Source organism: Pseudoxanthomonas mexicana (assembly GCF_001556105.1).
Taxonomy (GTDB): domain Bacteria; phylum Pseudomonadota; class Gammaproteobacteria; order Xanthomonadales; family Xanthomonadaceae; genus Pseudoxanthomonas_A; species Pseudoxanthomonas_A mexicana_A.
Genome location: NZ_LSIF01000095.1, coordinates 1 through 55868 on the forward strand (window position 1 = coordinate 1; position 55868 = coordinate 55868).

Genomic DNA, 55868 nt, shown 5'->3' on the forward strand with positions numbered 1-55868 from the left:
CCGAAGAAGGTCGGAATCTCTACCGGCTGATGGCCCAGGATTCGGGGGTGGGTCAAGAAGGTCGGAATCTCTACCGGCTGATGGCCCAGGATTCGGGGGTGGGTCACCTACTCCAGCACGACAGCCTCGCTGGAAGCTCACGTGGGGGGCATTCGCATCGGATGATGCAGCCGCCGTAGTGGGGACATCCAGTGGTGAGTACGGCAGTCGCTCAGCACGTAGCGCGGCGATGAAAAAGTGCTCAGGAATGGGCGGCAATAACTGCGCAGTAACTCTTGTCTACCAGAATCAGTGTGCCGTTATCGCTGATCCAATAGATAGGGATATTCAACCAAGGTTCGGATCCGACGTGAGCGGCCCGACGATTGAAGAGGCCTCAAAGCTGGCTCTCGATAGTTGCTACAAAAAAAATGGTGGGCGCAGGTGCGAAGTGATCTATTCAAACTGCACTCGTCCTGTACTGGTCAACTGAGATGAGGGTGCTGCCACCTTGTCCTGGCACGTTAAGACAATCAAGGCATGTGGTGCATCGGAGCGCCGCCGAACAGGTCATGGCGCGTAACGATGGGGTGCTAAGAGATCGATCGTGTGGCAATGGTTGGTGAGGCTTTGGAGATGAAAGCCATGATGTTCCTACTATCTTTAAGCGCCGGTCTGAACACGATGGCACTTGCTCAGACGGCATGTCCGCAAGGCGTTACGCCTGGTAGCTCGCGGTGCTTACCGACGGGTGTGGGGGGCAGCGCAGGCTTCATCGCCACCCCATCCCAGATGGAAGACCACGTGGGGAACTATCGCGATGAGTAGCGAGACGGGAGAAGTAGGCACATCCGTCGGCCGGCTCTCAAAACGGGAGGCGCTCAGAGAGGCGATGGACAAGTGCAAGCGTCTGGGCGGTACGCAATGTCAATTGGCGATCGCTTACGAGAATCAGTGTGCGGTCGTAGCTTGGGCATCTGAGGCAGGTACACCCACAGGAGGCGCTGCGCTTGTGCAAGGGGCCGCCACCATTGCCGAGGCCACCAGGCTGGCAATCCCCGCATGCTCCAAGTCACGCGGTGACGGCGAGTGCTCGATTATCTACTCTGCCTGTTCAGAGCCAGTGGTCGTCAAATGATCTCGGCCAGTGGCGCTGTAACTGAGGCGAACGTATGGCGTTTTGAGCGCTACATGGACGAGATTGTCGCGGCCGGGAACGTCCTTGGCAGGGATGCTGGTGGAGAGCCCACGCTCTACGCGACGCAGGGCATCAGGTGGGTCAAGTTCGGCTGGGACCTGATGCTTGTAAGCGAGGGCGACACCGTATTGGATGCCCGACCGAAGCCGGTGGCGGGCGTGGGTCCCGCGATGGCCGGTGGTTGCGATGGGCATGGGATCCGAGATTTACAGCCGTGTTGACGAGTAGAGGAGCGGGTGATGGATGAGCGAACGATGAAGCCGAGACGACCGATACAGGCGGCCGCGACACTTCTTCTCCTTTCACAGACAGCCTGCAGTGGTGCCATGAACAGCCAGACCAGCCCCCAATTCACTGAGAATCCCGCCCCGCGTCAGGCCTATCGGCTGACGCTGCGTATCGAAGGCGCACCCGGCCCGTTGGAGGTGGTGTCCAGCGCCGCGCAGTACGATGTCGTCAACAAGGAATGCCTGCCGCCGCCGAAAGACAATCCGGGCGGACATACGGCGCCGGTGCCGACCCACGACATTCCGTTCCGTCTGGAGCGCGTGTCCGACAACGAGTACGCCGGCATCTTCCATACCGACGGCATGGTCGATGCCGAGTACCACGGGCGTGGCGTGTGCCGTTGGGAGCTGATCCAGGCACAGGTGCAGTTGCGCGCGCCGGGCGACCAGGGCGATACCTATTTCATCGCCAAGCTCAGTGGAGACGAACTGCCGCAGGGCGCGCCGAAAGCGTTTCATTACTGGAAGGCACGCTATCCGAAGGAAGCCGGCGCGGAAGGCTACCGGGATTTCGGCCAGCCGGACCTGCAGAAGGTGCCGGAAGACCAGCGCGATGAGTTTTTCGGCATCGTGCTGACTGCCAGGGAGACCTGACCATGGGACTCACCCCGCAGCAGTACGCCCATCTGGCCGACCACAGCTACGATCGCGGCGGCCAGATGCACGATCTGCTCAACAAGGAGGTGGTGGTCGGAGGAGAGCGCTACCGCGTGGTCGACTACGTCGACAATCCGCGTACCGGTTACCAGGGCACCATCTACCAGCACGAAGGCAGTGGCGCGGTGGTCGTGGCCCATCGTGGCACCGAGTTCGGGCGGGAGGCCTTCCGCGATGGCGTGATTGCCGACGCCGGCATGGTGTTCACGCGTACCAACAGCCAGGCCGGCGATGCGGTCGAGCTGACGCGCCGTGCGGTCGAGTACGCGGAACGGCAGGGGCGCGAGCCCGGCAGGACCGCGCCCGAGGTCACCGTCACCGGGCATTCGCTCGGCGGTACGCTGGCGCAGGTATCCGCGCACCATTTCGACCTGCGCGGAGAAACATTCAATGCCTACGGCGCCGCCAGCCTGGATCGGCGGATCCCGGAGGGAGGCGATCGCGTCGTGAATCACGTGATGGCGGTGGACGCCGTCAGCTCCGCCAGTCCGCACTATGGCCAGGTGCGAACCTATGCGACGGCGCAGGAGATCGACACCCTGCATCGGACGGGATACCACGACAACATCGTTCGCGACCTGCTGCAACGGGACATGCCGCTGACTGCATCCGTGATGTCCGGCGGCTCGCACAGCATGCACAACTTTCTTCCCGTGGACGGCGATGGCCGGCCGGATCGCTCCGCGCTGGAGGATCCGGATGCGCGACGACTGGCCGAGGAACACCGCCGGATCATCGCGGACTACCGTGACGATGTCGGCGACCTGCGTCGTGGCGTCACCGTGACGGCACGTGGTCCCGTGGGTCTGGTGCTGGATGGGATCGATCGCATCCGCGGTCCGCTGCCCGCAGGCGAGCCGGCGGCGCGCGATGAGCGTCAACGTACCGACAGCACATCGCAGGTCGACATGCCACGCCCAGGCGATGACGCATCCCCCAACGCGTGGCGATCGAACCCCGACGTGGAGCGCCTGCTGGCGGCGGCGCGTGGCCGCGATCCGGCGGCGCTGGATTTGGCGCAAGGCGACCTCCAGGCATCGACCACAGGCCAGGCGTGGCGGGAGCGGATGGAAATGCATCAGCGTGAACTGGCGTCGCAGGAGCGCGCGCCGAACCCCCGGGCGGAGCTGCGGACACCGACGCCGATGGACGTCGCACGCTGATGCTCCGGACGGAACGCAGGAAAAGAGTGTCCATGCACTACGAGGAACGTAGCCATGAAACGAGGAATGAAGTTCGTCATCCCGCTGGGCCTGCTGGTGCTGTTCGACCTCAGTGCACAGTCCGGCGCGCAATCCAGCGGCTACTACCAGCGGTTGTACTACCGCATGGATGATCCCTTCGTGTTCTGCACGCAGGGACAGGACGTCAAGCGGAATCCTGCGCCATGCTGGAAGCCGATGCCTCCGTTCACCGGCGCGTACATGATGATGCCGTACTGCCGGCCACCGAATCCCTACGGCAAGGACTGGACGCAGGACGACACGATGTCACTCCGCCAGTATCTGAGCGTGTGTCCGCAGGCCATCACCTCGGGACGCTGGGAGGGAGCGGGGCGCCCCGAATACACCCCCATCAGCCACTGATACCGACGACGACCCGCGACCGGGCCGCCGTGTCAACGAATCGAAATGTCCACATGAGGTTTCAGCACATGAAACAGCTTTCCTCCCTGCTCCTGGTTTCGATGGCGGTGCTCGCCGGCGGCTGTGATGCGCAGGTGCCACGAGCCGCAGATGCAACGCCCCAGGATGCAGCCCCCCAGAAGAAGGATCAGGACATGTCAGAGCTGAAGCCGCCCTCCGCGGACAGCGTGTTGTATTTCATCTACCAGCGCGACGGCGACGGTGCGGTCAGCTACAAGATCAATGGCGGTGCCACGGTCAGCTACTGGTACGGCCATGCGTTCGACCTGAAAGGGACGCACTACTTCACCGGCTTCGGCAGCAAGAGCCAGGGCGAAGGTCCGGAAGGCGACAGCGGCATGATGGATCCGGAGCATGTCGCCATTTCCCAGGCGACCTTCACGCGCGTCGAGAAGGACGGCACGTCCGAGTGGTCCAAGCCTGATACGGACGGGTACGTCGGCGAGTTCGGCAGGATGGGGCGGCCGGAGCAGATCGATGATTCGCGCAAGGCGCAGTCGTTCACGACTGGTGACGGCCGCTACCTGCTGGCGGTGCCGACCCTGGATTTCGTGAACGGTACCGATGTCCGCATGTTCAGTCTGCTCCTGTTCGATCCCGGCAGTGTGGACAAGCTGGGCTTCAGGCAGTGGGGATATCTCGGAAGTATTCCTGTCGGTGACGACAACAGTGACGCATGCGATGGCGGGGAGGTCATGCCATGTGTCGCCAGCGTCGGGACGCTGACGTTCGAACAGGTGGGAGAGGGCCTGCCCAACCTGAAGGTGTCCTCCAAGGGAACCACTATCGCGTCGCCCGGAAAAGTCCGTGACATGACCGACGCGGATGACGTGGTCTACACCTTCGACGAGGCGAGTGAGCGCTACAACAAATAATCCGATTTCCAGTTGACCGACTTGCATCAGGCCCATGGAGGGGCCCGGTTGACGTCCTGCGACCCTTGGGTCGCGCACATCAGCAAAGGAGCCAACGATGGCCAGTCAGTACACACGTGAGCAGATCCTCGACATCATCGAGAGGCAAGCGCAGGAAAGCGGAATTCCGCGCGAGGATTTCCTGCGGTTTGCCTATATCGAGACGGGAGGTCGTTTCAATCCGGACGCGAACAATCCCAGTGGGGCCAAGGGACTGTTCCAGTTCATGCCGGACACCGCCGAGCAATATGGGATATCGGGTCGGGAGTTCGATCCCGTGGTGAATACGCGCGCGGCAGCGGCGTTGTATTCGGACAATCTCGGCGACATCACGCGCCGACAGGCGCGAAGCGGACACGATTTCCTGTCCGGAAACGAGACGCCGAGCGGGCTGGATCTCTACCTCGCGCACCAGCAGGGCGCCGCTGGCTACGCGTCCATCCAGAATGCCATCGAGGCGGGCGAGTTCACGCGCACCAATACGCGCAGGAACATCCTCAACAACATCAGCGACCTCGATGTCGAGCGGTTGACCGGTCGCGCACCTTCCGAGCTGCGTGGACTCGACGATCGCGATCTGGCGACGACATACTCGAAATACTGGAATGGCAAGTATGCCGCCATCAACATCTCCGATCGCGGCATCCAGGCGGGCCAGCCCGATGCGGCAGCGCGTGAGCGGACGTCACCGCTGGCTGACGGCGTATTGCAGGACGGCGAGCGCGGGGAAGAGGTGCGTGCGCTGCAGACGTCGTTGAACCAGCTCGGCTTCCGTGATGGCCAAGGTGCGGAACTGGAGACGCGTTCGGGCATCTACGGTGGCAAGACACAGGAGGCGGTGCGCGCCTTCCAGACGGCGAACCAATTGGAAGCCACCGGCACGGCCGATGCGCGCACGCGCGAAGCGATCGCGCAACAACTGGCGTTGCCCGAACAGGAACGCAATCGCGCACAGGCCGTCGAGGCCCAGCAGCGCGAAGGCGGACTGGCCTGGCCGGCACCCGGCAACCGCGACATCAACGAAGCCGACAAGCCGCGCGAAGGTCGGGGTGAGTTCGGTACGCCGCGCAGCGGTGGACGGCGCCATGGCGGCATCGACATCGAGGGCGATGTTGGCGATCCCGTGGTGGCCGTCGCGGGCGGTACCGTAGTGGTGCGCCCCAACAACGGTGCGGCCGGCAACACCGTGCACGTCAGGCATGACGACGGCACGCTGAGCAAGTACTTCCACCTGGACGAGCTCAGCGTGCGCAACGGCCAGCGCGTGGAGGCGGGTCAGCAGATCGGCACCATGGGCAGGACCGGCAACACGCCGGCGCAGGGCGATACACACCTGCACTTCGAGCTGTGGCGCGATGGCCGGCAGGTGGATCCGCTGCCGCGCCTGCGCGGCGCCGAGCGCGATGCCGCCGTGCCCGCGCGCGCGCCGGCGCCCGAGGTGCTGCGTGACGGCACATCGGGCGCATCGGTGCGTGAACTTCAGCAGCAGCTCAACCAGCTGGGCTATCGCGGCGCCGATGGCCAGCCGCTGGAGACCGCGTCAGGCAAGTTCGGCCCGCAGACCGAGCATGCGTTGCGTGCGTTCCAGGAGGATCGTGACCTGGAGGTGGATGGCGAATACGGCGACCGCTCACGTGAGGCGATGGCAACGGCGACGCGCGATGCGGCACGCGAGACGAGGCCTGCGGAGACCGCGCCGCAGGACGCGCAGCGCGAGGATGCGCAGCGCTCGTTCGTGGATCGCATGTTCGCCGCGATGCATGGCGGCGACGATCGCGCCATGCGGCAAGCGCTGGACGACTATCTGAAGACGCCGGGCGGGCAGGGATGGCAGCAGAAGGAGCAGCCCGCCGTGGACCAGCAGGTCGCGCAGCAACGCGACCCGGCGGGCCAGTCCCGCTGACGAAGCGTCGGAAATGCGCGGGCCGGCCCCGGTGCCGCCCCGCGTTTCACGCCGGCGCACGCAGCGGCTTCAGGTGAGCCAGGCCCGCCCGATCTGGTACAGGCTGATGCACAGCACCAGTAGCCCGACGACCTTCAATACGATCCGCTCAGGAACGTACCGCACGAACCATGCCGCGAACGGGGCGGCGATGGCGCCGCCGACCAGCAGGCCGAGCACGATTTCCAGATGGTCCAGGCCGATGGTCAGGATGAAGGTGATCGACACCACCAGCGTCACCACGAACTCCGAGGCGCTGACCGTACCGATGGTCGTGCGCGCCTGGCCGCCGCGCGCGAGCAGGGTGGACGTGGCCAGCGGACCCCAGCCGCCACCGCCGGTGGCATCGAGCAGGCCGGCGAAAAAGCCGAGCACCGGCACGCGCTTGACCTGTTCGCGCGGCATCCAGCGACCGAACGAGCGCACCAGGATCAGCACCGCCAACGCCAGCAGGTAGAGGTAGACGAACGGGCGGATGGCATCGCCGGGCAATCTGGTCAGCACATAGGCACCGATCGCACCACCGACGGAGCCGGCGATGGTCAGCTGCCAGAACAGGCGTTTGTCGATGTTGCGGAAGTACGCGTGCGAGGCGCCGGATACGCCGGTGGTGACCACTTCAGCCGCATGCACGCTGGCGCTCACCGCCGCCGGCGGCAGGCCCATGCTGAGCAGGATCGACGAGCAGATCAGGCCGAACGCCATGCCGAGCGCGCCGTCGACCAGCTGCGCGCCGAGGCCGATGAGGACAAACCAGAAAAACTCGCTGCCGAACTCCATCCCGAGGTTTCCAGTCGGCGTGGGGTGCCGTGGCATCTACTCGCAGGATACAGGGCGCAGCCCATCGCGCCGTCCCAGGTGCGTGACCGAAGCACAGCGAGCTTCCGGCAAGCCTGCAAGCGCGATGGCGTGCATGCGCTTCGCCGCGCACACCGCGGACGTCAGTCCTGATCGTTGCAGTCTGCGTGGCGTGAACCTCGCATGGCGTCATCCCGGGCGGCCGACATCCGACGCTGCGGCGTCGGATGTCGGAACCATGGTCAACTGGCAATCCGCCAGATCGCGACTGGCAGCAAAGACGGTAGAAGACGTCGAAGCTCGATCGCTGCAGGCCTGGACCCGCATCCGGTCACGGCGAACGGGGATGGCACGGCATCTCCCGCGCTACCGTGTCGGGCGCGACGGATGTCGAGAAGTGGTGGGCGCCGGAAGCGGCGGCCGGCCTCGCAAAACCGGCCGCTCGCCCCATGCGATCAGCGGGTGCCGTACAGCACGACGGTCTTGCCGCGTGCGTGGAGCGCGCCGTCGGCCTGCAGCTTCTTCAGCACGCGGCCGGCCATTTCGCGCGAGCAGCCCACCAGGCGCGCCAGTTCCTGGCGGGACACACGCAGCTGGGTGCCCTGCGGATGGCTCATGGCTTCAGGTTCGCGCGCCAGGTCATGCAAGGTGCGGATGATGCGATCGGTGACGTCCAGGAACGCCAGGCGGCTGGCCTTCCTGCTGGTGTCCAGTAAACGTCGTGAGAGCTGCGCGCCGATGGCGTACAGCAGCTTCGGGGCATCGGCCGACAGCGTGCCCAGGAACAGCTGGTGGAGGCGCTCGTAGCTGACTTCCGCCAGTTCGCACTGGGTGCGGGTGCGCAGGATCACTTCACGACGGTCGGACTCGATGAACAGGCCCATTTCACCGACGAACTCGCCGGAGCCGAAATAGCCGAGGACCAGTTCGCGGTCGTCGTCTTCCTCGGTAATGATGCTGACCGAGCCGCTGACCACGTAATACAAGGTGCCCGCCGGGTCGCCAGGACGGAAGACATCAGCACGGGCTGGATAGCGGCGCCGATGGCTGTGGGCCAGGAAGCGCTCGAGCGTGGCGTTGTCCGGCGTCAGCGGGCTGGCGGCGGTGCGAGCGGGGGCTACAAGGGGGATGCCTGGGCTCATAGTGGTCACGGCGTGTAATTCAGGAAGCTTAGTCCGAATACGTAGCCCGCGGCAAACGCAGGCCATGCAAGGGCTGGGCCAGTATGTGACAGGTTGCTGACGGACGGGCCGTAGACATTTCGCTGTCACCCCTTATGACGCATAATCCGCCCCCTCATCCTACACCCCCGAAGAGGGACCATCGCCGTGGTAAAGCCACTGCCTCGCCTGCGTCTGCAAGGCTTCAACAACCTGACCAAGGCGCTGAGCTTCAACATCTACGACGTGTGCTACGCCTCGTCCGAGGACGAGCGCCGCCGGTACATCGAGTACATCGATGAGGAATACAACGCCGATCGCCTGACCCAGATCCTGACGGATGTGGCGGAGATCATCGGCGCCAACATCCTCAATGTGGCCCGCCAGGACTACGACCCGCAGGGTGCTTCGGTGACGATCCTCATCTCCGAGGAGCCGGTGATCGACAAGAAGGATGCGGGCAAGGAGATCATCTCCGACGCGGTGGTCGCGCATATGGACAAGTCGCACATCACCGTGCACACGTATCCGGAAACGCATCCGGACAACGGCATCGCGACCTTCCGTGCAGATATCGACGTGGCGACCTGCGGCGTGATTTCGCCGCTGAAGGCGCTGAACTACCTGATCGAGAGCCTGGAATCCGACATCGTCATCATGGATTACCGGGTGCGCGGCTTCACCCGCGACGTGAAGGGCAAGAAGCACTACATCGACCACAAGATCAATTCGATCCAGGACTTTCTGGCCAAGAACATCAAGTCGCGCTACGAGATGCTCGACGTGAACGTCTATCAGGAAAACATCTTCCACACGAAGATGCACCTGAAGGAGTTCGACCTCGACAACTACCTGTTCGAGGAGAAGGCCAAGAACCTGTCGTTCAAGGAGCGCATGAAGATCGAGGCGCGCCTGAAGCGGGAGATCGAAGAGCTGTACCACGGGCGCAACCTGCCGGAATGACGGGTTGGCGGCGGGCGCGGGTTACATCCGGTTCGGGTGGCCCACGCTAGTCTGCCCACACATATGGCGGGACGACCCGCCCGCGGCGCGAGCCGCGCATCAGGACCGACGGCGGTCCGGAACGCGAGTTCCGGGCCGTTTCGCGTTATGGCCCGGGCATCAACCTGAGGAGGTGACGTATGGCGTGGGTATATCTGGTGTTGGCAGGATTGCTGGAAGTGGTGTGGGCGGTGGGGCTGAAGTACTCCGAAGGCTTCAGTCGCCTGGTACCCAGCGTGATCACCGCGGTCGCGGCCGCGGCCAGCTTCTGGCTGCTGGCGGTCGCGCTCAAGCACATCCCGCTCGGCACGGGCTACGTGATCTGGGTGGGTATCGGTGCGGTCGGCACGGCGTTCGTCGGTATGTGGCTGTTCCAGGAGCCGGCCACGGCCGCGCGGCTGGCATGCATCGGCCTGATCGTGGCCGGCATCGTCGGTCTGAAGCTGGCGTCCGCCTCGTAAGGCGGGCATCAGAGCCGGTACGCCACCGCCTTCATCAGCCTGGAGGCGCCCGCCATCAGCGTGGGGATCGGCGCGGGCAGGAGGCGCGCGCCGGCCTGTTCCGCGTGGTCGGCATGGCGGGCCTCGTCGGCCTTCATGACCTTCAGGATCTCGCGGCTGCGCAAGTCGGCAGGCGGCAGGGTTTCCAGGTGCTCGTCCAGGTGCGCTTCCACCTGGTGTTCAGTCTCCACGACGAACCCCAGGCTCCAGCCGTCCCCGCGCAGGCCGGCGAGGGCGCCGAGCGCGTAACTGCCGGCGTACCACAGCGGGTTGAACAGGCTGGGACGGCTGTCCAGCTCGCGCAGGCGGTCGGCGCACCAGGCCAGATGGTCGGTCTCCTCCCGGGCGGCTTCAAGCAGATGGGCGCGGGTGGTGGTGTCGCGGGCCACGGCGGCCTGACCGAAATACAGGCCCTGGGCGCAGACCTCGCCGACATGGTTGATGCGCATCAGGCCAGCGGCATGGCGCTGTTCGTCAGGCTCCAGGGCGATCTCCGGGGTGTCGCCGGCGGGATTGGCGCGCTGGGCGGGCGGGTTGCCGAAGACGGTGTCCAGGCCGCGCTGGGCCTCCACCAGCCAGTGATCGAGGGGCGAGAAGGTCCGCGTGTTCATGTGACCATTGTGCCGCCTGCGTGGACCCTGCGTCTGCCCCGGGCGCCCTGTCCCGCATGGGTCACTCCAGGGTTGCGCACTGCGACATGGCCCCGTACAATCCCGCCTCTTCCGTTTTACCCTTCACAACGCGTGGCAAAGTTCCGCCCGGGAAACCGCGGAATCCGCCCGACCAGACACACGAGAGTTCCATGAGCACCTTTACCGCCAAGTCAGAGACCGTCCAGCGCGACTGGTACGTCGTCGACGCAGCAGGCAAGACCCTGGGTCGCCTGTCCACCGAGCTGGCTCGCCGCCTCCGCGGCAAGCACAAGCCCGTCTATACCCCTCACGTTGATACCGGCGACTACCTCGTCGTGATCAATGCCGAGAAGATCCACGTCACCGGCAACAAGCTGGCCGACAAGAAGTACCACCGCTTCACCGGCTACATCGGCAACCTGAAGACCGAGACGCTGGCGCAGGCGCTGGAGCGCCATCCGGAACGCGTCATCGAGACCGCCGTGAAGGGCATGCTGCCGAAGGGTCCGCTGGGCCGCGACATGTATCGCAAGCTCAAGGTCTACGCCGGCCCGAATCATCCGCACGCCGCTCAGCAGCCGCAGGTCCTGGACATCTAATCATGGCTATCACTCAGAACTACGGCACCGGCCGTCGCAAGTCCTCCACCGCCCGCGTGTTCCTGCGCAAGGGTTCCGGCAACATCACGGTCAACGGTCGTCCGCTGGACGAGTTCTTCGGCCGCGAAACCGGCCGCATGATCGTGCGCCAGCCGCTGGAGCTGACCAAGAACACCGAGACCTTCGACATCACCGTGACGACCACCGGTGGCGGCATCACCGGCCAGGCCGGCGCCATCCGCCTGGGCATCGCCCGCGCGCTGGTCGAATACGATGAAACCCTGAAGTCGGATCTGCGCAAGGCAGGCTTCATGACCCGCGACGCCCGCGAAGTCGAGCGTAAGAAGGTCGGTCTGCACAAGGCGCGTCGCGCCACGCAGTTCTCCAAGCGCTAACAGACGCGCTACACTACGCGTCACTGGTTACACAGCCCCGTCGCCAAGCGGTAAGGCACCTGACTCTGACTCAGGCATTCGGTGGTTCGAATCCATCCGGGGCTGCCAATTCGACGTCCAACCGGACATCCGCAAAAGCCCGCCTCTGGCGGGTTTTTTCGTTGAGGGATCATGCCGATGGTCGCGATGTTCCAACCCCCGTTCTGCCCCGCCGACGAGGCCGTGCGCCGCGTGCAGGAGCGCGGCTATGCCGTACTCGAACCGCGCGCCATGGCGGGCGCGGTCGATGCGGACCTCGACGCACTGGATGCCTTGCTGCCCAGTTGGGATCGGCTGGAAGTGGACGGTTACCTCAAGGATGGCGGCCGCTACCGGCGTCGCCGGCATTCCTGCTTCGTCGTGGACGCGAGCGGGGTGCAGCAAGCGCCGCATCGCGCGCACTGGCAGTCGCTGGACTACAACGCCCTGCACGGTGGCATGCAGCGCTGGTTCGAGCCGATCGAACCGGCCATCGCCACGGCTGCTGCCTGGCGGCAGTTGCTGGCGGGACTGGGACGCTGGTGTTCCCGCCTGAAGGGCGAGCGTGCGTGGTACGTCGAGGCGCACCAGTTCCGCATCGACACGACCGACGGCATCGGCCGGCCGACCCCCGAGGGCGCGCATCGCGATGGTGTGGACTTCGTCGCGGTGCTGCTGCTCGGTCGCCAGGGCATCAAGGGCGGCGAAACCCGGGTGTTCGCCGCCGCCGGGCCGGACGGTCAGCGGTTCACGCTGGAAGCGCCGTGGTCGCTGCTGTTCCTCGACGACGAGCGGGTCATCCACGAATCCACCCCGATCCAGCCGCTGGACGGGCAGGGCCATCGCGATACGCTGGTGCTGACGTTCCGCAAGGATGGCTTCCAGGGCGATCCGATGACGGGCTGACCGCGGCGCGTATTTCGTTACAATTGAAACCATGGCGCATGGGCGCCGGCATCTGGAGTTCCGATGAAGCTGGGTTCCCTGAAGGAAGGCGGTCGCGACGGTACCTTGATCGTGGTGTCGCGTGATCTGACCCTCGGCGTGCGCGCCACCGGCATCGCGCCGACGCTGCAACGCGCGCTGGAGGACTGGAGCAACACCGCGCCGCGCCTCAATGCGCTGTACGCGTCGTTGAATGCCGGCGACGCCGATGGCGCATTCGACATCGACATGCAGGCGCTCGCTGCGCCGCTGCCGCGCGCCTACGAATTCGTCGACGGCAGCGCCTATCTGCCGCACGTCGAGCGCGTCCGTCGCGCGCGCAACGCGGAAGTCCCCGCGAGCTTCTACACCGATCCGCTGATGTACCAGGCCACCAGTGCCGCGTTCTACGGTCCGCGCGATGCGGTGAAGGTGGTCAGCGAAGACCACGGCATCGATCTGGAAGCGGAGATCGTGGTCGTCACCGACGACGTGCCGATGGCGGTCACGCCCGCACAGGCCGCCGGCCATATCCAGCTGATCGGTCTGGTCAACGACGTGTCGCTGCGCAACCTGATCCCGGGCGAACTGGCCAAGGGCTTCGGCTTCCTGCAGTCCAAGCCGCGGTCGGCGCTGTCGCCGGTATTCGTGACGCCGGACGAACTGGACGACGCCTGGCGCGACAACAAGGTGCACCTGCCGCTGGTCACGCACATCAACGGCGAGTGGTTCGGTGCGCCGGAAGCCGGCGTGGATATGCAGTTCGACTTCTCCCAGCTGGTCGCGCATGCGGCCAAGACGCGGCCGCTGTCGGCCGGCACCATCGTCGGGTCGGGCACCATCGCCAACGAAGACACGTCCAAGGGCGCGTCCTGCTTCGCCGAGAAGCGCACGGTCGAGACGCTGCGCGACGGCAAGCCGTCCACGCCGTTCATGAGCTTTGGCGATGTGGTGCGCATCGAGATGGCGGACCGTGACGGCCGTTCCATTTTTGGTGCGATCGAACAACGGATCGAGGCGCAACCCTTGCCTTGAAGGCGCGCCCGGGCCCAGTGTGGACCCAGGACGGAGCAGGGCAGGCATGGACGTGGATTCCGGGCATTCGAAGGCGCAAACCGCGGGGAGCGGCTTGCATGGCTGAGCAACTGAAGCTGTATTCCTACTGGCGCTCCAGCGCCGCGTATCGCGTACGTATCGGCCTGAACCTCAAGGGCCTGGCCTACGAGACCGTACCCGTGCATCTGGTCCGCGATGGCGGACAGCAGCATGCGCCGGACTACGTCGCCAAGAATCCCCAGCACATGGTCCCCACGCTGCAGCATGGCGCGCGGGTGATCCGGCAGTCGCTGGCCATCCTCGAATATCTGGACGAAGCCTGGCCGTCACCGCGCCTGTTGCCGATGACCGCGCGCGACCGCGCGCGGGTGCGGGCGCTGGCGCAGATGGTCGCCTGCGACATCCATCCCCTGAACAATCTGCGCGTGCTGCAGTATTTCGAGGGCACCTGGAACGTACCGCAGTCCGAACGCGAAGACTGGATAAAGCACTGGATCACGGAAGGCTTCGCGCCGATGGAGGCTCTGCTCGCCGGCGACGCCGCGACCGGCGCCTTCTGCCACGGACAGACGCCGGGCCTTGCCGACTGCTGCCTGGTGCCGCAGGTATTCAATGCGCGCCGGTTCGGTGTAGACATGAGTGCTTTCCCGACCCTCGTCCGCATCGAGCAGGCCTGCCTGGCACTGCCGGCCTTCGACCTGGCGCGGCCGGAAAATCAGCCCGACGCCAACGCCTGAGCGGCGCGCCCGAATGAAAACGGGCGGGTTTCCCCGCCCGTCCAGGCCAGCGCCGCAGTAAACCCCGTCCTCAGCCGAAACCGTGGGTGATCCGCGGCGAACTGCTGCCGGTGTCGTAGTCGGCGTACGGATCGTGCTCGCCCTTGCTGCCTTCCGACAGGCGGAACTTCAATGCCAGGCCATCGCGCGAATCGGCGGCACGCAACGCTTCCTCCTGCTCGATCTGGCCTTCCTTGACCATGCGGAACAGGCACTGGTCGAAGGTCTCCATGCCTTCCTCCAGCGACTCCTCCATCGCGGCCTTGATCTCGTGCACCTGCCCGCGGCGCAGCAGGTCGCGGATCATCGGCGTGTTGATCAGCACTTCCGCCGCCGGCATGCGGCGCCCGTCGGTGCCCTTCACCAGGCGCTGCGACACCACGGCGCGCAGGTTGAGCGCCAGATTCATCAGCACGTTCTTGTGCGCGCTCTCGGGGAAGAAATTAAGGATGCGCTCGATGGTCTGGTCGGCGTTGTTCGAGTGCAACGTGGCCAGGCACAGGTGGCCGGTTTCGGCGAAGGCGATGGCGGCCTCCATCGTGGTGGCGTCCAGGATCTCGCCGATCAGGATGACGTCCGGCGCCTCGCGCATCGCGTTCTTCAGCGCATTGTGGAAGGCATGGGTATCCAGGCCGACTTCGCGCTGGTTGACGATCGACTGCTTGTGCTTGTGCAGGTATTCGATCGGGTCCTCGATGGTGAGGATGTGGCCGGTGCTGGTGGTGTTGCGGTAGTCGATCATCGACGCCAGCGAGGTTGACTTGCCGGAGCCGGTGGAACCGACGATCAGCACCAGCCCGCGCGGGGTCATGATGATGTCCTTCAGCACCGGCGGCAGGTTCAGCTCCTCGATGGTCGGGATCACGCTGCGGATGGCGCGGATGACCATGCCCACCTCGCCGCGCTGCTTGAACACGTTTACGCGGAAGCGGCCGGCGTCCTGCAGGGCGATGGCCATGTTGAGCTCGAGCTCGCGCTCGAACACCGGCACCTGGCCTTCGTCCATCAGCGAGTACGCGATCTTCTTGACCATGCCGGGCGGCAACCCGGTGTTGCCCAGCGGGTAGAGCTTGCCCTCGATCTTGATGTAGACCGGCGCCCCGGTCGTGAGGAACATGTCCGAGGCGTTCTTCTCGGTCATCAGCTTCAGGAAATAGCCGATGTCCATATGCAAAGCTCCCCACGATGCGCGGCGACGTTGCAACGGCGCCAAAGGCTTCCGACAATGGCCGCGCGCACCCCTCAACGTCACGGCACCCCAATGATCGCTAGCTTCGCACACTTCCGCAGGCCCCTGCATGTGATGGCCGCCGCAGTAGCGGTACTCGCCCTGTCCGGCACGCCTGCCATCGCGCAAAGCGCATTGACGCCGGAACTGGAAGCGGCGGTGCAGGCCGTCCAGCGCGCCGACCAGGCCGACGCCGACCAGTACGCGCCGGAACCGCTGGCCACCGCGCGACAGACGCTGGCGCAGGCGCAGGCAGCGCATGCGGCGCGTGACAAGAAAAAGACACTGGATCTCGCGCAACGGGCGGCCGTGGAGGCCGATCTGGCCCGTGCGCGCAGCCAGGAAGCGGTGGCCCTGGCCGAAGTGGCGCAGCGCAAGGCGGAGATCGCCGACCTGCAGCGCCAGATCAACACGGAGGGCAAGCGATGAGCGCTTTCCGCCTGAAGATCCACGTCGCCGCCCTGGGCTTCGCCTTGGCCATGGCGCCATTGGCGGCCATCGCGGCCGACAACCCGGTGGTGGTGCAACTGAACCAGCGGCTGGCGGCCTTGCAGGCCGATCCGGTGCTGGCCGAGATGGCCGCCTACGAAAAGCTGCAGGCCCAGAACGCCATCGCCGCCTTCGACAAGGCGCGCCGCAGCCAGCGCGAGACGGCGCAATACCTGGCGGAGCGCCGCGTCGAGATCGCCGAAATCGCCTCCCGCACCCAGGCCGCCCGCCGCGACGCGGACCGGCTGGACCGCACCCGCAGCGAGCTGCTGGTGGAAGCCAGTCGCCGCGAAGCCGAGCGGGCCCGCCGCGAGGCCGAACGCCTGCGCGTGCAGGCGCAGATCCAGGCCGAGGAAACCGACCGCCTGCGCCTGGCCGCCGAAGCCGAAGCCCTGGCACGCCAGGAAGCGGAAATCACGCTGGACACGGTGGCGGGCCAGCAGGCGAGCCGCCTGAGCACGGCACGCCAGCGCGAACTGAAGCTCGCGCGCGAAGAAGCCGAGCTGGTCTCCGGCGCCAAGTTGCCGGCCTCGAAGTTCGAAGCGCGCGGCGAAGTCTTCACGCTGGGAGCCGACGCCTTCGGCGGTGGTTCGGCCAAGCTGTCCGCCGGAGGCACCGCCAGCGCACAGGCCCTGGCCGCCTACCTGCAGGCCAATCCGAAGGCGCGCGCCCGGGTCGAGGGCTACGGCGACAGCCAGACGCCGGGACAGCGTCGCGCGGATGCGCTGCGCGACGCGCTGGTGGCGGCAGGCATTCCCAAATCGCGCCTGCAGAGTGCCGCGAAGGGCGCCGGCAGCAAGGCACGCGCGCTGGAAGTCGTGGTCACGCACTGATTTCCTTTTGTAAATCAGTCGGTTGAACGAATCCGGGTGGCTTTCGGCCGGATTGCCTGAATGCCAGCCAGCACGCGCGTTTCCTTGGGAATCAATCGCTTGGGTCAGTGCTTGCCGGGCTGGAAGTCGAGGAGTAGGGTCGTATACCCAAGCGGCTCCCGTCGCTTGGCTCACCGGAGAATCGACCCGATGACGCCCGTACCGATCCCGCAGGAGACCGCCGCCGGCAAGCAGGCCGCAGCGGGCATTCCGGTGGGAAGTGCCCGCGAAACCGGCCAGATGCTCCGCTCCCAAGCCAACGCCCCGTGCCTGTGAAGGCCGGGGCGTTCGTATTTCAGCTGAAGGAGGTAACGATCATGTTCGAAGGTCAACCGCAGTCCGACATCGATGCGCTCATCAAGGCCGATCCGGAGTTCAAGCAGCTGTACCAGCGCCACCGCGAGCTGGACAAGAAAGTCACCGACGCCGAACTCGGCGTGCTGCCCATCGACGACACCCTGCTCGGCCAGATGAAGCGCGAAAAGCTGTACGCCAAGGAGCGATTGCTCCGCATCTACGACGCCAAGCCCCACTGACGCCTCCCCCCGACGTTTTCTCGTCGCGGGCGGCGACGGCCTCCTCGTCGGCCGTCGCCGTCCGCGTCACCCAAGTGCGATAATCCGGGCCTGTACCGCACCGGATGCACGGCCGCATGGCGATCCACTCCTCCGTACTCGAGCTGATCGGCGACACGCCGATCGTCCAGGCCAGGCGCCTCGACACCGGGCTCTGCACCCTCTATCTGAAGCTCGAGAGCGCCAATCCCGGCGGATCCATCAAGGACCGCATCGGCATGTCGATGATCGAGGCCGCCGAAAAACGCGGCGATCTCAAGCCGGGCGCCACCCTGGTCGAAGGCACCGCCGGCAACACCGGTATCGGGCTGGCCCTGGTAGCCCAGCAGAAAGGCTACAAGCTGATGCTGGTGGTCCCGGACAAGATGAGCAGGGAAAAGATCTTCAACCTGAAGGCCATGGGCGCCGAGGTCATCCTGACCCGCTCCGATGTGGCCAAGGGGCACCCGGACTACTACCAGGACCTGGCCGAGCGCATCGCACGCGAGACGCCGGGCGCCTATTTCATCAACCAGTTCGGCAATCCGGACAACCCGGCGGCGCACGAATTCGGCACCGGGCCTGAGATCCTGCGGCAGCTGGACGGCCAGCTCGACGCTATCGTCTTCGGCTGCGGCAGCTCCGGCACCATGACCGGGTTGTCGCGCTGCTTCGCCGAACATTCGCCGCAGACCGAGATGGTGCTGGCCGATCCGGTCGGTTCGATCCTGACCCAGTACATCAACGAGGGCGTCCTCAGCACCAAGTCCGGCAGCTGGCTGGTGGAGGGCATCGGCGAGGACTTCCTGCCGCAGATATCGGACTTCAGCCGGGTCAAGAAGGCCTATGCGATCAGCGACGGCGAGAGCTTCCACACGGCACGCGAGCTGCTGGCGAAGGAAGGCATCCTGGGCGGATCGTCCACCGGCACCCTGCTTGCCGCGGCGCTGAAGTATTGCCGCGAGCAGACCATGCCGAAGAAGGTGCTCGTGTTCGTCTGCGATACGGGTAACAAGTACCTGTCCAAGATGTACAACGACTACTGGATGCTGGACAACGGCTTCATCGACCGGCCCCAGTACGGCGACCTGCGCGACCTGATCCTGCGCCCCTACAGCCAGCGCGACACGGTCGTGGTCAGCCCCACCGACCTCCTCACCACCGCTTACCAGCGCATGAAGCTGTACGACGTCTCACAGCTGCCGGTGATGGAAGGGGACCGTCTGGCGGGCATCGTGGACGAAAGCGACGTGCTGTTGCACGTCTATGGCGATGAGGCCCGCTTCCGCGATCCGGTTTCCACCGCCATGGTCAGCAAGCTGGACAGGCTGGACGTGCGGTCGCCGATCGAAGCGCTGCTGCCGGTGTTCGACCGAGGACAAGTAGCCATCATTACGGATGGAGACGCCTTCCTCGGCCTGATCACTCGCATCGACTTGCTCAACTACCTGCGTCGTCGCGCACAGTAGCCCGCAAAGGCTGCCGCAAAGGACTGCGTGGCGTGCATGTCGTGGACAGTGCGTTAAGCCTCAGCTGGTAAACTTGCCGGCTGTTCAAGGAACCGAATATGTCGCAGAGCCGTTCCCAATCCAGCGGTCAGGTCGAGGGCGCTGCCCTCGGCACACTGGCCATCCATGGTGGCCAGTCGCCCGACCCCAGCACCGGCGCCGTCATGCCGCCGATCTACGCCACCTCGACCTATGCGCAGGCCAGTCCAGGCGTGCACCAGGGCTTCGAGTACTCGCGTACCCACAACCCCACGCGATTCGCCTACGAGCGCTGTGTGGCCGCACTTGAGGGTGGCTCCCGCGGGTTCGCTTTTGCCTCCGGCATGGCCGCCACGTCCACGATCCTCGAGCTCCTGGACAGCGGCAGCCACATCATCGCGATGGACGATCTGTACGGCGGCAGCTACCGGCTGTTCGAGCGCGTGCGCAAGCGGACCGCTGCGCTGGATTTCAGCTTCGTCGACCTGACCGACCTGGCAGCGTTCGAATCTTCGATCCGGCCGGAAACGCGCATGGTGTGGGTGGAAACACCCACCAATCCCATGCTGAAGATCGTCGACATCGCCGCCATCTGCGAAGTCGCGCACAAGCATGGGCTGCGCGTGATCGTCGACAATACCTTCGCCTCGCCGATCCTGCAGCGTCCGTTGCAGTTGGGCGCGGACATCGTGATGCATTCCGCCACCAAGTACCTCAACGGCCACTCCGACATGGTCGGTGGCATGGTCGTGGTCGGCGATGATGCGGAACTCGCCGAGCAGATGGCCTTCCTCCAGAATTCCATCGGCGCGGTGCAGGGACCGTTCGACAGCTTCCTCGCGCTGCGCGGCCTGAAGACATTGCATCTGCGCATGAAGGCGCACTGCGAGAACGCACTGGCGTTGGCGCAGTGGCTGGAAACGCATCCTGCGATCGAAAAGGTCATCTACCCTGGCCTCGCTTCGCATCCTCAGCATGCGCTCGCCACGAAACAGATGCAGGGATACGGCGGCATCATTTCCATCGTGCTGAAGGGCGGTTTCGACGCTGCGCGCCAGTTCTGCGAGAACACTCATCTCTTCACTCTTGCAGAGTCTCTGGGTGGTGTGGAAAGCCTGGTGAACCATCCCGCAGTGATGACGCATGCGTCGGTACCGGTGGAGCGTCGGGAGAAGCTGGGTATCAGTGACGGGTTGGTGCGGTTGAGCGTCGGCATCGAGGCCCTGAACGATCTGATAGCTGATGTCGACGGAGCGCTCCATTGAGCTCGTCGAGTTCGCATCTTGGTTACAACGTTGGCGGCCTGTAGATGAACCCCCATTCGCGACCCCCGCTGGCGTTTGGATCCATGCTTGCCAGCTTCATGCGAAATCGCCACCTGATCGCGCAACTCACCAGGCGCGAAGTGGTGAGCCGCTATCGTGGCTCCTGGGCGGGCCTGGCATGGTCCTTCTTCAATCCGCTGATCATGCTGGTGATCTACACCTTCGTGTTCACCACGATCTTCAAGGCGCGCTGGGGGGCGGGGAGCGAACGGTCGCACGCGGATTTCGCCCTTATTCTTTTTGTCGGCATCATCATCCACGGTGTGTTGGCGGAGTGCATTCTGAAAGCCCCCGCACTGGTCACGAACAACGTGAGCTACGTCAAGAAGTTCATGTTCCCGCTCGAGATCCTGCCTTGGCCGATTGCTGGCTCAGCGATGTTTCATGCAATGGTGAGCTTCCTGGTGCTGCTTCTTGCGCAGGTGGTGGTCGGTCAAGGCGTACCTTGGACTGCCGGACTCTTCCCGGTCGTCGTCGCGCCGCTGCTGGTGGTCGGGATGGGCGTGATGTGGTTGATCGCCTCGACTGCGGTATACGTGCGTGACATCGCTATGGTCACGGGCTTGGTGGTGACGGCGCTGATGTTTCTCGCGCCTGTGTTCTACCCCGCTTCCGCGCTTCCGGATGCGTACCGATGGATCATCCTCTGGAATCCGCTGACCTTCATCATCGAACAGGGAAGGCAGGTTCTGATCGCCGGCAATGCGCCTGACTGGGTGGGTCTGACGATCTACCTGTGTTTTGCATTGCCTTTCGCCTGGTTTGGGTACGCCTGGTTCCAACGCACGCGGAAGGGCTTCGCAGATGTCCTCTGATATCGCGTCCAGTCAGGGAAGTGCTGGCGAAGACGTTGCGTTGGCGACAGCCGAGACCATCATCAGCGTTCGCGGGGTTTCCAAGTGCTACCGCGTCTACGACCGTCCGGAAGATCGACTCAAACAGTCCATCCTGTCGAGGTTGCGGCGGTGGTTACGGCGTCCGCCCCGTGATTACTTCAGGGAATTCTGGGCGCTGCGTGATGTTTCACTCGACGTTCGCAGGGGCGAAACGCTGGGCATCATCGGCAGAAACGGGTCCGGCAAGTCGACCTTGCTGCAGGTGATCTGCGGGACGCTGGCTCCGACGCAGGGCGAGGTGGATGTAAAGGGTCGCATCGCAGGACTGCTCGAGCTGGGCGCCGGCTTCAACCCCGACTTCACCGGCCGCGAGAATGTCTACATGAGTGCGGCGGTGCTGGGGCTGTCGCAAGAGCAGATTGACCAGCGGTTCGATTCCATCGCCGCTTTCGCCGACATCGGCGATTTCATCGAGCAGCCGATAAAGACCTATTCCAGTGGCATGTATGTACGCCTCGCCTTCGCGGTGGTTGCGCACGTCGATGCAGACATTCTGGTTATCGACGAAGCCTTGTCCGTGGGCGACGTGTTCTTTGGACAGAAATGCATGCGGTTCCTGCGGAAGTTCAAAGAGCACGGTACAGTGGTTTTCGTCAGCCACGACGCAACGGCCGTGATCAACCTGTGCGACAGGGCCGTTCTGCTGGAAGGTAGTGGTGTGCGCCTGCAGGGAGATCCCAAGGCGGTCTCCGAGGCTTATCACGCCGCCATCTATCAGCAGTCGGTCCGTTCCTCCGCAACGAGAGAGCCGAGCGTGGAGGATGTGCCGGTTGAAGCGTCTGAAGACTTCCGGAAGGCGCTTATCGACGGCAGCACGTTGCGCAACGACTTGCATGTTTTCAGGTTCGATCCCGAGAAGTCGGGTTTCGGCAATGGCGCGGCCAGCATCGTCTCAGCGCGCATTACGGACGATGAAGGCGCGGAGTGCCGCTGGATCACCGGCGGCGAACCGGTGAGCCTGCGGATCGAGGTGAAAGCTCACCGGCGGCTGGCAAGCCCGATCATTGGGTTTTTCGTCAAGGATCGCCTGGGGCAACCGCTGTTTGGCGACAATACCTTTCAGATATACAAGGATGCGCCCGTGGCCCTGGATGCGGGCGACTGCCTGATGGCCAGGTTCGATTTCGTGATGCCTATTCTGCCCAAGGGGGCGTATACCGTCGACATGGCCATCGCCGATGGCACCTACGACGATCACGAGCAGGCGGAGTGGGTGCATGATGGCCTGGTCATCGAGTCGCAGTCCTCCAGCGTCTCAACGGGCCTGATCGGAATTCCGTTCCGCGACATCCGGATCCACAAAGTACCGTAGCCGTGATGTGAGCCGGTCTGTCGCTTACACAGAAAATAGGAGTGTGGTGTGCATTTCAGTTCGTACGAGCACATGGAAGATGTCGCGACTCGTTATCTCGCCGGTCGGAAGGCATTGTCCGTTGTTGATATCGGCTCCTATGACGTCAACGGCACCTATCGACCGCTGTTCACCAAACCCGACTGGTCCTACACCGGTGTCGATCTCGAGAAAGGCCCGGGTGTCGACGTGGTTCTGGAGTCCCCCTACGTACTGCCGTTTGCCTCGGGGTCGGTCGATGTCGTTATTTCCGGGCAGGCATTCGAGCACGTCGAGTACTTCTGGCTGTCCTGGCTGGAAATGGTACGGGTGCTCGCTCCTGACGGCCTGATCCTGCTTATTGCGCCGTCACGGGGACCGGAACACCGGTACCCTCAGGATTGCTGGCGCTTCTATCCCGACGGCTATCGCGCGCTTGCGAAGTACGGCGATTGCGAGCTGCTGGAGGTCACCACAGACTGGGAGCCTCACCCGGATCCTGGCAGCGCGGCCTGGGGCGATACCGTGGGGGTCTTCCGCAAGCGGAAGAGCGGCCTTCGCCAAGCGCTGAGTCAATCGCTCCTGCGAGCAGCGGCACGTTGGCACATGGGCGCCCGGGCATGAGCATTCCGCTGAATACGAGCATGAGCCTCCGTCCGAAGGCGATCCCGCCCAGTGCCTGGCTGGGCCATATTCCCTTTGCTGCCTGGTTGATCGAAGAGCTGAAGCCGTCGATTCTGGTCGAGCTGGGGACGCACAACGGCGCCTCCTTCCTGGGCTTCTGCCAAGCCGTCGAGGAGAATTCGCTTCCCACCTCGTGCTTTGCAGTGGATACCTGGCAGGGGGACGAACATGCAGGTCACTATGGCGAAGACGTGTTCGCCACGCTGTCCCGCTATCAGCATGCTCACTACTCTGCATTCTCCGAACTGCTGCGGATGACCTTCGACGATGCGCTCGCATGCTTCGAGGATGGCAGCGTAGACCTGCTCCATATCGATGGTTTGCATACCTATCAGGCAGTCAAGCACGATTTCGATACGTGGCTGCCCAAGATGTCGTCGCGAGGAGTAGTGCTCTTCCACGACACCATGGTGAGGGAGCGCGGTTTTGGCGTCTGGCGATTCTGGGAGGAAGTATCGAAGCTGTATCCCAGTTTCGAGTTCTCCCACACGCACGGGCTCGGGGTCCTGCTGGTGGGGAACGAGCTGCCGTCGCCGCTGCATGCATTGGTAGGTGCGGCTGATGCTGATGCCGTGATCATCAATAAATTGTTCTCGGTTTTGGGCAACAGGGTGCGCAGCCTCCAGAATGAAGAGGAGATGTCCGCACGGATGGATGCGCAGTATCAGAAACTTGCAGCAGGAGCGGCGGAGATTTCCGAGCAGTCCGTGATGCTGGGCCATCTGAGGCAGCGCATCACGGATGCGGACCGCGAGCTGGCGGAGCACAATGCGGCGGCCGCGCAGCGGGAAGCCGCCATTGCGAGCTTGAAGAACGATCATGCCGTCGCGCTGCAGGCGTTGGAGCACGAGCTTTCGAAGCAGTCCTCGCAGCTCGGTGAAAGCGAGCAACTGGTCGGCCACCTCAGGCAGCGGATAGCGGACGCCGAGCGCGAGTTGGACGAACACAATCTCGCGACTGCCGCGAATCTGGCGACGATCGCCGAGCTCAGACAATCGCTGTCCACGCGTGATGCCGAGTTCGCTGATGGAGGGGCCGCCATTGTTGCGGCGACCCAGCGGATCGCAAGTGCGTCCGAGCTGCGCGTGCTCGAACTCACCCAGCGCATCGAGAAGAGCGTGGTCGAGGAGAGTGGACGCAGCGCAACGCTGCTCGCCGATTACCTGGCGCGTCATGAAGTGCAGTGCAGGGAGGAGCGTGATGCATCCCTGCAGCGCGATGGCGCGACGCTGGTCGCGGAACGCGAGCGGCAAAGCCTCGCTATGACGGAAGTCCTTGACCGCCAGGCCGGTCTGGTCGCCGAGCTCGACAGGGTCCAGCAGGAGCTTGCGATCGTGCATGGCTCGTGGAGCTGGAAGCTTTCGCGTCCCATACGCTGGACGGGCCGAATGCTGTCGGGTGGCAAGCATGGGTAAGTTCAGGTCCGGCGTCGGAAGGTTGCTCCACGCGATCTACGTCCGAGCTCCGCTTACCTGGGAGACCCGCCTGGCGATGAAATCCTGGGCCTTCCATGCGTTCCCCGCGCTTTTCCGGCACACGAACGTCTATCGCCGATGGCAGTACTTCTCCGCGACGCACGATCCGGCGGCCGCAGCTGTGGATGCTGATCCGGCCAGCGACAGGATCGTCACCGGCGACGTCGCGGGCGATGTGTCGGACAAGCGGTACATCGCGGACCTGTTCGCGCGAGCGACGGGATCGCAGAGGGATTGCTACATGGGGCCGTCGACTCGGCCTCCACCGCTGCATGTGAAGGCGAAGGCGATCGCATTCTATCTCCCGCAATTCCATCCAGTGCCGGAGAACGACGAATGGTGGGGCCGCGGATTCACTGAGTGGACGAATGTCTCCAAGGCGGTCCCGCAGTTCCTGGGGCACGACCAACCCCATCTGCCAGGGGAACTCGGCTTCTACGACCTGCGCATCGTTGATGTGATGCGCAGGCAGGCGGAACTCGCGAAGCTCTACGGACTCCACGGATTCTGCTTCCATCACTACTGGTTTTCGGGAAGGAGGCTCCTGGAACGCCCGCTCGACCAGCTGATCGCGAACAAGGACATCGATCTGCCTTTCTGCGTGTGTTGGGCGAACGAGAACTGGACAAGGCGCTGGGACGGACACGACCATGACGTCCTGCTAGCCCAGAACTATGCGCTGGAGGATGATCTGGCCTTCATCGTGGATCTCGTGCCGTACCTGCGGGATCCGCGTTACATAAAGATTGATGGAAAGCCGCTCATCGTGGTCTATCGGCCATCGCTGCTGCCTGATTGCAAAAGGACGCTCGGCGTATGGAGGGAGTATTGCCGCACCAATGGTATCGGTGAGGTGCTGCTTACCATGGTCCAGTTCGATGTCGACGATCCACGTGACATGGGCTTCGACGCGGCAGTCGAGTTCCCGCCGCACAAGCTCGCTCGTAGCGCGCAATGCATCAACGATCAGGTGGTGATCATCAATCCCGACTACGCCGGCTATGTGGTCGACTACGATGAGCTGGCATCGAACGGCGAGAACTGGCCCGTACCGGAGTATTCGTTGTTCAAGGGCGTATCGCCGCGATGGGACAACGAGGCGCGGAAGCCGGCCAAGGGATATACCTTCGCTGGATCCACACCGCAGCGCTATGGGCGATGGCTGGCAAAGGCTGTCGAGTACTCGAACGCCCATCCCGTATGCGGAGAGAGTCTGGTGTTCATCAACGCCTGGAATGAATGGGCGGAGGGTGCCCACCTCGAGCCTGATCGCGCGTATGGCTATGCGTATCTCGAGGCCACGCGTGGTGCGCTTGAGACGACCGCTGAGAAGCGAGGAGTCCTGGTGGTGTCGCACGACGCGCACCCGCACGGAGCGCAGTACCTCGCGCTCAACATGGCGAGGGAACTGGCGCGGATGGGCCTGGAGGTACATGTCGCGCTGCTCGGGCCGGGCGTGCTCGAGGATCAGTTCGAAGAGGTCACCACCGTGCACCGCCTCTACGACGGCAGGAGCGACCCTCGCGATCTGTTCAGGCGATTGCGGGCGGCCGGCTTCGGGCTTGCGTTGGCGAATACCACGGTCGCCGGCAGCGTCGTAGCGCCGTTGAAGAATGCCGGCTTCAACGTTGTTTCGCTGATCCATGAGCTTCCCGGAGTGATCCGCGATATGGGGTTGACGGCGCCTGCGGGAGAGATCGGCCGGCACGCCGATGCGATCGTCGTCAGTTCGACGCCTGTCCATGAAGGGATCCGGGCCTTCATCGCGGACGCGGAGCAAGCCAAACTGCAGATGCGGCCGCAGGGACTGTATACGCGGAGTCGATACCTTGGCGGTGATGATGCGGAACGACAGCGAGCGCGGGCTGCGTTACGCGCGAAGCTGGGGCTGGCGAAGGATGCACGTGTCGTGCTGACGGTCGGCTACGCGGACAAGCGCAAGGGAGTCGACCTCCTTGTGCGTATCGCGCAACTGTGCGTGGAGCAGGATCCGCGCATGCACTTCGTCTGGGTCGGCCACTGGGAAGTCGGCATCCAGCACGAAGTGATGGATTACATCCGTCGGTGCGGGCTGGAGCGTGCGGTCACGTTCGTCGGTTTCGATTCCGATACGGATGACTACTACGCGGGCGCGGATCTTTATGCCTTGACGTCCCGGGAGGACCCTTTCCCTTCAGTCGTCCTGGAAAGCCTCGCGGTAGGCACGCCCATCGTGGCTTTCGAGGGCACCGGAGGCGGCGCCGACCTGGTCGGCAAGGGCTATGGCGCGGTCGTCCCCGCATTCGATGCGCGGTCCTTCGCCGATGCTTTGATGTCGCTGCAGGGCGACGACGTGGCACGTGACCGGATCGGTGCGCGGGCCCGGCAGCTGGTGGAGACCGAGTTCTCGTTCCGGTCCTACATGCTTGATCTGTTGAGGATCGGCGGCCAGCGACTTCCCACCGTTTCCGTCGTCGTACCCAACTACAACTACGGCCGGTATCTGCAGGAGCGGCTCGAGTCCGTCGTCAACCAGCGCTTCCCGATCTACGAGATCATCGTCCTGGACGACGCCTCCACCGACGACAGCCTGGCGCGCCTTCGCGAACTGCATAGCGGACTCAGTCCGCAGCCCAGGTTGGTCGTCAACGAACGAAACAGCGGCTCGGTGTTCCGCCAATGGCTGGCCGGCGTGCAGTGCGCGCGCGGAGACTACGTCTGGATCGCAGAGGCGGACGATCTGGCCTCGCCGGAGTTTCTCGAGACCATAGTCCGCGCGATGGAGAAGTCGCCAGAGGCGCTGATGGGATACTGTCAGTCCCGCCAGATCGACTCCGAGGGACGGATTCTCGCGAATGACTATCTGGACTACACGCGGACCCTCTCGGAATCGAAGTGGCGCGAAGCCTATGTCGCCACTGGCGATGAGGAAGTTTCGGCCGGCATGGCGGTCAAGAACACGATCCCGAACGTGAGTGCGGTCGTGTTCCGGCGCGAACAGCTCCTGCGGGTCCTGACCGAGAACATGGACGAGATCCTGGCCTTCCGCGTAGCGGGGGACTGGCTGGTGTATCTGCACCTGCTGCGGGAAGGTGCGGTAGTGTTTGATCCGAGGTCAATGAACTCGCATCGCAGGCACGTCAAGAGCGTGACGCTGGATACGGATCTCGAACAGCATCTGGGCGAGGTTCTGGCACTCCAGTCCAAGGCGAGCACGATGTTCTCCCTCGATCCGCGCGTGACTAGCCAGGCGACCCACTACGCAGGCGAGCTTCGTCGGCAGTTCGGACTGGTGGAGGCGGAATGAGCGCGGGGGACGGCAATGACATCGTCCTAGTCTTCGACCGCGCTGGTTTGGTCGGTTCCGCTCTGCTGCGCCATCGGGATGCGCGTGACTTTCAAGTGAAGATCTATGATCGGGGCGAACCGCAGCTGTGCGCGAGGAGTCGATAGGCCTGTGAAGGAAGGGCAAGACCGTCGGCGACTCGATCTTGATCGACGACCCGGTCGGTCTCATCCCGCGGATGGTGAGCGCCGGATACGGCGGCATGGTCAAAGCCGGCGGCGCAAGGCTTTGACACTGTTTCTACGGCGCGGTGCGATAACGGTGGCGACTGGACGGAACTTGATCATCAGTCGCAGGCATGCTCGACAGTTGGACGTCAAGAAGGTAGTTCTTGATACTTCGAAAGCGAGACTGCTTCTTGGCTGGACGCGCCTCGTGGCCCAAGGGGCTGGTCCAAGGCTTGATTGGGTTTAGGGTGAGCAGCATAGACGACCAATGGAACGAACAAGGGGACATTCAATGAGCAACGGTAGTCGATGGATCGATGTCTTGATCAGCAGCCTCGACAAGGAGGAGCAGAGTCCCTTGGGGGAAAAGCTGCCGCCCTTCCCGCCCGAGGAACTTCAGCGCAACACGACGGGCCTGTCTTCCGAGGCCACCCTGCGGCAGGCGTTCGCCTTCTATGAAGACGTCGTCAACGCACATTCCATCGCGGGAAGACCCCTCAACGAGGACTCACGGGTACTCGACTTCGGGTTTGGCTGGGGCAGGATTTCGCGCGTCTTCATGGAGCGCGTGCGCGTGGGTAACATCCACGGAGTGGATGTCGATCCCTCATTCACGGCGCTGACCAACGAGTTCTTCGGCACCGGAAACTTCAGTACCTGTGGAGCGTTTCCTCCGACCAAGCTCAATGCCGGCACATTCGATCTCGTGTTCGCTTACTCGGTGTTCTCCCACCTCTCCGGCCCCGCATGCCATGCCTGGATGGAGGAATTCCACCGCATCCTGAAGCCAGGAGGGCTGGTCGCCTTCACGACGCGGCACGTTTCCTTCATGGATTTCTGCCTTTGGGCGGGAAAGCAGGACGGCGCGAGTTCCTACTGGCGGGCGCTTGGCTCGTTGTTCCCCGACTTCGAGGAAGCCAAGCGTCGGTATGCCGCTGGCGAGCTCGTGCATGCGTCGTCCGAGGGCGTGGGCGGAGGAGGTCCCCGGGATTCGAGTTTCTACGGTGAGACCTGGATCCCTGAGCAGTACGCGCGCACCGCTTTCGCTCCTGGTTTCGAGTTCGTCGCGGGTTACTTCGACGGCACGAAGTACGACCAGTCCTGTTTTGTGTTGCGCAAGGCATAGCGCGGCGACATGAGCGATCAACCGCGCTTGGAGAAGAATGTCCCGGATCGGGCCGGAGGTGAGGAACCCGTGGCACCCGTCGTGTTGCAGGATGCCAAGCCTCGCCTCGACTTCCTCGACGCGTTGCGGGGACTGGCCGCAGCCTACGTGCTCATCTACCACATGGTGTTGTTGCCGCAGCCGAACCTCGCAGTCCCCCGCTGGGCAGAGAAGTTTGCTCACGCGGGGGGAACTGGCGTCACGCTTTTCTTTATCGTCAGTGCTTTTTCGCTCTACTACACAATGCCCCTCAGGCTGCGTGACAGGCATCCGACGCTGTCGTTCTACGCGCATCGCTTCTTCAGGATCGCGCCGCTCTTCTACTTCCTCGTCGTGGTCACGCTGTTCCGGGACTACTGGGCGTTCGAGGTGGTTCATTCGGTAGGCGAGGTGGCGGCTTCGGTTTTGTTCGTGTTCAACCTCATCCCTACCATGCAAGAAAGCTTCGTATGGGCGGGTTGGACCATAGGCGTCGAAATGGTCTTCTATGCAGTGTTTCCTCTGATCTATTCGCGCGTCAGGAGCGCGTGGGCAAGCATCGCCTTTGTATTTGCATGCCTGCTGGGTTGGACGGTCATCCAGTTGATGCTGGATTACAGCACCATGCCCGTGACTTGGAAGCAATCGATACTCCAGTGGTTCAGCTTTCGTCATTTCCCGATCTTTGCGATGGGAGCAGTCGCCTACTTCCTTTTCACCTCCGAAGGTTTCTCGCGAGCCTCGCGGGAGGGGCGCGGAGACATCGGCGCTGCGTTGATCCTCGGAGGAATGTTCGGATTCGTGGCGTTGCTGCAGGGATGGCTTCCCAGTTTCTTCGGCGACGCCTACTACTGGCAGGGGATAATTTTCGGCGTGATGTTGTTGGGGCTGGCGATATCTCCGTGGCGATTGTTTGTGAATCGATTCACCTCCTACCTAGGTAAGGTCAGTTACTCGATCTACCTGACGCACACGACGGTGATTTATGTCATGTCGCCTGTCTATCGTTGGATCTACGATAGATCCGCATCGCTTTCGCTCGCCTTTCTGGCGTCCGTGCTGCTGACGCTACTGGTGGTGCTGCCCCTTTCGAGTCTCACCTATCGTTTCGTCGAGCTCCCTGGAATGAAGCTGGCCAAGCGGATGTCGAAGGCATGGAAGTGATCACCTTCGCCACCGCGTACCCGCGCCGGTCGCACGCAGTTAACCTCAAGGGTTTATCGTGAAAAATCATGTTTTCCTGATGGCGGGTCTTCTGCTTCTTGCGGCATGCAAGGAGCCTAATGCCGGCAGCACCTCGGCTCCTCCTGTGTCTGCGCCTGCATCGGAAGCGCCTAGCCAGGCGCAGGGTGGACAGACACTGTGCAATATTGAATCGATTGATGGGAAGCTTCTGGGTGCCGAGTCCGTGACCCTTGCGACTGGCGCAAAGTTGCAGGGTTGGTTGGGCGATGATTCCGGGCAACCGGTCCAGGACCCGGCACTGGTCATCGCGAACGAGAGCGGTGAACCTCTCAATGCAGTGGCATTGCGGCTTGGGATCGAGCGAAAGGACGTCGCTGCCGCGTATCCCTCGGTTGCCGGACTTGAGAGGTCCGGGTTCGATCTTCACCTCGCCGACCTGCCGGTAGCGCCCGGGCGTTATCGGATTTACCTCCGTTACTCGATTGGCGGGGAGACACGCCTCTGCGACAATGGACGTCGGATCGACATCCCTGACAAGCCTTAAGGCTAGGTGTCCCCGCATCGTCCACCAGTCTCCCAACGAACCTTTATCCCATCGGGGTCCCTAGCTATGAGTCGTAACCGTCTGGCTGCATTCTCCGTAGTGTTGATGTTGGTCGGCTGCAACGTCGAGGAGCCGCAGCCGGTGCCTGCCGCCACAGAGACGCCGAAACAGGCCGAACAGGTTCCTTCCAAGGCCGACGAAACGTCGGCAACCGTGGCCAAGCAGGATCCTGCATCTCCGGCTGACCTGGAGGCTGGGCTCGCCAAGGTCATGCCCAGGATCGTGGCCAAGCAGGAGGCTTACCAACCCATCGAGCCCAAGGGGGGGCGGCTGTTCATGCATCCGTCCGACAGAAGCGCCATTGTCGAGATCGATGTTGCGGGTCTTTCTTCCCTCACCCTGTCCCCTTACATCCTCGACTTGTCCGGCGACAAAGGATGCGCACAGAATTCGGGCGGCGGCATCGTCGAGGTGGTCTGGTCCGTGGACGGCGTTGAGCGGGGCCGGCAGCCGGTCGACCGGCACTACGCGGATCTCATTCCGTTGCAACTGGACGGGGGCTCCAGGTTGAAAGTCGAGGTCAACAATGGCAACGACGTGCCCTGGTGCGACTGGGCAGCCGTTGGCTTCGTGTCGGTAACGCCCTGACACTGCCGGCTTCTTCAGTCCCCCTCTCCACTTTACTTGTCCGCACCAGCATCCAAGGAAGCCAGATGTACGAATTGACGATCCTCATGCCTTGCTTGAACGAGGCGGAAACGATTGAGGTTTGCGTACGCAAGGCGAGGGCATTTCTTGAGCGTTCCGGCGTGACCGGCGAAGTGCTGATCGCGGATAACGGGAGTACGGATGGATCCCAGGCGCTGGCGACAGCAGCTGGCGCACGTGTGGTTCCTGTTTCCGAGCGCGGTTATGGGGCGGCTTTGCTCGGGGGCATCCGGGCGGCGCAGAGCACCTACATCGCCATGGGGGATGCCGACGACAGTTACGATTTCTCGAACCTGATGCCGTTCCTCGAGAGGCTGCGTGCCGGTGAGGATCTCGTGATGGGAAACCGTTTCAAGGGCGGGATCGAGAAAGGCGCCATGCCGTTCCTCCACAAGTATCTTGGCAATCCGGTACTGAGCTTTCTCGGACGCCTTTTCTTCAATATCAACGTGCGTGACTTCCACTGCGGGCTGCGGGCATTCAATCGGGATCGCATCGTTGCATTGAACCTAGTCACGCAAGGCATGGAGTTCGCCAGTGAGATGGTGGTGAAGTCGGCGATCGCCGGCTACCGAATCAGCGAAGTCCCGACGACGCTCAAGCCCGACGGACGTTCGCGTCCGCCGCACCTGAGGACGTGGAGGGATGGCTGGAGGCACCTGCGTTTCTTGCTGGTTTTCTCGCCGCGTTATCTTTATGTCGTGCCCGGTATGGTCATGCTGTGCGTCGGCCTGGCGGGGACCGCGTTGCTTTACAACGGCCCGCATCGTCTCTGGGCAGAGACCGTACTCGATGTACACAGCTTCATCGCATTCGTGCTTATGTCGGTGCTCGGCGTACAGGTCTTGCTGTTCGGTGCGCTGTCACGCGTTTTCGCCTCGACGTTCGGCATACGCCGAGGAGAGAAGTCCTGGTTCGGGGCGGCACGCAATCTTGAACTCCAACTGATCATCGCAGGCCTGCTGCTGCTGGGCGGGCTCGGGGGCGCGTTGTGGTGTGTCGGGCAGTGGGCGGCTATCGGTTACGCGGATCTCAACTACAACGAGTTCCTCAGGCCCTTCGTGATTTCGCTCGCAGCGGTCCTCGTAGGGGCGCAGGTGTTCTTCACGGCGTTCTTTTCCACCACCTTGTCCGAGTTCATCAAGCACAGGTCTTAAGCAATGCTCCCCGAATCCGTCAGGCGGATGCTTTTCTTCGTCATTGCCGGCGGCGTGGGCTTCCTGATCTACTATGTGTTGTCCAACTTCCTGTACTACGTACTTTCGGTCCCTGAGGTCCCATCCGCGCTTTCCTCAATGATCGTGTCCATCTTCCCCACGTATTACCTGCAGAGGAGATTCACGTTCCGAAGTGACGTGTCGGCTCGCGGATCCCTGCCGAAGTACCTTGCCTTGCAGGCGGTCAACGCGGTCGTGATCGGTGTGGCGACACACTTGTGCAAGTCGCTCAATGCACCCCAGGCCGTCAACTTTGCGATTGCGGGGTTCATGGGAGTAGGCGTTTCCTTCTTCGTGCAGAAGAAGTTCATCTTCAAGGGGCGTTGATCGCCCGTCCAGGTGTTCTGAACCTATGTCCGCACCCAACGGCTCGTCAAAAACCCGGATCAATGATCCCAATGCGGTCAGGGACGTCATTCCCGATGCGGGCCTGCGCCCGATGCTGGCGCGAAGCCTGGGCGCCGCGCGTGGTTGGCTGGGCGGGAACCGATTCGACGGAGTGACCGTCGCATTGGCGGACGCCATCCGTGGATTGCCTGGCGATACCGCGCAACAGCGATCGCTGCTGGATTTCGGGTGCGGCAACATGGCGGTGTCCGGAAGGTTGCAGGAAATCGGGTTGGTCACGTCCGTACGTGGTGTGGATACGTATCCCCCGCCGGAGCAGGGTGGCGACAAATTCGATCGTTACACGCAGCTGCCGCCGGGTAGCGTCCTGCCGTTCGAAACAGGCGCCTTCGATGTCGCTATCACCGTAGATGTGCTGCATCACATCGGCGTGGAAGATACGATCAGCTATCTGCGGGAGTTGGCGCGTGTTTCTAAATACGTGATCGTGAAGGACCATTTCGAGTATGGACCGGTCACCCGCCAGTTGCTGCGATTGGCCGACTGGTACGGCAACTACGCCTACGGGGTCAACGTGCCAGACCGCTACTACGATCCTCCGTTCTGGAAGGACGTGGTTCGTGCTTCGGGGCTTCGCGAACTCTCGCTGACCTGTCCGGTACGCATCCACCGGGGCTTGTTCGGCATCATCCTGCCGGCCAGGTGCCATTACGTGTCGGTACTGACAAAGGACGAGAATGCATGAACCGGCTGCGCCTGGACGTCGCTATCTCTGGTGGCGAGGCATGAGGCGCTTCGGCGGCGGTCTTGCCGCCTCGCCTGAACGCAGCAAGTTTTTGCTTGCCGGGCTGTCGATCTGCCTGGTCTTGCTGTTTGTCTTCCTGGCTGCCAACACGCCTCTGGTCATCATGGTGTGGCAGGCATACGACGATGATCTTTTTGTCCGCATCGGCGAGAGCTTCGCGGGTGGTCGCTGGCTGGGACGTTTCAACGCGTTGACGCTAGCCAAAGGGCCGGGGTACTCGATGTTCCTTGCGGCCAGCTACTGGTCCGGTCTTCCCATCACCATCACGCAAGCGCTGTTCTACGTAGGCGCCGTGGGTGCGATCGCGTTCATCGCGTTCAGGGCGACGGGAAGCCGCGCCTGGGCAGTGGCATTGTTCGGGCTGGCACTGTTCCACCCGAAGATCCTCGAGCCGGCGCGCGTGATACGCGACAGCATCTACATGAGTCAATCGCTGCTGGTGCTGGCGCTGTATGCGTACGGGCTTTTCTTCGCGAGCGTCAGGTACAGGATGCGAGTGATGCTTGTCGCCGGCATCATGTTGGGCTGGTTCTGGCTGACGCGTGATGAGGGCGTATGGATCCTGCCTGGGCTGGCGGTTCTCGCCGCCTTTTCTTTCCTGGGGTCCAGGCGGGATGGGCTTGCGTTCGCCACGTGGCTCCGCCCCAATCTCCTGTTCTCGGCTGCGTTCGCAGGCGTACTGCTCCTTTTCTCCACGCTCAATCTGCTGACGTACGGCCGTTTTGTCGGTGTCGACTTCAAATCCGGCGATTTCCAATCGGCGATCTCCGTCATGGAGTCGGTCCAGGTAGGTCCTCCCGTACCGTTCGTCTCCGTGCCCCGACCGACCAGGCTTCGGCTGTACGAGGTAAGTCCCACCTTCCGCACATTGCGCAAGCATCTGGATCCGGAGGGTGCTACGTCTCCTTGGGAGGCCGGTGGTTGCATGTTCAGGCCTTCCGCCTGCGGTGACCTGGGTAATGGTTTCTTCATGTGGGCGTTGAGGGATGCGGCCGAAAAAGAGGGGCACTACACGTCACCACGCGCCGCGAAGAAGTTCTTCTCGGCGTTGACCGACGAGATCGAGGCGGCTTGTGGTCGAGGCGACCTACGGTGCAGCAAGGACTACATTCCGATGCTTCCTCCGCTTACGAAGGAGCAGGTGGGCTGGATCCCCCGTTCCTTGAGAGAGCTCGGTTCGGCGATCTTCTTCCCGGGCCGCTATCCGGGCTACGCATCCGGAGAGGTCGTGGGTGATCCGGCCCGCTTTGAGAACACGCTGGACTTCCTCAACTACCCGGCGCACCTACCAAAGCAGGACGTTCCGAATGCGCACGTGGAGTTGACGGGTTGGTACTACGACAAGTCCGACGGCCAGGAGTGGTTCAGTCTCCTGGTCTCGGATGCCAAGCGTAAAGACGTGGCGCCCAGGCTGGACAGAGTCGATAGTCCCGATCTCGTGATCAGCCAGAAGGACGCCGCTGCCTCCAGGCAGCGATTCAAATTGTCCATGGATTGCGTCGCGAGTTGCAGCATGGTCTTCCGGGCTCCAGATGGAGCATCGACCGAAGTCGCTATCGCGGCATCTTCGGAGCGCTTGCCTGCTCAGTTCTATTCGGTCGGGGATGCGCTGCTCGCGTTCGACAATCCGGGCACGGTAGTCCGGACGCAAGGGGGGTTCCCGAATAGCAAGATCAGGGTCACGACTTGGATACGCGAGGCCTTGTATCCCTTGTACGGTGCGCTGATGCCCATACTGATCGGCCTTGGTCTGATGGCTTACCTGTACGCAAGCGCCAGATCGATTGTGGCTCGGAGCTGGACGCTGTCCTATGCAATGGCGTCCGCATGCTGGATCCTGATCGTCACGCGCGCCATCATCCTGGTGCTCGTCGACATATCGTCTTTCCCGGCTATCCACACGCCGTACCTGCTGCCGATCTTCTCGCTCTGCATTGTGGCGTCGATCTTTTCGCTGACTGCCGCGAGGGACGCGCCGGGGTCCGCCAAGACTGGGGCGCTATCCGGCAGCGCAGCACGCTGAGAGGGTCTGCGGGGAGTCAAGCATGGTGCTGACTCCTCGCCCTGGCAACGCGCTCGCCTCCCGGCAATCCGTCCCATCAGGCCTCGGAGGCCGCGTCTTGAATCTTGAGTGTCCAGAACCGATATTTGCTTGCACTGTCACAGATTTTCCCTGCCAGATTTGCAAAGCGCGATGCGCAGCACCATCGTCATGGGGAGGGCAGGTGACTTCCAGCTGTACGACGATGGACGTCTCCGCAGCCCTCAAGCGCCGCCTCTGTTTAAGCTGACAACGGCTGTTATATAGTGCCGCTTCAGGGGATTGCGTCGTATCCACAGAGGTGTGCAATGAAGGTCCGGGTTGGCGCTTGCGCCTTGATGTTGGTATTGGCTGGCTGTAGCGGACAGGGGTCGGATGGAGGGGTCGCAGCGATGCGCGGCGCCGCGTCGACGGGCACCAAGTCGGGTATGCCGCTGGCGTCGGTGCCATTGGCACGCGCGATTTCTGCATCCATCGCCAACGAGCCGGATCGCGGTGCTCTCATTCGGTACGCGGGCAAGAGCAAGCCCGCAAAGATTGAGGGTGCCTATAGTTGGTACCCCGCCTCGATCAGCGAAGCCCATGCATTGAAGGGTGTCATCGCGGGCGAGATGAATGTGCCTGCTCCCGATGGCAGCAATGTGAAGTTGCGCTATGAGCGCCATGTCGAGGAGACAGATGGCAACTGGACCTGGATCGGCCGCGTTGTGGGCGGCGATCAGCGGCAGGAAGCCATCATCACCTTCGGCGAGAAAGCCGTCTTCGGTTCAATTCCTCAGGCGAACGGCAAGCCCGCGTTGAGCCTGCAGACGCGCCAGGGTTCGCTCTGGGTGGTCCAGACCGATCCCTCCAAGGTGGTTTCCGCGACCAAGGGTCACACCGACATCATGGTTCCCGAGGCCTCCGCGTTGCGCTCCTCCATGGCCGCTGCCGTAAGCCAGGCCGCGCCGGTGGCACAAGCCGCTACGGCGATTTCGCAAGCCGCACCGCCGACATCCGCCAACACGATCGACGTCGCGATCGGTTACACCCCTGAGTTCGCAGCTGCCAACAATGGCGCTTCCGGCGCTGCCACCCGGCTCGTGTACCTTATCCAGGTCGGTAACCAGGCCTTCGCGAACAGCGACATCAACGGCTATCTCCGGATCGTCAATACGGTGCAGGTGAGCTACGCCAACACCACGACTAACCAGTCGGCGCTGTCGGAGCTGACCGGTAGCAATGGTTCCTCATCCGTGACAGTGCCAGCCAGCCTCGCGCCTTTGCGTACCGCGCGCGACCAGTACGGCGCTGATATCGCCGTGCTGGTTCGCAAGTTCAACACGCCGGAGAACGAGGGCTGCGGCATCGCATGGTTGAACGGTGCAGGCCAGACGGCAATCACCAGTGCAGACGCGGCGTGGGGTTTTGCGGTCATCAGCGATGGTTTCGATCAGGGTAGCGATGGAAAGACCTATTACTGCGCCGATGAAACGCTGGTGCACGAGGCTGCTCACCTGATGGGCTCGGCGCATGACCGGGCCAACTCAACCACCTCGACGGGCGCGCTCCAGTACGGCCGCTATGCGTACTCGTTCGGATACAAGACCGCAGCGTCTGCCGGCAATTTCTATACCATCATGGCGTACGGCGACACCGGTCAGACCGCGCATCGCATCTTCTCCACGCCGTTGAAGAGTACGTGTGGCACCGGTGGTAATCTGGCGTGCGGCGTGGCGAACAGCGAAGACAACGCCCGCAGTCTGAATCAGACGATTCCCGTCGTGGCGACCTTCCGTGCGACCTTGGTGCCGTTCCAGGGTGGCGTGGTCAATGATGTCAACGCGGATTCGCGCAGCGACATCGTGCTGCGTTATGGCACATCGGGCGGATTGCTCGGCTACTGGCTCATGAACGGCGCCAGCATCGGCACGGCCTCGTCTGCGTTGCCTGCCCCCCCGTCCCATGACGTGGTGGCGACGGGTGACTTGAACGGCGATGGCCGCCTGGACATCCTTTGGAGCCGTGCATCGGATCGCAACCTGGTCCTTTGGCAAGGCAATTCGACGGGTGGTTTCGACACGATCGGCATCGGTGGCCTGAGCGCAGGCTGGACCATCGTGGGCACCGGCGACGTCAATGCCGATGGCAAATCCGACATCATTCTCCGCTATGGTTCGGCGGGTGGGCTGATGGGCTATTGGCTCATGAACGGCAGTGCCATCACGACCGCGTCGTCCGCACTCCCGGCGCCCCCCGGTCACGACATCGTGGCGCGCGGCGACTTCAATGGCGATGGTCGCCTGGATATCCTGTGGAGCCGCGCATCGGATCGCAATCTGGTCCTATGGCAAGGAAATGCCACCAATGGCTTCGATACGTTGGGCATTGGCGGTCTCAGTGTGGGATGGACGATTGCGGGCGCTGGCGACATAAATGCCGACGGGCGCAGCGACATCATCCTGCGTTACGGCTCGGCAGGCGGTGCACTGGGCTATTGGACGATGAACGGCGCAACCATTTCCAGCGCGTCGAATGCGCTGCCGGCGCCCCCTGGCCACGACATCGCGGCAATCGGCGACTTCAACGGAGACGGTCGCTCGGACATCATGTGGACCCGGGCATCGGACCGCAATCTGGTCTTGTGGCAAGCAAACTCTTCCGGTGGCTTCGACACCATCGGCGTCGGTGGCCTAAGTACGGGTTGGCGTATCGTCAATCCGTAAAGGACCTGGACTGGACAACGCAGCGGCGACCGCTCTTATCGGTCGCCGTTGTCATTTCCGGCGTATGTGGAAAAGAATGAAAAGGCAGGGATCACGCAGGTGTTTGCCTGGTTATCGTTCAGCGCCCCGTCCTCCAGCAACGATCTGTATGGACAGCTCAGCGCCGGCTGGCTTCAAATGACCAGGCTACGTTAGGAACCCACGTCCCCAGTAGCGAACTCCAGTATGCCGAATGCAATGAGCCGCCCATGGGCGGCTCATTGCATTGGATTGTCAAAGCGCCTGCTCCAGCTCCGGCAGCAACTGGAACAGATCCCCCACCAGCCCGATATCCGCGATCTCGAAGATCGGCGCTTCGCCGTCCTTGTTGATCGCCACGATGGTACCCGCGTCCTTGATGCCGGTCAGGTGCTGGATGGCGCCGGAGATGCCGACGGCGACGTACAGCTCGGGGGCGATGATCTTGCCGGTCTGGCCGACCTGCAGTTCGTTCGGTACATAACCGGCGTCGACGGCAGCGCGCGAGGCGCCGACGGCGGCGCCCAGCTTGTCGGCCAGCGCGTAAATGACCTTGAAGTTCTCTGCCGAACCGACGCCGCGGCCGCCGGAGACGACGCGCTTGGCGCTCTGCAGGTCGGGGCGGTCGGACTTGCCGGCGGCGAGGCCGACGTAGCGGGTATGCGTCGGCAGGGTGGCGTCGACGCTCGCGGCTTCAACCGTCGCGCTGCCGCCCTTGGCGGCTTCCGGCCACGAGGCCGTACGCACGGTGGCCACCACGGTCTGGTCGGCCGGCACCTCGACGGTGATGATCGCGTTGCCGGCGTAGATCGGACGCTTGAAGGTGTGCGGCCCTTCCACGGCCATCAGGTCGGAGACCTGGTTGACGCCGAGCAGCGCGGCGACGCAGGGCAGCAGGTCCTTGCCGAAGGTGGTCGACGGGGCGAACACGTGGGTGTAGCCGGCGGCGAGCTTGGCGATCTGCGGCGCCAGCACCTGCGCGATGGCGTTCGCGTTGGCGGCGTTGGCGACGGTCAATACCTTGGCGACGCCGGCGATCTGCGCGGCGTCGGCGGCGATGGCCGTCGGGTCGGCGGCCAGCACGACGACATCGATGGCCTCCGCATTGACGGCCGCGGCGGCGCTGACGGTCTTGGCGGTGGCGGCGTTGAGCTTGCCGTCCAGGTGTTCGGCGATGACGAGAACCTTGGCCATTACAGCAACCCCTTCTGCTTGAGTGCGGCAACCAGTTCGGCTGCGTCCTTCACCATGACGCCCTTGCTGCGCTTGGCAGGCGGTGCGTAGTGCGTGATCTTGTGTGTATCGGCGGATTTCACGCCGAGGTCGGCCAGTTGCAGCGTTTCCAGCGGCTTGCTCTTGGCCTTCATGATGTCCGGCAGCTTGATGAAGCGCGGTTCGTTGAGGCGCAGGTCGGTGGTGACGACGGCTGGTAGGTCGACTTCGAGCGTCTCCAGGCCGGCATCGACTTCACGGACCACGGTGGCCTTGCCGTCGGCGATGTCGAGCTTGCCGGCAAAGGTGGCCTGCGGGCGGCCCCACAGCGTGGCCAGCATCTGGCCGGTCTGGTTGGCATCGTCATCGATGGCCTGCTTGCCCAGGATCACCAGGTCAGGCGATTCCTTTTCCACCAGCTTGAGCAGGGTGCGGGCGGCGGTCAGTGGCTGGATGGCCTGGTCGGTGACCACGTGGATGGCACGGTTGGCACCCATGGCGAGGCCGTTGCGCAGATGGGCCTGGGCGTCCGTGGGGGCGATGGTGGCGACCACGACTTCAGTCGCGATGCCCTTGTCACGCAGACGCAGCGCTTCTTCCAGCGCGATCTCGTCGAAGGGGTTGGGCGACAGCTTGACGCCATCGGTGACCACGCCGGAGCCGTCCGGCTTGACCTGGATGCGGACGTTGTAGTCCACCACGCGCTTGTAGGCGACGAGAATCTTCATCCTGCGGGAATTCCTGTATGCAACGGTGAGGCCCGGCCGCGGCGGCTGGCCGAGGGCAGAACGGCGATTTTAGCCGTCAGGCGGAGGCCATGCGAGCCCGTACGGTACCGTCCGCCAATCGGGCGGCCAGCAGGGCCGCGAACCGTCCCGCGCTGCCGGGGGCCTGGGCGAAGAACAGGGAGGGCTCGGTCAGCTCCAGCTCAAGCAGGCAGGGCTCGCCATCGGCCCCGGTCAGCAGGTCGACGCGGGCATAGGCGAGTGGCGACTCAAGTTGCCTCAACCGGGCGGTCGCGGCGAGCACCTTCTCTGCGAGGGCCTGTTCGGACGCGGTTGCGCTGCCGGCGGCGATCTCGCCCAGCGCCATCGGCGCCTGTCGGGCAGCCTCGCCGGGCGCCAGCAGGGCCGCCTTGCGGATGGCGTGGCTGAACTGCCCATCGAAGTAGAGCAGGGCGGTTTCACCCCGCTGGTCCACCGACGCGATATAGGGCTGCAACATGACGCTGCGCTCTTGGTCGAGCAGGCGCGCGACATGGTTGCCGGCAGCGAACTGCTGGTCACGCCCGTAGCGCTGGGTGTCGCGGGCGCCGGCGCTGATGGCCGGCTTGACCACGAACTCGCTCGCATCGAAAGCGCCAAGGAAGGCGGCCAGCGCCTCCATGGGCTCGGCGTCCGGCTCCACAAAGTGCGTGGGGACCACCGGGATGCCGATGGTCGCCAGGTCCGCGAGATAGTGCTTGTCCGTGTTCCAGCGGACCACATTGAGTGGGTTCAGGAGTTCCGTCGCCTGGTCGACCTGCGCACACCACGCCATGAACTCAGGCAGGCGTTCGGTGTAGTCCCAGGGCGAGCGCAGCAGCACCGCATCGAAACGCGCCCAACTGACCGTGGGGTCGTCCCATGCCACCGCACGGGCTTGCAGGCCGGCGTCGGCGCAGGCATCGAGCAGTGGCACGAGATCGTCGTCGTGGCCGGACGCGGCCACGGCCGTGACGAGGGCGAGGGTCTTCATGCCTGCCAGTGTACGCGCACGCCCCACACGCGATTCCCATTGCCCGAAAGTACCTGTGTCGGCTCCGGGACGCTGGGTAGAATGGCGCTTTCCTCATCGAATGGATCGCGCCATGACGGGTAACCCCGGCTCCGGAGGCAAGCAGAAGCTCTATCCCAGTGCGGCAGACGCGTTGCAGGGTGTCGTGGCTGATGGTCAGACGCTGGCCGTTGGCGGCTTCGGGCTCTGCGGCATCCCCGAAGCGCTGATCGGCGCGCTGCGCGACAGCGGCGCGAAGGGCTTGACCGCCATTTCCAACAATGCGGGCGTGGATGGATTTGGTCTGGGCTTGCTGCTGGAAACCCGCCAGATCAAGAAGATGATTTCGTCCTATGTGGGCGAGAACAAGGAGTTCGAGCGCCAGTTCCTTTCCGGCGAACTCGAGCTGGAATTCAATCCGCAGGGCACGCTGGCCGAGCGCCTGCGCGCCGGCGGTGCCGGCATTCCGGCCTTCTTCACCCGCACGGGCTACGGCACCGTGGTCGCCGAAGGCAAGGAGACCCGCCAGTTCGGCGAGCACTGGTACGTCATGGAAACCGCACTCAGCGCCGACGTGTCGCTGGTGAAGGCGTGGAAGGCCGACAAGGCCGGCAACCTTGTGTTCCGCAAGACGGCCCGCAATTTCAACCCGGCCTGCGCCATGGCCGGCAAGGTCTGCATCGCGGAAGTCGAAGAAGTGGTCGAGGTCGGCGAGATCGACCCCGACCATGTGCACCTGCCCGGCATCTACGTGGACCGCATCGTCCACAACCCCGCCCCCGAGAAGCGCATCGAGCAGCGCACCGTCCGCCAAGGAGACAAGTGATGCCCTGGACCCGCGATGAGATGGCGCAGCGCGCCGCCCGCGAACTGACCGATGGCGCCTACGTCAACCTGGGCATCGGCCTGCCGACCCTGGTCGCCAACCACATCCCGGTCGGCGTCGATGTCTGGCTGCAGTCCGAGAACGGCCTGCTGGGCATCGGCCCGTTCCCCACCGAAGACGAGATCGACGCCGATTTGATCAACGCGGGCAAGCAGACGGTCACCGCCCGTGCGGGCGCCAGCTACTTCGGCAGCCATGACTCCTTCGCCATGATCCGTGGCGGGCACATCGACCTGGCCGTACTGGGCGCCATGCAGGTGACCGACCAGGGCGACCTGGCCAACTGGATGGTGCCTGGCAAGATGGTCAAGGGCATGGGCGGCGCCATGGACCTGGTGGCAGGCGTCAAGCGCATCGTCGTGCTGATGGAGCACGTGGCGAAGGACGGCAGCCACAAGATCTTGCCCCAGTGCGATCTCCCGCTGACCGGGGTGGGGGTCGTTGACAGAATCATCACGGACTTGGCCGTGTTCGATGTGACCGAAGCAGGGCTTCAGCTTGTCGAGATGGCAGACGGCGTGACCGAAGCCGAGCTCGTTACGAAGACGGGCGTTCCGTTTTCGCAATCAAGACAGTAAGGCTATGAAAGCCTACAGGTTCTGGTAATTCGGCCCCGAGCCGCCTTCCGGCGTCACCCAGTCGATGATCTGGTAGGGGTCCTTGATGTCGCAGGTCTTGCAGTGCACGCAGTTGGCGGCGTTGATCTGCAGGCGCTTGCCGTCGTCGCCGTCGATGATCTCGTAGACCCCTGCCGGGCAGAAGCGCGTGCAGGGGTTGTCGTACTCGTCCGCGCAGCGGCTGACGCAGACGGAGGTGTCGTGCACACGCAGATGCACGGGCTGGTCTTCGTCGTGTTCGGTGGCGGCGAAGTAGACGCCCTGCAGGCGGTCGCGCGGCGCCAGCGTGCGGTCCACGTAGTCGCGCTTGGGTGCTTCCTGTTCGCCGACCTTGTCGATCGATGACCAGTCTGCTTTGACCTTCAACGTCCACGGCGAACGGCCGCCGGTGACGGTTTCCCACGCGGCATTGGCCATGCCGAACCACAGGCCCTTCTTGAAGCCCGGTTTGATGTTGCGGACGGACTTCAGTTCGGCCATCGCATCGGAGGCGCGCAGCTTCGCATCGAACCCTTCGGGCGCGAGCTGCGAGGCGATCAGGTGCTCGGCGGCCAGCATGCCGCTGCGGATCGCCTGGTGCGTGCCCTTGATCTTCGGCACGTTGAGCAGGCCGGCGGTATCGCCGATCAGCAGGGCGCCCGGCATCTCGACCTTCGGCAGCGATTGCCAGCCGCCGGTGACGATGGCGCGCGCGCCCGCTGAGAGAATGCTGCCGCCTTCGAGGACGGGCTTGATCAACGGGTGGTTCTTCCATTGCTGGAAGGCTTCCCACGGCTTGTACTCCGAATCCTTGTAGTCCAGACCGCTGACGTAGCCAAGCGCGATCTGGTTGTTTTCCAGGTGGTACAGGAAGCTGCCGCCGTAGATGTCGTTGCTGGCCGGCCAGCCGAGCGTGTGCACGATCTTGCCGGGCGTGACGCGGCCTTCGGGCACCTGCCACAGTTCCTTGATGCCGATCGAATACGCCTGCGGGTCGCTGTCCTTGTCCAGCGCGAAGCGCTTCACCAGCCGCTTGGTCAGGTGGCCGCGCGCGCCTTCGGCGAGTACGGTGACCTTGGCGCGGATGTCGATGCCCTGCGTGTAGCCAGGCTTGTGGCTGCCGTCCTTCGCGATGCCCATGTCGCCGATGCGCACGCCGACGACCTTGCCATCGTCGTCGTGCAGCGTCTCGGACGCGGCGAAGCCCGGATAGATTTCAACGCCCAGCGCTTCGGCCTGCGGTGCCAGCCAGGCGCACATCGCGCCGAGCGAAACGATGAAGTTGCCGTGGTTGCGCATGCCCGGCGGCACCATCGGAAACTTGTGGCCGCCGGTCTTGCTGAAGTACCAGAACTCGTCGTCCGCTGCCGGCACGCAGACCGGCGGCGGATTGTCGCGCCAGCCGGGCAGCAGGGCATCGAGCGGCTGCGGCTCGATGACGGCGCCAGACAGGATGTGCGCGCCGATGGTGCTGGCCTTCTCGATCACGCAGACCGAGATCTCCGGATTCAATTGCTTGAGCCGGATGGCGAACGCGAGGCCCGACGGCCCCGCGCCGACGGTCACGACGTCGTACTCCATCACATCGCGTTCGACATCGGACATCGGGCTCGGCTCCAGCGTGGCGTTTGGCTTCCGGTATTTTCGGGGTTTGCACGGGGCGGGGCAAATCCGCGAGCATCGCGGCATGACCATACCGTTTCCGCTATCGGGGGATGGATCGGATGCCGCATTGCCTGGCGCGCGTCTGGTCTATCGCCCTGCATGGTTGCCGGCCGCGGAGGCCGATGCGCTGTTCGATGAGCTGCGGCAGACGCTGCCATGGAGCGTGCACCGGATCCGTCTGTTCGGGCGTAGCGTCGATTCGCCGAGGTTGAGCGCGTGGATCGGCGATACGGACGCGGTGTACCGCTATTCCGGTGCGGATTTCCTGCCGCACCCGTGGAATGCCGCCTTGTCGTCCCTGCGCGAGCGCCTGCAGCAGGAGCTCGGAACGTCGTTCAACAGCGTGCTGGCGAACCTCTACCGCGATGGTCGCGATGCGATGGGTTGGCACAGCGACGATGAGCCGGAGCTCGGTCCGCAGCCCGTAATCGCGTCGATCAGTCTTGGCGGCGTCCGTCGCTTCCTGCTGAAGCATCGCCAGGAGCCTGCGCTGAAACGCGCGTTCGAGCTGCCGCATGGCAGCCTGCTGGTGATGGCGGGCGACACACAGCGGCTGTACCGGCATGCGTTGCCGCGGACCACACGGAAGGTGGACCCGCGTATCAACCTGACGTTCCGCTGGATCGATCCTGCGCGTCGCCGCTGACGTGCGTGGCGTGGATCAGCGGGGCGCTTTCGGGTCGCCGTTGCCGGACGCCAGCACCCAGCCGACGATGTCGGCGGTGGCGGCTTCCAGCGCGTGTTCGAAAGCCGGCGCGACCTGGGCGACGTCCACGCTGCTGGCCGGGCGCTGCTGCAGGAAGGTGCGCGACGCGATCACGCGCTGGTCGCGGTTGTTGACCAGCTTGGCATTCACTTCGACGACCGCGGCCGGCAGCGCGCCGCCCGCGTAATCAGCCTCGAAGCGGCGCAGGTCCATCACCAGCTTGTAGTCGCCGAGGACGCCGGCATCGGCGCTGGCCACTGCGGGAATTTTTCCGGAATCCTCCAGCGTGCGCTGCACGGCATCCTGCAGCATGTCGGTCGCCGGCAGCGCCCATGACACGCCGCGGTAGACCTGGAGCTCACCGGGCGTCGGCCGCACGCTGATGCGCGGACTGTCGGTGACACGCGCGGCAGTGGGCTTGGCGATCACCAGCGTCCACGCCACGGCGGGCCACTCGGCGCGCGGTGCGACGCGCACGTCGGGCGCGTAGATGGTGACCGGATCGCGCTGTTCGCTACCCAGGATCGAACAGCCGGCGAGCGCGAGAGCGAAAGGAACGGCGAGGGCGAGGCGCAGCGGCTTCATTTGGGGTCGAACTCCTTGGGTGCGTCGCGACCGAGCAGGTAGCGCGCGGGATTGCCTTCGAGACGATCGCTGACGCGGCGCAGGTCGCGCACCAGGCCGCGCAGTTCGGTCAGCGTCGGGCCGAGCTGGCCGAGACCATCGTTGGCGAAGCTGCTGATGGCGGCGCGGTTTTCGCCGAGGATCGCGTCGGCGTTGCCCGCGGCGGAATCAAGTTTCGTCAGCGTCTTGTCCAGCTTGTCGAGGATGCCGGGCAGCTCGCGCACCAGGTTCTGGTCCAGGCGCTCGATGGTGCCGTTGGTGGTGGTGAGCGTCTTGTCCAGGTTCTGCGCGGCATCGCGCGCGCTGGTGATCAGCGACTCCAGCCCATCTTCGTGGCTGGCCAGCGCGTTGCTCATCGACTCCAGGTTCGCCAGCGTGGCGGTGATGCTGGCGACATTCTTGTCGCTCAGCGCCTGGTCGAGGCGCTCGACGATGCGATTGGCGGTGTCGGTGATGTTCTGCAGCGCCGACGGTGCGGTCTGGATCACCGGCGCTTCGCGCGTGTCCACGCTGGTCAGCGTCGGTGCCTGCGGCGTGCCGCCACTGAGCTGGATGATGGTCGGCCCGGTCAGGCTGGTGATCGCCAGCTTCGCGCGGGTATCGGTCTTCACCGGCGTGTACGACTCCACCCGGATGCGCGCGATCACCTGGCGCGGGTCGTTCGGTGCCAGCGACAGCTTGGTGATGGACCCGACCGCGATGCCGTTGTACTGCACCGGACTGCCGACGGTGAGGCCGGTGACCGCCTCGCGGAACACCACCTGGTATTCCTGCCAGGTGCGTTCGGAGGAGTACTTCGCTGCCCACAGGCCGAACAGCAGCAACGCGGTGGCGATGATCAGCGTGAAGGCCCCGATGAGGACGTAGTTGGCGCGTGTTTCCATGGATCAGACCGCCGTTTGCGTGTGGAGAGGCCCGGGGGCCTGCTGTCCGTCGCGCGCGGCACGCGCGCGGGGACCGTGGAAGTATTCCTGCACCCAGGGGTGGTCGAACTGCTCGACCTCCGTGAGCGGTGCCACCGTGATGACCTGCTGGTCGGCCAGCACTGCCACGCGGTCGCAGATCGCGTACAGGGTGTCGAGGTCGTGCGTGATCAGGAAGACGGTCAGGCCGAGCGCTTCCTGAAGCGTCTTGATCAGCCGGTCGAACGCGGCTGCGCCGATCGGGTCGAGGCCGGCCGTGGGCTCGTCGAGGAACAGCAGCGGCGGATCCAGCGCCAGCGCGCGCGCCAGGCCCGCACGCTTGCGCATGCCGCCCGACAGCTGCGACGGCAGCTTGTTGATCGCGTCGGCTGGCAGGCCCGCGAGCTTGACCTTCAGCAGCGCCAGTTCGTAGCGCCAGCTGTCGGGCAGTTCGGGGTGGTGCTCCTTCAGCGGCACCTGCACGTTCTCGCCGACGGTCAGCGACGAAAACAGCGCGCCGTCCTGGAACAGCACGCCGGTGTTGCGTTCGATGTGCTGGCGTTCGGCGGGATCTTCGGAGCGCGCGTTCACGCCCAGCACGGAGATCTCGCCTTCGTTCGGTTGCCGCAGGCCCAGGATGGAGCGCATCAGCACCGACTTGCCGGTGCCGGAGCCGCCGACGACGCCGATGATCTCGCCGCGCCGCACATCCAGGTCCAGTCCCTCGTGCACGGTCTGTTCGCCGAAGCGATTGACCAGGCCGCGCACCTGGATGATGGGGGAGTCATCGCTCATGCGCCGTCACCAGCCCATGTGCATGAACCACAACGCGGCCAGCGCGTCGAGGATGATGACCAGCGAGATGGTCTGCACCACGCTGGACGTCGTGCGTTCGCCCACCGATTGCGCGGTGCCTTCCACCTGCAGGCCTTCCAGGCAGCCGATCAGGCCGATCACCAGTGCGAATACCGGCGCCTTCGACAGTCCGACCAGGAAATGCTGCACCTCGATGGTGTCGTGCATGCGCGCGATGTACATCTGCGGAGGAATGCCGAGATCGAACGCGCCCACGGTAACGCCACCGGCCAGGCCCGCCATCATCGAGATGAACGTCAGCAGCGGCAGCATCACCAGCAAGGCGACCAGGCGCGGGATCACCAGCAGGTCGATCGGGTCCAGTCCCAGCGTGCGGATCGCATCGATCTCCTCGCGGCTCTTCATCGCGCCGATCTGCGCGGTGAATGCCGAGGCGGTGCGGCCGGCCAGCACGATGGCCGTCATCAGTACGGCGAATTCGCGCAGGAACGCGATGCTGACCAGCTCGACCACGTAGATCTCTGCGCCGAAATCGCGCAGCACGGTGGAGCCGAGGAAGGCGATGACCGCGCCCACCATGTACGACAGCAGGATGACCAGCGGTACGGCGTCCAGGCCGACGGTTTCCATGTGCGCGACGGTGGCGGTGGCACGGAAGCGCTTAGGCTCCTTGACCATGCGCGCCAGCTTGACCAGGTTCTCGCCGGTGAAGCTGAGCAGCGAGACGATTTCCTGTCCCTTCGCGTGCATGCGGTAGCCGAGGCGCGACAGCGCGGCGAGCACGCCGTAATCGCGCTTGCGCGGCGGGCGGTCATCCGCGACGTCTTCGATGGTGCTGACCAGTGCGCGGTGATCCTCGCGGAACGCGATGTCCGACAGTTCCATGCCACGGCGCTTGGCGAAGCGCAGCAGCTGCAGCACGCCGGCCGAGTCGATGCGGTTGATCGCCGTCGCATCCAGCCGGTTGACGGCCTCGGGCAACGTCTTCAGTTGTTCCGCCACCACCAGCGCACTCGCAAGCGTCCAGTCGCCCGCCAGCTTCACGCGCTGGGGATCGCCGGGATCGGATTCGTACTGCGGGCGGGCAAGGGCGGGGGTCATGGCGTCGCTCGGCCAAGGAGCATACAGGCTATACCGCTGAACGTGAGGAGCACGCCCACGAAGGCGCGACGGCCCAGCGGCTCACGCAGCCACAGCGCCGCCAGCAGCACCAGGAACACCGAGGCGCACTCGTTGAGGATCGCCGCCACGGAGGCGCTGGTGTACTTGTAGCCGCCCAGCCAGAGCACCATCGACAGGCCCTGGCCGATCAAGGCCGCGATCACCAGACGGTGCCATGGCACGTCGGCGGCGACGAAGTGCATGCGCCTGCGCATGGTGGGCAGGGCGGCCACCAGCAACAGGCCGGCGACGGCCCCGAGCAGGCGCAACAGCGTTACCCACAGCAAGGGCTGGGTTTCCAGTGTGCGTTTCACCATCACGATGGCCACGGCCATCAGCGCGATGGCCAGCAGGCCAAGCAGTACGCCGCGCGTGGCGCGCTGCGGGTGCGTCTGCCATTCGCCAGGGGGACGACTGACCAGCAGCACGCCCATCGCCACCAGGCCGAAGCCCACCCACTGCGCACCTCCCAGGCGTTCGTCGAGGAACACGAATCCCAGTACCAGCACCAACGGGCTGTAGAGGTTGCCGATGATGCCCATGCGCCCGGCGCCGAGTTCGTTGAGTGCGCGGAAGTACAACGTGTCCGCCAGCGCGATGCCGATGACCCCGCTGGCCAGCACGATGGCGACATCGCGAGCAGGCAGCGCGGGCCAATCGCCGGCGTACACCAGCAACGTCACCGGCGCGAGCACGGCCAGCACCAGTCCGTTCTTCAGCAGGTTCAGGGCCAACGGGGGCAGGTGCGCGCCGAGCTGGCGCGCCAGGATCACGCCGACCGCCCACGCGGCCGCGCTGCCCAGTGCCATGGCTTCGCCGATCCCCACCGCGCCCCCCGCCCGTGTCGTCCGTGCACAGTGTAAGCGGGCCCGCATGAAGCCATCGCGAGCTGCGTTGGGCGATACTGTGCCGATGGCCGACGACATGCTGACCACCGCCACCTATGCCCAGCGCATCGCCTTCGTCTGCGAAATCGCCGGGCGCCTGCACAGCTACGGCACCACCGCACAGCGACTCGAAGGTACCGTCGTGGGCTTGTCCCAGCGCCTCGGCCTGGACTGCGAGCCGTGGTCGAACCCGACCGGCCTGATCCTCAGCTTCAGTGATACGTCGCGACCGCTGGGCGCCAGCGACAGCACCCGCGTGATCCGGCTGGCGCCGGGCGAAACCGACCTGCACAAGCTCAGCGAAGCCGACCGCATCGCCGATGCCGTGTCGTCGGGCGAAATGAGTATCGCCCAGGGCCACACGGCGCTGCGCGCGCTGGATCGCACGCCCAGTGTGCGCTGGCGGGGGATGCAGATCTTCGCCTCCGGCCTGGCCGCGGCCGCGGTCGCCGGCCTGTGGCGGCTGCCGTGGCTGGACATGGCCACGGCCGGCCTGATCGGCATCATCATCGGCGTGCTGGGCGAGATCATCGCGCGGCGTCCGAAGATGAAGGAGGCCAGTGATGCGATCTCCGCACTGGTCGCCGGCTTCGTCGCGATCCTGGTGGCGAACTTCATCGCGCCGCTGAACCTCAACACGGTGATCATCGCCTCGCTGATCGTGCTGCTGCCCGGCATGGCGCTGACCAATTCGATCAACGAACTCACCAGCCAGCACCTGGTATCGGGCGTCGCGCGCTTCGCCGGTGCGATGGCGACGGTGCTCAAGCTGACGGTCGGCAGCATGATCGCGGTGACGCTCGCCCAGTTGATGGGCCTGTATCCGGAAGTGCGTGCGTCGAGGCCGCAACCGGAATGGGTCGAGTGGGGCGCGATGATCGTGGCCGCCTACGCGTTCGCCGTGTTGTTCAAGGCGCACCGGCGCGATTATTTCTGGGTGATGGCCGCCGCCATCGCCGGCTACAGCATCTCGCGCTACGCGGGCCAGGCCTGGGGCGTGCCGGTCGGCATCTTCCTGTCGGCGCTGACGCTGACCGCGGCGGGCAATGCCTTCGCGCGCTGGGCCAACCGGCCGGGCGCGCTGATCCGTGTGCCGGGCATCCTGATGCTGGTGCCCGGCAGCACCAGCCTGCGCGGCCTGCTGACGCTGGTGCAGCAGCAGGATGTGGGCGTGGGCCAGTCGGCGTTGCTGGCGGTCACCAACGTGGTGATGGCGCTGATCGCGGGCCTGCTGTTCGGCAACCTGCTGATTTCGTCGCGCAAGAATCTCTGAGCCGCACAAAACGAAACGGGAGGCCGAGGCCTCCCGTTCCTTCGATCATTCCAACGGCGATTACTTCTTCTTGATCAGGAAGTCTTCCGCCTTCTTGCCCTTGGCGACCAGCGCGGCCATCCAGCGGGGATGCTTGCCGCGACCGGTCCAGGTTTCCTTCGGATTGGCCGGATTGCGGTACTTCGGCGCGACCTTGCCCAGCTTCTTGCCGGCGCGCGGACCGGGCTTTGCCGTCGCCGTCTTGGCGGGACGTGCACTGGATGTGCCGAACAGTTCTTCCAGCGTATAGCCTTCGGCCTTGGCGAACTTGGTGATCTTGCCGCGGACCATGGCAATGGGCGTGCGCTTGGCCAGCTTGGTCTGCTGTTCCTTGGCCTTGGCGATGAGGGTGCCAAGTTCCTTGGCGGACAGGTTACGCAGGTCGATCGACATCAGTATCTCCAGTCAGGAAGGGAAAGCCCATCCATGGCAGTGACCCGATGATAGTGGACGGGTTAATCGCGGCACAAATCAGGTGAAACGTGGACGCATGGCGGCGTCCACGTTCCGGCACGCGATATCAGCCGTGCAGGCGGGCGAGCAGTTCGTCGCGACTGACGTTTTCGGCATCGGTGGCACGGCGCGCACGATATTCGAACGTGCCCGCGGCTAGCCCGCGCTCCGATACCACCACGCGATGCGGAATACCGATCAGTTCGATGTCGGCGAACATCGCGCCGGGGCGCAGGCCGCGATCGTCGAGTACGGCTTCGATACCTGATGCTTGCAGGTCCGCGAGCAGTTGTTCGGCAGCAGCACTCACCGCGGCATCGCTCTTCGGATTGATGATGCACACCGCGACGGCCCACGGCGCCATCGGCACCGGCCAGATGATGCCGTTGGCATCGTGGTTCTGCTCGATGGCCGCGGCCACGATGCGCGACACGCCGATGCCGTAGCAGCCCATCGCCGGCGACGTGGCCTTGCCGCCGTCGTCCAGCACGGTGAACTTCATCGCCTCGCTGTACTTGCGGCCAAGCTGGAACACGTGGCCGACTTCGATGCCGCGCACGATGCGGATCTCGCCGCCGTCGGCGGCGGTGTCGCCCTCCACCACGTTGCGGATATCGGCGACGGATTCGGGTTCCGCCAGGTCACGTATCCAGTTGACGCCAGTGATATGGAAGCCGGTCTCGTTGGCACCGACGACGAAATCCGCCATCGCGGCCACATCGCGGTCGGCGACCACGCGGATGGCCTGCTTCGCACCGATCGGGCCGAGGAAGCCGGGCTCGCTGCCGAGGTGGGCGAGGATTTCCGCTTCCGTGGCCAGGCGGTAGTCGGCCATGCCGGCCACTTTCCGCAGTTTGATCTCGTTGACGGAGTGATCGCCGCGCACCAGGGCCAGCACGAACTGCTGTCCGGATGCCGCATCCTCCGTCATCACCGCGATCGACTTCACCGTGCGCTGCAGCGGAATGCCAAGCAGGGCGGCGACGTCCTCGCAGGTCTTCTGCGTGGGCGTGGCGACCTTGCCCAGTGCTTCCGTCGCAGCGGCCCGCGGGCCCGGTGCCGCCGCCTGCGCGGCCTCGACGTTGGCGGCGTAGTCGGAGCCGGTGGAAAACGCGATGGCGTCCTCGCCGGAGTCGGCCAGCACATGGAATTCCTGCGACGCGTCACCACCGATGGCGCCGCTGTCGGCCTGCACGGCGCGGAAATCCAGGCCCAGGCGCGTGAAGATGCGTGTGTAGGCCGCATGCATGTTGCGGTACTCGCGGACCAGGTCCTCATCGGTGATATGGAAGGAGTAGGCATCCTTCATCACGAACTCGCGCGCGCGCATCACGCCGAAACGCGGGCGGATCTCGTCGCGGAACTTGGTCTGGATCTGGTAGAAGTTGACCGGCAGCTGCTTGTAGCTGGCCAGTTCCTGGCGCGCGAAGTCGGTGACCGCTTCTTCCGCGGTGGGGCTGTAGCAGAAGAGTTGTTCCTTGCGGTCGGTGATCTTCAGCAGCTGGCCGCCGAACTTCTCCCAGCGACCGGTCTCCTCCCACAGCTCGCGCGGCTGGATGGTCGGCATGATCATCTCGATCGCGCCGGCCTGGTCCATTTCCTGACGCACCACGGTTTCCACCTTGCGCAGCACGCGCAGGCCGAGCGGCGACCAGGTGTACAGGCCCGCGGCCAGCTTGCGGATCATGCCGGCGCGCAGCATCAGCTGGTGGCTGACGAGCTCGGCATCGGCGGGGGTTTCCTTGGTGGTGCGGAGGTGGAACTGCGACAGACGCATCGGCAGGGGGATCCGGGAGGGACGAATCGACTATTTTGCCAGCCTTGGCCGCAGGCGGGGCATTGGAGCGTCAATCGGCATCGGAGGCCGGCTCGCCGCTGACGCGGATGCCCGCCGGGGTGTCGCGGTCGATGCGTTCGTAGTGGCGCCCGCTCGGCGGCTTCTCGGTGATCTGCAATACGCCGGCGTCGTCGCGCCAGCGGTAAAGCGAAGGGCGTGCGTCGCGCGCCTGTGCGGCGGCGGCCTGCCCGGCGCGTGCCTGCCTCTCTGTCGTGGTCTCAGGGGATTCGCGTGCCAGCCACCAGGCGACGCCGACGCCCAGCCCGACGCCTGCCACGATGGCCAGCCATGCACGCATGTGGCCGGATCAGGCTGGCGTGCAGTAGGCCTTGACCGCGGCCTCGGCCAGATTGCGCTGGTTTTCGCGGCCGGTGTCGTCCAGCACCGTATCCGGCTTGCCGTCGCCGTCGGTGTCCTGCTGGATCGGGCCCTTGTTGGTGGCCAGGATCTGCAGGTTCGCGCGCGCGCTTGAGCACTGCGCGTTCTCGACTGCCTTGCCGGCGGGCTGCGCCGTTTCCACGGCTGCCGCGCCGTACTGGTTGATGCGCCGGTTCTGCGTGGTCTGGTTGGGCGGAGGGCTGTCGGAATAGTGGGTGACGCCGTTCTTGTCCTTCCACTGGTAGACCTGCTGGGCCTGCACGGTGGAGGCGGTCGCCAGGCAGAGCGCCAGCACGGACAGGCAGGGCAGGAGGCGCATGGGAAGCTCCGGATCGCGGGGAGCCTGATTGCAGCACCCCCGGGGCGCGCAGGCAAGCCGGGCAGGGGAGCGCTGGGCTAAACTGCGACCCATGAACGAAATCAAGCCGCCCCCCCGCTCGCGAGGGATCTACCTGCTCCCCAACCTGTTCACCACCGCCGGCCTGTTCGCAGGGTTCTTCGCGATCATCGCCGCCGCCAACGGCCAGTTCGTCAATGCCGCCATCGCCGTGTTCGTGGCGGGCCTGATGGATGGCATCGATGGCCGCGTGGCGCGGCTGACCGGCACCAGCAGCGAATTCGGCGTGCAGTACGACTCGCTGGCCGACCTGGTCAGCTTCGGCCTGGCGCCCTCGCTGGTGATGTACCACTGGTCGCTGTCGGCGCTGAAGTTCGATGGCACCGTGATGGGCCGGGTCGGCTGGGTGGTGGCGTTCCTGTACGCCGCGTGCGCTGCGCTTCGCCTGGCCCGCTTCAATACCCAGGTCGGCACGGTCGACAAGCGCTGGTTCGTCGGCCTCGCCAGCCCGGCGGCGGCCGGCCTGATGATGTCCTTCGTGTGGGCGTTCGCGGATGGCGAACTGGGCTGGACCGGCGAGGAGCTGCGCTACGTGGCGCTGGCGGTCACGCTGGTGGCGGCCCTGCTGATGGTCAGCCGCATCCGCTTCTGGAGCTTCAAGGGCACGGGCGAGGGCGGTGCGAAGGCGGACCGCATTCCGTTCGTGGTGCTGGCGCTGGTGCCGCTGGTGCTGGCGATCCTCTTCATCGACCTGCCGCGCACGTTGTTTGCCGTCGGCGTGGTGTACGCGCTGTCGGGTCCGGGCTACTGGCTGTGGCAGCGCCTGCGCCGGCAGAAGGACGCCGCGGCGTGATGCTGGCGGCGGACCGCCTGTGGTCGGCCGAGCAGCAGGGCTGGCTGCGCGCGCTCGGCCATGCCGTCTACCTGCCGGCCGACTGGCCGACCGAGGCTGGTGCGCCGGCGATGGTGGACGCGCCCGTTGCGCGCGCCGAGGTCGCTGAGCCCGCTCCTGTTGCCGCTGCGCCACGCGCACGTCCGTCCGCACGCGAAGTCATCGATCATCCTTCCCCCGTGCGTCAGGCGCCCGCGCCGCGGACGGGTGGGGCAAAGCTGCCGGACCGCCTGCACTTCGCGCTGATCCGTGCCTCCGGTTGCAATCCGAACGCGCCCGGCGCGGCGGAGCTGTTCGCGCAATGGCCTTCGTCGGGCGAGCTGCGCGGCAACCCGGCCGCCAAGCGCGCGCTGTGGCCGGCTTTGCGCAGATTGCGTCGCGGTACCGCGACATGAGCGCGCTGGGCGTAGAGGCTTCAT

General features: G+C 64.4%; 56 protein-coding genes, 1 tRNA gene and 1 pseudogene (1 of these 58 running past the window's edge). 41 read left to right on the plus strand and 17 right to left on the minus strand.

Going from position 1 to position 55868, the window contains the following annotated elements; all coding sequences use genetic code 11:
• From AX730_RS19605 to AX730_RS16500, 7 genes are all read left to right on the plus strand, one after another.
• Window positions 1-472, plus strand: a 472-nt coding sequence (locus AX730_RS19605; RefSeq protein WP_157074313.1) for a DUF4189 domain-containing protein, incomplete at its 5' end; no start/stop codon positions are given.
• Between the two features lie 258 nt (window positions 473-730).
• The gene (locus AX730_RS19610; protein WP_407071503.1) at window positions 731-1117 is read left to right on the plus strand and encodes a DUF4189 domain-containing protein; all 387 of its coding nucleotides are present in this window, start codon (window positions 731-733) and stop codon (window positions 1115-1117) included.
• Between the two features lie 386 nt (window positions 1118-1503).
• On the plus strand, window positions 1504-2058 hold the full coding sequence (locus tag AX730_RS16480) for a hypothetical protein (RefSeq protein WP_062358298.1): 555 nt from the start codon (window positions 1504-1506) through the stop codon (window positions 2056-2058).
• A gap of 2 nt (window positions 2059-2060) precedes the next feature.
• Window positions 2061-3284 (plus strand): Tle-like phospholipase domain-containing protein, encoded by a 1224-nt coding sequence (locus AX730_RS16485; protein WP_062358299.1) that lies wholly within the window; start codon window positions 2061-2063, stop codon window positions 3282-3284.
• Window positions 3285-3338: 54 nt separating this feature from the next.
• Window positions 3339-3707 carry a hypothetical protein gene (locus AX730_RS16490; protein WP_157074314.1) on the plus strand — a complete coding sequence of 123 codons (369 nt, stop codon included), beginning with the start codon at window positions 3339-3341 and terminating at the stop codon, window positions 3705-3707.
• A gap of 194 nt (window positions 3708-3901) precedes the next feature.
• The gene (locus AX730_RS16495; RefSeq protein ID WP_157074315.1) at window positions 3902-4642 is read left to right on the plus strand and encodes a hypothetical protein; all 741 of its coding nucleotides are present in this window, start codon (window positions 3902-3904) and stop codon (window positions 4640-4642) included.
• Window positions 4643-4739: 97 nt separating this feature from the next.
• Window positions 4740-6584: a peptidoglycan-binding protein gene (locus AX730_RS16500; protein ID WP_062358302.1), complete on the plus strand. Its 1845-nt coding sequence runs from the start codon at window positions 4740-4742 to the stop codon at window positions 6582-6584.
• A 69-nt stretch (window positions 6585-6653) separates the two neighbouring features.
• Here AX730_RS16500 and AX730_RS16505 read toward each other — a convergent pair whose 3' ends face one another.
• Entirely contained in the window at window positions 6654-7403 is a 750-nt protein-coding gene (locus tag AX730_RS16505) for a sulfite exporter TauE/SafE family protein (RefSeq protein WP_062358303.1), read from the minus strand.
• Between the two features lie 473 nt (window positions 7404-7876).
• On the minus strand, window positions 7877-8563 hold the full coding sequence (gene crp, locus AX730_RS16510; protein ID WP_055936925.1) for a cAMP-activated global transcriptional regulator CRP: 687 nt from the start codon (window positions 8561-8563) through the stop codon (window positions 7877-7879).
• Window positions 8564-8749: 186 nt separating this feature from the next.
• Here crp and speD point away from each other — a divergent pair, with 186 nt between their 5' ends.
• Window positions 8750-9544, plus strand: a complete 795-nt coding sequence (speD, locus tag AX730_RS16515) for an adenosylmethionine decarboxylase (protein WP_055936923.1) — start codon at window positions 8750-8752, stop codon at window positions 9542-9544.
• A gap of 179 nt (window positions 9545-9723) precedes the next feature.
• On the plus strand, window positions 9724-10044 hold the full coding sequence (gene sugE / locus AX730_RS16520) for a quaternary ammonium compound efflux SMR transporter SugE (RefSeq protein WP_062358304.1): 321 nt from the start codon (window positions 9724-9726) through the stop codon (window positions 10042-10044).
• An 8-nt stretch (window positions 10045-10052) separates the two neighbouring features.
• Here sugE and coq7 read toward each other — a convergent pair whose 3' ends face one another.
• Window positions 10053-10694, minus strand: coding sequence for a 2-polyprenyl-3-methyl-6-methoxy-1,4-benzoquinone monooxygenase (gene coq7 / locus AX730_RS16525; RefSeq protein WP_062358305.1), 642 nt, complete (start codon window positions 10692-10694; stop codon window positions 10053-10055).
• 191 nt (window positions 10695-10885) lie between these two features.
• Here coq7 and rplM point away from each other — a divergent pair, with 191 nt between their 5' ends.
• From rplM to maiA, 6 genes are all read left to right on the plus strand, one after another.
• Window positions 10886-11314: a 50S ribosomal protein L13 gene (rplM, locus tag AX730_RS16530; RefSeq protein ID WP_055936916.1), complete on the plus strand. Its 429-nt coding sequence runs from the start codon at window positions 10886-10888 to the stop codon at window positions 11312-11314.
• A 2-nt stretch (window positions 11315-11316) separates the two neighbouring features.
• Window positions 11317-11709, plus strand: coding sequence for a 30S ribosomal protein S9 (gene rpsI, locus AX730_RS16535; RefSeq protein WP_062358306.1), 393 nt, complete (start codon window positions 11317-11319; stop codon window positions 11707-11709).
• 33 nt (window positions 11710-11742) lie between these two features.
• Window positions 11743-11817 (plus strand) — tRNA-Gln (locus AX730_RS16540).
• A 78-nt stretch (window positions 11818-11895) separates the two neighbouring features.
• Window positions 11896-12633, plus strand: a complete 738-nt coding sequence (locus AX730_RS16545) for a 2OG-Fe dioxygenase family protein (protein WP_062358356.1) — start codon at window positions 11896-11898, stop codon at window positions 12631-12633.
• 63 nt (window positions 12634-12696) lie between these two features.
• A complete protein-coding gene (locus AX730_RS16550; protein WP_062358307.1) occupies window positions 12697-13686 on the plus strand; it encodes a fumarylacetoacetate hydrolase family protein in 990 nt (329 codons plus the stop codon).
• 98 nt (window positions 13687-13784) lie between these two features.
• Complete coding sequence (maiA, locus tag AX730_RS16555; RefSeq protein ID WP_062358308.1) at window positions 13785-14444, plus strand: maleylacetoacetate isomerase; 660 nt, start codon at window positions 13785-13787, stop codon at window positions 14442-14444.
• Window positions 14445-14514: 70 nt separating this feature from the next.
• Here the strand turns inward: maiA and AX730_RS16560 are convergent, their stop codons facing one another.
• Window positions 14515-15651, minus strand: coding sequence for a PilT/PilU family type 4a pilus ATPase (locus AX730_RS16560; protein WP_062358309.1), 1137 nt, complete (start codon window positions 15649-15651; stop codon window positions 14515-14517).
• Window positions 15652-15744: 93 nt separating this feature from the next.
• On the opposite strand from AX730_RS16560, the gene AX730_RS16565 reads away from it, so the two are divergent.
• The 19 genes from AX730_RS16565 to AX730_RS16655 all read left to right on the plus strand — a co-directional run bounded on the left by AX730_RS16565 (window position 15745) and on the right by AX730_RS16655 (window position 39012).
• Window positions 15745-16140, plus strand: coding sequence for a DUF4398 domain-containing protein (locus tag AX730_RS16565; protein ID WP_062358310.1), 396 nt, complete (start codon window positions 15745-15747; stop codon window positions 16138-16140).
• A complete protein-coding gene (locus AX730_RS16570; protein WP_157074316.1) occupies window positions 16137-17033 on the plus strand; it encodes an OmpA family protein in 897 nt (298 codons plus the stop codon). Before AX730_RS16565 ends, AX730_RS16570 begins: the two co-directional genes overlap by 4 nt.
• Before the next feature lie 189 nt (window positions 17034-17222).
• A complete protein-coding gene (locus tag AX730_RS19510; RefSeq protein ID WP_269747005.1) occupies window positions 17223-17348 on the plus strand; it encodes a hypothetical protein in 126 nt (41 codons plus the stop codon).
• 41 nt (window positions 17349-17389) lie between these two features.
• The gene (locus AX730_RS16575) at window positions 17390-17608 is read left to right on the plus strand and encodes an HP1242/YdcH family protein (protein ID WP_062358358.1); all 219 of its coding nucleotides are present in this window, start codon (window positions 17390-17392) and stop codon (window positions 17606-17608) included.
• Window positions 17609-17724: 116 nt separating this feature from the next.
• On the plus strand, window positions 17725-19095 hold the full coding sequence (locus AX730_RS16580) for a pyridoxal-phosphate dependent enzyme (RefSeq protein ID WP_062358359.1): 1371 nt from the start codon (window positions 17725-17727) through the stop codon (window positions 19093-19095).
• A 98-nt stretch (window positions 19096-19193) separates the two neighbouring features.
• Window positions 19194-20378 carry a cystathionine gamma-synthase gene (locus tag AX730_RS16585; RefSeq protein WP_062358311.1) on the plus strand — a complete coding sequence of 395 codons (1185 nt, stop codon included), beginning with the start codon at window positions 19194-19196 and terminating at the stop codon, window positions 20376-20378.
• An 83-nt stretch (window positions 20379-20461) separates the two neighbouring features.
• Window positions 20462-21253: an ABC transporter permease gene (locus tag AX730_RS16590; protein WP_232310287.1), complete on the plus strand. Its 792-nt coding sequence runs from the start codon at window positions 20462-20464 to the stop codon at window positions 21251-21253.
• Window positions 21243-22646: an ABC transporter ATP-binding protein gene (locus AX730_RS16595; protein ID WP_062358313.1), complete on the plus strand. Its 1404-nt coding sequence runs from the start codon at window positions 21243-21245 to the stop codon at window positions 22644-22646. Before AX730_RS16590 ends, AX730_RS16595 begins: the two co-directional genes overlap by 11 nt.
• A 72-nt stretch (window positions 22647-22718) precedes the next feature.
• A complete protein-coding gene (locus tag AX730_RS16600; protein WP_198147232.1) occupies window positions 22719-23288 on the plus strand; it encodes a methyltransferase domain-containing protein in 570 nt (189 codons plus the stop codon).
• A complete protein-coding gene (locus AX730_RS16605) occupies window positions 23285-24763 on the plus strand; it encodes a class I SAM-dependent methyltransferase (RefSeq protein ID WP_083538016.1) in 1479 nt (492 codons plus the stop codon). Before AX730_RS16600 ends, AX730_RS16605 begins: the two co-directional genes overlap by 4 nt.
• A 76-nt stretch (window positions 24764-24839) precedes the next feature.
• On the plus strand, window positions 24840-28109 hold the full coding sequence (locus AX730_RS16610; protein WP_232310288.1) for a glycoside hydrolase family 99-like domain-containing protein: 3270 nt from the start codon (window positions 24840-24842) through the stop codon (window positions 28107-28109).
• A gap of 498 nt (window positions 28110-28607) precedes the next feature.
• On the plus strand, window positions 28608-29441 hold the full coding sequence (locus tag AX730_RS16615) for a class I SAM-dependent methyltransferase (RefSeq protein WP_062358317.1): 834 nt from the start codon (window positions 28608-28610) through the stop codon (window positions 29439-29441).
• Between the two features lie 9 nt (window positions 29442-29450).
• Complete coding sequence (locus AX730_RS16620; RefSeq protein ID WP_062358318.1) at window positions 29451-30623, plus strand: acyltransferase family protein; 1173 nt, start codon at window positions 29451-29453, stop codon at window positions 30621-30623.
• A gap of 631 nt (window positions 30624-31254) precedes the next feature.
• Window positions 31255-31836, plus strand: coding sequence for a hypothetical protein (locus AX730_RS16630; RefSeq protein WP_157074318.1), 582 nt, complete (start codon window positions 31255-31257; stop codon window positions 31834-31836).
• A 65-nt stretch (window positions 31837-31901) separates the two neighbouring features.
• Window positions 31902-33053: a glycosyltransferase family 2 protein gene (locus AX730_RS16635; RefSeq protein WP_062358321.1), complete on the plus strand. Its 1152-nt coding sequence runs from the start codon at window positions 31902-31904 to the stop codon at window positions 33051-33053.
• 27 nt (window positions 33054-33080) lie between these two features.
• On the plus strand, window positions 33081-33440 hold the full coding sequence (locus tag AX730_RS16640; protein ID WP_198147233.1) for a GtrA family protein: 360 nt from the start codon (window positions 33081-33083) through the stop codon (window positions 33438-33440).
• A 25-nt stretch (window positions 33441-33465) separates the two neighbouring features.
• Window positions 33466-34206: a methyltransferase domain-containing protein gene (locus AX730_RS16645; protein ID WP_083538021.1), complete on the plus strand. Its 741-nt coding sequence runs from the start codon at window positions 33466-33468 to the stop codon at window positions 34204-34206.
• 40 nt (window positions 34207-34246) lie between these two features.
• Window positions 34247-36289 (plus strand): hypothetical protein, encoded by a 2043-nt coding sequence (locus AX730_RS16650; protein ID WP_062358324.1) that lies wholly within the window; start codon window positions 34247-34249, stop codon window positions 36287-36289.
• A 410-nt stretch (window positions 36290-36699) separates the two neighbouring features.
• Window positions 36700-39012, plus strand: a complete 2313-nt coding sequence (locus AX730_RS16655) for an FG-GAP-like repeat-containing protein (RefSeq protein WP_062358325.1) — start codon at window positions 36700-36702, stop codon at window positions 39010-39012.
• A gap of 273 nt (window positions 39013-39285) precedes the next feature.
• Here the strand turns inward: AX730_RS16655 and AX730_RS16660 are convergent, their stop codons facing one another.
• The 3 genes from AX730_RS16660 to AX730_RS16670 form a co-directional block, all read right to left on the minus strand.
• Entirely contained in the window at window positions 39286-40224 is a 939-nt protein-coding gene (locus AX730_RS16660; RefSeq protein ID WP_062358326.1) for an electron transfer flavoprotein subunit alpha/FixB family protein, read from the minus strand.
• Window positions 40224-40970: an electron transfer flavoprotein subunit beta/FixA family protein gene (locus AX730_RS16665; RefSeq protein WP_062358327.1), complete on the minus strand. Its 747-nt coding sequence runs from the start codon at window positions 40968-40970 to the stop codon at window positions 40224-40226. Before AX730_RS16665 ends, AX730_RS16660 begins: the two co-directional genes overlap by 1 nt.
• A 76-nt stretch (window positions 40971-41046) precedes the next feature.
• Window positions 41047-41979 (minus strand): ATP-grasp domain-containing protein, encoded by a 933-nt coding sequence (locus AX730_RS16670; protein ID WP_062358328.1) that lies wholly within the window; start codon window positions 41977-41979, stop codon window positions 41047-41049.
• Window positions 41980-42091: 112 nt separating this feature from the next.
• Here AX730_RS16670 and AX730_RS16675 point away from each other — a divergent pair, with 112 nt between their 5' ends.
• The gene (locus tag AX730_RS16675) at window positions 42092-42823 is read left to right on the plus strand and encodes a CoA transferase subunit A (protein ID WP_062358360.1); all 732 of its coding nucleotides are present in this window, start codon (window positions 42092-42094) and stop codon (window positions 42821-42823) included.
• Window positions 42823-43461, plus strand: a complete 639-nt coding sequence (locus AX730_RS16680; protein WP_062358329.1) for a CoA transferase subunit B — start codon at window positions 42823-42825, stop codon at window positions 43459-43461. The genes AX730_RS16675 and AX730_RS16680 overlap by 1 nt, the downstream gene beginning before the upstream one ends.
• A 12-nt stretch (window positions 43462-43473) precedes the next feature.
• Here the strand turns inward: AX730_RS16680 and AX730_RS16685 are convergent, their stop codons facing one another.
• A complete protein-coding gene (locus AX730_RS16685; protein WP_062358330.1) occupies window positions 43474-45084 on the minus strand; it encodes an electron transfer flavoprotein-ubiquinone oxidoreductase in 1611 nt (536 codons plus the stop codon).
• 82 nt (window positions 45085-45166) lie between these two features.
• Here AX730_RS16685 and AX730_RS16690 point away from each other — a divergent pair, with 82 nt between their 5' ends.
• A complete protein-coding gene (locus tag AX730_RS16690; protein WP_062358331.1) occupies window positions 45167-45790 on the plus strand; it encodes an alpha-ketoglutarate-dependent dioxygenase AlkB family protein in 624 nt (207 codons plus the stop codon).
• 15 nt (window positions 45791-45805) lie between these two features.
• Here AX730_RS16690 and AX730_RS16695 read toward each other — a convergent pair whose 3' ends face one another.
• From AX730_RS16695 to AX730_RS16715, 5 genes are read right to left on the minus strand one after another with little or no spacing between them, the layout of a single operon-like run.
• Window positions 45806-46435, minus strand: a complete 630-nt coding sequence (locus tag AX730_RS16695) for an ABC-type transport auxiliary lipoprotein family protein (RefSeq protein ID WP_062358332.1) — start codon at window positions 46433-46435, stop codon at window positions 45806-45808.
• Window positions 46432-47358, minus strand: coding sequence for an MlaD family protein (locus AX730_RS16700; RefSeq protein WP_062358333.1), 927 nt, complete (start codon window positions 47356-47358; stop codon window positions 46432-46434). Before AX730_RS16700 ends, AX730_RS16695 begins: the two co-directional genes overlap by 4 nt.
• Window positions 47359-47361: 3 nt before the next feature.
• Window positions 47362-48171 carry an ABC transporter ATP-binding protein gene (locus AX730_RS16705; RefSeq protein WP_062358334.1) on the minus strand — a complete coding sequence of 270 codons (810 nt, stop codon included), beginning with the start codon at window positions 48169-48171 and terminating at the stop codon, window positions 47362-47364.
• Between the two features lie 6 nt (window positions 48172-48177).
• Window positions 48178-49293: an ABC transporter permease gene (locus AX730_RS16710; RefSeq protein ID WP_062358335.1), complete on the minus strand. Its 1116-nt coding sequence runs from the start codon at window positions 49291-49293 to the stop codon at window positions 48178-48180.
• Window positions 49290-50162, minus strand: coding sequence for a DMT family transporter (locus AX730_RS16715; RefSeq protein WP_062358336.1), 873 nt, complete (start codon window positions 50160-50162; stop codon window positions 49290-49292). Before AX730_RS16715 ends, AX730_RS16710 begins: the two co-directional genes overlap by 4 nt.
• A gap of 103 nt (window positions 50163-50265) precedes the next feature.
• On the opposite strand from AX730_RS16715, the gene AX730_RS16720 reads away from it, so the two are divergent.
• Window positions 50266-51513, plus strand: coding sequence for a threonine/serine exporter family protein (locus tag AX730_RS16720; RefSeq protein ID WP_062358337.1), 1248 nt, complete (start codon window positions 50266-50268; stop codon window positions 51511-51513).
• A gap of 66 nt (window positions 51514-51579) precedes the next feature.
• Here AX730_RS16720 and AX730_RS16725 read toward each other — a convergent pair.
• The 4 genes and pseudogenes from AX730_RS16725 to AX730_RS16740 form a co-directional block, all read right to left on the minus strand.
• Window positions 51580-51945, minus strand: a pseudogene (locus AX730_RS16725) (H-NS histone family protein); the annotation flags it as partial.
• A 127-nt stretch (window positions 51946-52072) separates the two neighbouring features.
• Window positions 52073-53782 carry a proline--tRNA ligase gene (locus tag AX730_RS16730; protein ID WP_062358339.1) on the minus strand — a complete coding sequence of 570 codons (1710 nt, stop codon included), beginning with the start codon at window positions 53780-53782 and terminating at the stop codon, window positions 52073-52075.
• A 70-nt stretch (window positions 53783-53852) separates the two neighbouring features.
• Window positions 53853-54140 (minus strand): DUF4124 domain-containing protein, encoded by a 288-nt coding sequence (locus AX730_RS16735; protein WP_062358340.1) that lies wholly within the window; start codon window positions 54138-54140, stop codon window positions 53853-53855.
• A gap of 9 nt (window positions 54141-54149) precedes the next feature.
• Window positions 54150-54539, minus strand: a complete 390-nt coding sequence (locus AX730_RS16740; RefSeq protein ID WP_062358341.1) for a DUF4124 domain-containing protein — start codon at window positions 54537-54539, stop codon at window positions 54150-54152.
• A gap of 91 nt (window positions 54540-54630) precedes the next feature.
• Between AX730_RS16740 and pssA the strand changes: the two genes are divergently transcribed.
• The 3 genes in view from pssA to rimI are tightly spaced (each overlapping or abutting the next) and all read left to right on the plus strand, a layout consistent with a single transcriptional unit that may run on beyond the window.
• Window positions 54631-55410, plus strand: coding sequence for a CDP-diacylglycerol--serine O-phosphatidyltransferase (gene pssA, locus AX730_RS16745; RefSeq protein ID WP_062358342.1), 780 nt, complete (start codon window positions 54631-54633; stop codon window positions 55408-55410).
• Window positions 55410-55844: a hypothetical protein gene (locus tag AX730_RS16750; RefSeq protein WP_062358343.1), complete on the plus strand. Its 435-nt coding sequence runs from the start codon at window positions 55410-55412 to the stop codon at window positions 55842-55844. Before pssA ends, AX730_RS16750 begins: the two co-directional genes overlap by 1 nt.
• Window positions 55841-55868: the beginning of a ribosomal protein S18-alanine N-acetyltransferase gene (rimI, locus tag AX730_RS16755; RefSeq protein WP_062358344.1), read on the plus strand. It continues 482 nt past the right edge of the window; the window shows 28 of its 510 coding nt (coding positions 1-28); the start codon lies at window positions 55841-55843; its stop codon lies off the right edge, out of view. Before AX730_RS16750 ends, rimI begins: the two co-directional genes overlap by 4 nt.

Bases quoted from the DNA above. Each gene is read 5' to 3' on its own strand.
- AX730_RS16700 (WP_062358333.1), bottom strand. From the start codon at position 47,358: ATGGAAACACGCGCCAACTACGTCCTCATCGGGGCCTTCACGCTGATC.
- AX730_RS16695 (WP_062358332.1), bottom strand. From the start codon at position 46,435: ATGAAGCCGCTGCGCCTCGCCCTCGCCGTTCCTTTCGCTCTCGCGCTC.
- AX730_RS16580 (WP_062358359.1), top strand. From the start codon at position 17,725: ATGGCGATCCACTCCTCCGTACTCGAGCTGATCGGCGACACGCCGATC.
- AX730_RS16705 (WP_062358334.1), bottom strand. From the start codon at position 48,171: ATGAGCGATGACTCCCCCATCATCCAGGTGCGCGGCCTGGTCAATCGC.
- AX730_RS16595 (WP_062358313.1), top strand. From the start codon at position 21,243: ATGTCCTCTGATATCGCGTCCAGTCAGGGAAGTGCTGGCGAAGACGTT.
- AX730_RS19510 (WP_269747005.1), top strand. From the start codon at position 17,223: ATGACGCCCGTACCGATCCCGCAGGAGACCGCCGCCGGCAAGCAGGCC.
- AX730_RS16675 (WP_062358360.1), top strand. From the start codon at position 42,092: ATGACGGGTAACCCCGGCTCCGGAGGCAAGCAGAAGCTCTATCCCAGT.
- AX730_RS16740 (WP_062358341.1), bottom strand. From the start codon at position 54,539: ATGCGCCTCCTGCCCTGCCTGTCCGTGCTGGCGCTCTGCCTGGCGACC.
- AX730_RS16690 (WP_062358331.1), top strand. From the start codon at position 45,167: ATGACCATACCGTTTCCGCTATCGGGGGATGGATCGGATGCCGCATTG.
- AX730_RS16735 (WP_062358340.1), bottom strand. From the start codon at position 54,140: ATGCGTGCATGGCTGGCCATCGTGGCAGGCGTCGGGCTGGGCGTCGGC.
- coq7 (WP_062358305.1), bottom strand. From the start codon at position 10,694: ATGAACACGCGGACCTTCTCGCCCCTCGATCACTGGCTGGTGGAGGCC.
- AX730_RS16655 (WP_062358325.1), top strand. From the start codon at position 36,700: ATGCGCGGCGCCGCGTCGACGGGCACCAAGTCGGGTATGCCGCTGGCG.
- AX730_RS16660 (WP_062358326.1), bottom strand. From the start codon at position 40,224: ATGGCCAAGGTTCTCGTCATCGCCGAACACCTGGACGGCAAGCTCAAC.
- AX730_RS16680 (WP_062358329.1), top strand. From the start codon at position 42,823: ATGCCCTGGACCCGCGATGAGATGGCGCAGCGCGCCGCCCGCGAACTG.
- AX730_RS16635 (WP_062358321.1), top strand. From the start codon at position 31,902: ATGTACGAATTGACGATCCTCATGCCTTGCTTGAACGAGGCGGAAACG.
- sugE (WP_062358304.1), top strand. From the start codon at position 9,724: ATGGCGTGGGTATATCTGGTGTTGGCAGGATTGCTGGAAGTGGTGTGG.
- AX730_RS16565 (WP_062358310.1), top strand. From the start codon at position 15,745: ATGATCGCTAGCTTCGCACACTTCCGCAGGCCCCTGCATGTGATGGCC.
- AX730_RS16505 (WP_062358303.1), bottom strand. From the start codon at position 7,403: ATGGAGTTCGGCAGCGAGTTTTTCTGGTTTGTCCTCATCGGCCTCGGC.
- rpsI (WP_062358306.1), top strand. From the start codon at position 11,317: ATGGCTATCACTCAGAACTACGGCACCGGCCGTCGCAAGTCCTCCACC.
- AX730_RS16480 (WP_062358298.1), top strand. From the start codon at position 1,504: ATGAACAGCCAGACCAGCCCCCAATTCACTGAGAATCCCGCCCCGCGT.
- AX730_RS16600 (WP_198147232.1), top strand. From the start codon at position 22,719: ATGGAAGATGTCGCGACTCGTTATCTCGCCGGTCGGAAGGCATTGTCC.
- AX730_RS16730 (WP_062358339.1), bottom strand. From the start codon at position 53,782: ATGCGTCTGTCGCAGTTCCACCTCCGCACCACCAAGGAAACCCCCGCC.
- rplM (WP_055936916.1), top strand. From the start codon at position 10,886: ATGAGCACCTTTACCGCCAAGTCAGAGACCGTCCAGCGCGACTGGTAC.
- AX730_RS16605 (WP_083538016.1), top strand. From the start codon at position 23,285: ATGAGCATTCCGCTGAATACGAGCATGAGCCTCCGTCCGAAGGCGATC.
- AX730_RS16585 (WP_062358311.1), top strand. From the start codon at position 19,194: ATGTCGCAGAGCCGTTCCCAATCCAGCGGTCAGGTCGAGGGCGCTGCC.
- AX730_RS16670 (WP_062358328.1), bottom strand. From the start codon at position 41,979: ATGAAGACCCTCGCCCTCGTCACGGCCGTGGCCGCGTCCGGCCACGAC.
- AX730_RS16620 (WP_062358318.1), top strand. From the start codon at position 29,451: ATGAGCGATCAACCGCGCTTGGAGAAGAATGTCCCGGATCGGGCCGGA.
- AX730_RS16615 (WP_062358317.1), top strand. From the start codon at position 28,608: ATGAGCAACGGTAGTCGATGGATCGATGTCTTGATCAGCAGCCTCGAC.
- AX730_RS16490 (WP_157074314.1), top strand. From the start codon at position 3,339: ATGAAACGAGGAATGAAGTTCGTCATCCCGCTGGGCCTGCTGGTGCTG.
- AX730_RS16715 (WP_062358336.1), bottom strand. From the start codon at position 50,162: ATGGCACTGGGCAGCGCGGCCGCGTGGGCGGTCGGCGTGATCCTGGCG.
- crp (WP_055936925.1), bottom strand. From the start codon at position 8,563: ATGAGCCCAGGCATCCCCCTTGTAGCCCCCGCTCGCACCGCCGCCAGC.
- AX730_RS16685 (WP_062358330.1), bottom strand. From the start codon at position 45,084: ATGTCCGATGTCGAACGCGATGTGATGGAGTACGACGTCGTGACCGTC.
- AX730_RS16720 (WP_062358337.1), top strand. From the start codon at position 50,266: ATGGCCGACGACATGCTGACCACCGCCACCTATGCCCAGCGCATCGCC.
- AX730_RS16575 (WP_062358358.1), top strand. From the start codon at position 17,390: ATGTTCGAAGGTCAACCGCAGTCCGACATCGATGCGCTCATCAAGGCC.
- AX730_RS16650 (WP_062358324.1), top strand. From the start codon at position 34,247: ATGAGGCGCTTCGGCGGCGGTCTTGCCGCCTCGCCTGAACGCAGCAAG.
- AX730_RS16570 (WP_157074316.1), top strand. From the start codon at position 16,137: ATGAGCGCTTTCCGCCTGAAGATCCACGTCGCCGCCCTGGGCTTCGCC.
- pssA (WP_062358342.1), top strand. From the start codon at position 54,631: ATGAACGAAATCAAGCCGCCCCCCCGCTCGCGAGGGATCTACCTGCTC.
- AX730_RS16560 (WP_062358309.1), bottom strand. From the start codon at position 15,651: ATGGACATCGGCTATTTCCTGAAGCTGATGACCGAGAAGAACGCCTCG.
- AX730_RS16495 (WP_157074315.1), top strand. From the start codon at position 3,902: ATGTCAGAGCTGAAGCCGCCCTCCGCGGACAGCGTGTTGTATTTCATC.
- AX730_RS16485 (WP_062358299.1), top strand. From the start codon at position 2,061: ATGGGACTCACCCCGCAGCAGTACGCCCATCTGGCCGACCACAGCTAC.
- AX730_RS16500 (WP_062358302.1), top strand. From the start codon at position 4,740: ATGGCCAGTCAGTACACACGTGAGCAGATCCTCGACATCATCGAGAGG.
- AX730_RS16630 (WP_157074318.1), top strand. From the start codon at position 31,255: ATGAGTCGTAACCGTCTGGCTGCATTCTCCGTAGTGTTGATGTTGGTC.
- AX730_RS16640 (WP_198147233.1), top strand. From the start codon at position 33,081: ATGCTTTTCTTCGTCATTGCCGGCGGCGTGGGCTTCCTGATCTACTAT.
- AX730_RS16645 (WP_083538021.1), top strand. From the start codon at position 33,466: ATGTCCGCACCCAACGGCTCGTCAAAAACCCGGATCAATGATCCCAAT.
- AX730_RS16750 (WP_062358343.1), top strand. From the start codon at position 55,410: ATGCTGGCGGCGGACCGCCTGTGGTCGGCCGAGCAGCAGGGCTGGCTG.
- maiA (WP_062358308.1), top strand. From the start codon at position 13,785: ATGGCTGAGCAACTGAAGCTGTATTCCTACTGGCGCTCCAGCGCCGCG.
- AX730_RS16710 (WP_062358335.1), bottom strand. From the start codon at position 49,293: ATGACCCCCGCCCTTGCCCGCCCGCAGTACGAATCCGATCCCGGCGAT.
- AX730_RS16610 (WP_232310288.1), top strand. From the start codon at position 24,840: ATGAAATCCTGGGCCTTCCATGCGTTCCCCGCGCTTTTCCGGCACACG.
- AX730_RS16550 (WP_062358307.1), top strand. From the start codon at position 12,697: ATGAAGCTGGGTTCCCTGAAGGAAGGCGGTCGCGACGGTACCTTGATC.
- AX730_RS16590 (WP_232310287.1), top strand. From the start codon at position 20,462: ATGCTTGCCAGCTTCATGCGAAATCGCCACCTGATCGCGCAACTCACC.
- AX730_RS16545 (WP_062358356.1), top strand. From the start codon at position 11,896: ATGTTCCAACCCCCGTTCTGCCCCGCCGACGAGGCCGTGCGCCGCGTG.
- AX730_RS16665 (WP_062358327.1), bottom strand. From the start codon at position 40,970: ATGAAGATTCTCGTCGCCTACAAGCGCGTGGTGGACTACAACGTCCGC.